Here is a 53,041-nt window from a genome sequence, read left to right on the forward strand (position 1 = left end):
GGGGTTGGGGGGGGGGGGGGGGGGGGGGGGGGAGAGGGGGGAGGCGGCGGGGGGGGGGGGGGGGGGGGGGGGGGGGGGGGGGGGGGGGGGGGGGGCCCCCCCCCCCCCCCCCCCCCCCCCCACTGCCCGTCGGACCTAGAACTCCAGGCCGGCGAGGAGGCCCCGGTAGAAGGCCGCGTGCGGCGTCTCGACCGGGGTCGCTCCCGCGAAGTACGTCGCCGTACGGGGCGTGCCGTCGAGCTTCCTGAGGTAGTCGAAGGCCTTGTTGTCCTCCTCGCCCCAGACCACGAACCGCCAGTTCAGCGGCCTGTCGGCGGCCTCGGCGAGGGCCTGCGTGGCGGCCGTCTTCGACTCCGGCGCGCCGTCCGTCTGGAACACGACGAGCGCCGGCCGGGCCGGGTCGTTCTTCTCGTGGTGGGCGAGGACCTCTTCGACGGCCCGGTGGTAGTTGGTACGGCCCAGGCGGCCGAGGGTGGCGTTGACCTCGTCGATACGGGTGGGGGTGAGGTCGGCCGGGGTCAGGTCGACGGTGCCGTCGATGTCCGTCGAGAAGAAGACGGTGGTGACGGCGGCGTCCTCGTCGAGGTGCGCCGCGAGCGCGGTGACCTGCTCGGCGAGCCGCTGCACGGAACCGTCCTTGAAGTACCCGCGCATCGACCCGGAACGGTCGACCACGAGGTACACGGCGGCCCGCGCGCCACCGAGCCCCTGCTTCTTGAGCTGCGCGCCGGCGGCCTTGTAGGCGTCGACGAGGTGCGGGGCGGCGGCCTTGACGGCGGGGAGGGGGGTGGCGGGTGCGGCCGGAGCCTCGTCGGCCTGAGCCTCCGGCTCGGGGGTGGAGTCGGCCGCGTCCGCCTCCGGCTCGGGGATGGAGTCGGCCTCGGCCGCCGGGACGGCGACCTCGGCCTGCGACTCGTCGCCGACGACGGCCTCCGGCTCCGTGACCTGGGCCTGCGGCTCGTCGGCCTCCGCCTCGGGCTGAGCCTCGTCGCTCGCGACAGCCTCCGCCTCGGGCTCGGGCTGTGCCTCGTCGGCCGCGACAGCCTCCGGCTCCGTGGCCTCGGCCTGCGGCTCGTCGACAGCCTCCGCCTCCGGCTCCGCCGGAGCCGTGTCCTCGGCGACGACGGCCGCCTCGACGGCGATGCCGGCGTCCGCCGAGGCAGCCTCCGGCTCGGTCGGGTCGGTGGCCTCGGCCTGGGCCTCGTCGGCCGCGTCGGCGTCCGCCGGCTCCGTGTCCACAACGGCCGCTTCCGGCTCCGCCGGGGCCTCGTCGGCCGCGTCCGCAGTCTCGGCCTGCGGCTCGTCCGCAGCCTCGGCTTCCGGCTCCGCCGGGGCCTCGATCGCCTCGTCGGCGGCCGTTGCGTCCGCCGCGTTCACCTCGGCCTCGTCCGCCGCCTCGGCGACCGGCTCCGTAGCCGCCGCCTCGGAGGCCTCCGCCTCCGCAGCCTCGCCCGCATCCGTCGTCGTCCCGGTCCCCGACGTCCTCGCCCTCGGGATCTGCGGGTTGTCGAAGGCCGCCGCCACCAGGTCGTCCGCCGCTCGGCGGGCCTCGGTCTTCTCCGACGGCGCGGGCTCCACGGACGCCGACGCCGACGGCTCCGCGGTCTTCGTGGCCTCTACCGGCTCCGCCGTCTCCACGGACTCACGCGTCTGGGGCGGGACGGAGGTTGCCGGGGAGTCCTCGCGGTCCCGGCCGAACACCTTGCGCAGCATGCTCCGAATACCCATGGGCGAACCCTTTCGCATGAGTGGGGGTGCAGTGTGAATGTCCGTACTGGGCGTTTCGGGACGTTCATCCCTGGCCAGGGCGGACACGTAAGGTTAGCGGCCGCCCTCTCCCCTTCCAGTGACCCGGTCGCCCCCGCTTTCAGGGCGTTCATTCGACGTTCACTCGGGTGCCCCGTCACTCCACCCCCAGGCCGTCCCTGAACCTCGTGAACTGTTCCTCCGGGTCCCCCGTGTACGCCCACGGCACCCACGCCGCCCGCTTCCCCAGCATGGTCATCACGTCCTTCGCGATCTCCACCTGGCCCGCGTAGCAGGCCGCGTGCGCCAGGAAGTTGAGGTCGCCGATCTCCTCCGGGGCCACCGGGCGGCCCGGGTCCCGGCCGCCGATCCAGCGCGCGTGCGTCCGGCGCAGTTCCGTGACCGCCAGTTCGTGCTTCCAGTGCTGGTCGAAGCCGCGCACCGGGCCCCGGCCGAGCGCCCCGTCCGCGATGTACCGGTACTCCTCGACCCGGGCCACCTGCACCAGGACCGGCAGCGGGGAGCCGGGCGGGGCCACGCCCGCCGCGTCGCGGGCGAAGTCGTACATGCTGCCGTGCGTACCGTGCCACCGCGCCGACCAGTAGCGGAGCACCTGGATGTGACCCTCGGTGTTGTACGGGTCCCGGCGCCGCAATTCGTCGAACCAGTGCCGTAGTTCGCGGCGCGGCACCCCGCCCTCGTAGAGACGCGCCACGGAGAGGAGGGAGACCCAGGGCATCGGGTCCTGCGGGGCCGCCTCCGCCGCGCCCCGGCAGGCGTCGACGGCCGCGTCGATCCGGGCCCGTTCGACGACGGCGCCCCGGCCGGCCGCGATGGCCGCGTCGAAGACCCGGACCACCTCGGTCGCGGCCCGCAGCACGGCGGCGTCGGGGTTGCCGGGCTCGGCGGCCCGCCACGTCTCGACGGTGGAGCTGCCCGCGGCGGCGTGCGAGAGGAGCCGCAGCCGGTGGGTGCGGCGCGCCCAGTCCGTACCGGTGGCGGCGAGCAGGTCCCGTACGCCCTGCCAGCGGCCGATGACGATGTCGTGGCGCGCCTCGGTCAGCGCCCGGTCCCCGAAGTCCGGGTCGAAGTCGGGTACGAAGCGCTCCTGGCGGGACGGGCGCACGGAGCGGCGGCGTACGGCCATCGGGGGCCTCCTTCGGGTTCGGCTGCCGTAGGAAGAAGTCGCTCTGTCCGGTGGTGCGGGCGTACCGGTCGTGCGGACGTACCGGTCGCCCGGACGTACCGGCGTCAGAAGTCCGTCGCGTAGCTCTTGTCGCGCGTTCCCGTACGCGGCCGCGTGGCCGGCGCCGAGCCCTCCGCCGCCGCGAGCGCGCGGACCACGTCGAGGCGGGCCGGGCGGTAGTAGTCGCTGCCCTTCCGCCAGTACACGAGCAGTGGGACCACGCCGGTGAACAGGCCGCCGAGGCCGATCGTGAGGGCGGTCGTGGAGAGTTCGCCGAGCGAGGCGACGAAGGCCCACAGCATGAACGCGGAGCCGAGCAGCGGCCACAGCCCGCCGAGGACGAGGTTCCGTACGGAGCGGAACAGGACCGCCCTGTACGCGACGACGGCGGCGATGCCCGCGAGGCCGTAGTAGAACGCGATCTGGAGGCCGATCGCGGCGACGGCGTCGCTGAGGATCTGCTGCACGGAGCCGGCGGCCGCGGCCGCGCAGAACATCAGGAGGGCGGCGCCGCCGACGGCGGCGACCGCGACCCACGGGGTGTTCCAGCGGCGGTGGACGAGACCGAGCGCGGCGGGCAGGGTCCGGTCGCGGCCCATCGCGAACAGCGAGCGGGTGACCTGGAGGAGGGTGGTCTCCAGGGTGGCGACGGTGGACAGGAGGACGGCCACGACGAGCAGTTTGCCGCCGACGCCGGGCCAGATCGCCTCGCCGAGGACGGCGAGGACGTTGGGTCCGGCGGTACGGATCTCCTCGGCGCTCAGCAGGACGTTGACGGCGACCGTGAAGGCCTCGAAGAGGAGGAAGACGAAGCCGACGCCGACGAGCGCGGCGAGCCCGGCGGTGCGGCGGCTGTTCCGGGTCTCCTCGCTGAGGTTGCTGGTGACGTCCCAGCCCCAGTAGTAGAACGCGGCGATCAGCGCCCCGGCGGCGAAGGTGTCCGTCCCGTGGAAGTGGTCGAGGGCGAACCAGGACCAGTCGAAGGCGGTGGCCCGGCCCCGGTGCACGACGGCGGCCAGGACGAAGCCGAGCAGGATCAGCATCTCGACGCCGGACATCACGAGCTGCGCCCGTACGGTGAGCCGCGCGCCGCCCAGGACGACGAGCAGCATCATCAGGAACCAGCCGGCGCCGACGGCCGCCGCGAGCGGGGTGTTCGAGGCCAGGTCCGGGTCGATCAGGGAGAGCGTGAGCGAGCCGGCGGGCAGCGAACCGGCCACCATGAACACGGTGGCGGCGATGACGAGCGCCCAGCCGGAGAGGAAGCCGAGGAAGGGGTGGAGGGTGCGGCCCACCCAGGAGTACCCGGCGCCGGCGTTGACGTCGATGCGGCCCAGGCGGGCGTACGCGAGGACGATGCCGAGCATCGGTATCGCGCAGTACAGCAGGGCGGCGGGTCCGGCGAGGCCGACCGCGCCGAAGAGGACGGCGGTGGTCGCGGCCAGCGAATAGGCGGGGGCGCTGCCGGCGACGGCCATCACGATCGTGTCGAAGGTACCGAGGACATTGGGCTGGAGCCCTCTGTTCGTGGTGGTGCGCATGGCGGAGTCCTCGGGGCGCTGGGGTGGGGCAGGGCGAGGCGGCGGAGCGAAGCGTCAGGCTTTCCGGGCCGGTTGGGGCCGACGGATCGAGCGCATCGTAGTCGTCCCGTGGTGTTCCGGTAATGGCAGTGGGGAGGGTTCCATTCCGTAACCGCCGGTAAGTCCTTCTGTACGCCCCCCGGGAGACGTTTACCGCAGGTCGGGACTGGCGATGGCGCGGGCCGCGCTCACCTCCGAACGGAGCGGCGCGAGCACTCCGTTCTCGTCGCCGGGGAGCTCCGCGCGGACCTCCACGAGGGTGTCCGTATCGCGCAGTCCGTCCGCGAGCTCCCGCAACTCCCGCTCCACGGCGGCCACCTCCGCCGGGTCGGGCGCCGGGGCGCCGTGGTTGACCCGGATCCGGGCGGCGGTCGTCGCGTCCACGATCCGCTCCACGGCGACGACCAGCGGCCACCAGGCGGCGGCGCGGGTACCCGTCGGCGGCGGTTCGGTCAGGGCCCGCTGGAATTCGGAGCGGACCGTCGACAGGTCCCGGTAGAGCTTCCGGCGGGCCCGGAGGCGCGCGCCCTGGTCCGGGCTCGTCGCGCTGAACGCCCGCTGGACGTACGCGGCGGTGTCCGCGACGGCGTCCGCGAGCCGGTCCCCGATCCGGGCGTGCCAGGACTCGGGCCAGAGCAGATAGCCGGCGACCAGCGCGATCGCGCAGCCGATGAGGGAGTCGTAGAGACGGGGCAGGACGAGGTCGAAGCCCTGGTGGTTGAGCGTGTCGGAGAGCAGCAGGATGACCGGGGTGATGGCCGCGGTCTGGAAGGCGTACCCCTTCGCGGAGAACGCCGGGATCAGCGCCGCGAGCACGGCAAGCACCGGCACGTCCCACCAGCCGCGCGGCACCTCGGAGAGGACGAGCGCGGCAAGGACGAGACCGGCGGCGGTGCCGGCGGCGCGGAGCACGGCCCGGGAGAAGACCGAGCCGAAGTCGGGCTTCATGACGAAGGTGACGGTGAGCGCGACCCAGTACGAGCGGGGGACCGGGATCAGGGAGACGAAGGCCTGCGCGAGGCCGATGCAGAGCGCGAGCCGCAGGCCGTACCGCCAGGACGCCTCGGAGAGCAGCACCGCGCGGACCGTCCGGCGGGCCCGGACGCGGAGCGCGGCGGGGCGGCCGAGGCGGTCGTCGACGTTGTACGGGTCGGGGTCCGCCTTGTGGACGACGGCCGCCGCGTGCCGCAGGGCGTGGTCGACCGCCTTCTCCGCGGGCCGTTCGGGCACGGGCAGGTCGTCGAGGACGGGGGCGCCGGTCCGGCCCTCCTCGACGGCGTCCGCGAGCTCCCGCACGGCCGCCGGGATCGCCGGGGACAGCGGGCCGACGAGACGGGCCCGCAGATGCGCGGCGGGCGCGGCCTCGACGAGCGGGATGACGACGTTCAGCTGGGCCAGGATCCGCACCAGCGGCGCGGCCCGGCCGTGCTGGCGGGCCCGGTGGGCGAGGACCAGGTCGTACGCCTGGTTGAGGGAGGTGGTGACGGCCTGCCGTTTCTCCTCGTACGCGGCCGTGCCGGTCGCCTCGTACAGCTCGGCGACCGTCCGGTAGGTCGCGGCCACGGCCTCCCGCTCGGGGGCGACGCGGCGCATCGGCCAGCCGAGGAGGGTGAGCACGAGGACGAAGAGGCCGCCGAGGCCCAGCAGGACCGGGGCCTTCCACCACGGGTCGGGCATGGGCAGACCGGCCCCGACCACGGCGTTGAGCAGCAGGAGCAGGCCGGACACGGAGGCGACCGCGCCGATCGAGGAGATCATCCCCGAGACGAGGGCGACGACGGTGAGGACGGCGACGGCGATCCATCCCTGCCCGAAGACGAGCGTCCCGAGGGTCACCCCGAGCGCGCCGAACGCCTGTGGCACCGCGATGTTGAAGACCCGCATCCGGTAGGCGTCGGCGGTGTCGCCGATGACGCCGGACAGCGCGCCCATCGAGACCAGCGCGCCGTACGCGGGCCGCCCCGTCGCGAGGCCCACGGCCAGCGGCACGGACAGCGCGATCGCCGCGCGGGCGACGGCGGCCCAGGGGATCGGCGCGGGGGCCGGCTTGAGGCCGGCGGTGAGCCAGGCGGGCGGGGTGCCCCGTACGGACCGCTCCATGCGACCAACGTACGCCGCCCCCGTGTCGCTAATTGCGGTAGGACTCGACCTCGGAGGGCGGGCGGAGGGCCGCCGTGTCCGGATCCTCGCCGAACTCGGCTTTCGCGCGTCGCTGCCGCAGCAGGTCCCAGCACTGGTCGAGGCGGATCTCCAGCTCGGCCAGGCGGGCGCGTTCGTCGGAGGGGAGGCCGCCTGTTCCGGCGCGCTGCCGGAGGGCGCGCTCCTCCTCGACGAGGGCGCCGATGTCGTCCAGGATCTCGTCGTTGTCCATGCCTACCAGCGTGGCGGATCAGCCCGCCCCCCGCAGGTCGAGGACGGCGCCCCCGTCCACGGGGGGCCCGCGCCTGGTGGGGGCGGCGGCCACGGCGGTCAGTGCCGCAGGGCCTGGGCGATCTCGGCCTTCGGGGTGCCCGAGAGCGTGCGGTTGCTGCGGGCCGTGCCCGTCTTGGACTTCCCCGCTTCGACGCCGTCGATGTTCAGGACGACGACGTCGAGCAGATTGCCGTCGGCGTCACGGAAGTTGACCATGACCGTGTAGTCGGCGGTCTTGTCCTCGGGGTTGGTCGCGGTGATCTCGGCGACCGTCCGGTCCCCGTCGGTGCTGGTCGCCCCGGCGCGGACGTCCCCGGTGGCGTTGACCCCGTCCTTGACCTCGTTCATCTTCTCCTGGGCGGCGGAGGCGACGGCCGCGGTGGCGGACGAGACGATCTCGCCCGCCTTGTTCTTGGCGGTGTCGCATCCGGACCCGGTGAGGGCGAGGAGCACCGCCGCGGCGAGTGCGACTCCGGTGGTGGCGCGTCCCTTTCGGACTGTTCGGATCATGGGCCTGCGCCTCAGTACCGCTCGTCCGTGCCGTACGCGTCGTCCGTGGCCAGCGCCCAGATCACGAAGATCGAGATGGCCATCGAGAAGAGCGCCCACCACGGCTGGTAGGGGAGGAAGAGGAACTGGAAGAGGATGTTGAGGGAGGCCAGGGAGATGCCGGCGATCCGGCCCCACTCGGCGCCCTTGAGGATGCCGAAGCCGGCGATGGCGACGATGACGCCGAGGATGAGGTGGATCCATCCCCAGGTGGTGAGGTTGAACTTGAAGACGTAGTCGCCGATGCGGGTGTAGATGTCGTCCTCGGCGATGCCTGCGATGCCCTGGAAGACGTCCATGAAGCCGGTGACCAGCATGAGGACGCCGGCGAAGAGGGTGCCGCCGGAGGCCCAGGCGCCGGCGGTGCTCCGGGGGGCGGCCTTGCGGGGTGCGGTGTTCTGGCTCATGGCCCCATCGTGGGAGCGTTCGTACGATTCCGAACGTTCAACGGGGCCGAACGAGTGAGCGCAGGAAGGCGTCGAGGGCCGCGTCGAACTCCTCGGGCCGCTCCAGATTGGGCAGGTGGGCGGCCCGTTCGATTACGGTGAGCGTGGCGTGGGGCAGCAGGGCGTGCATCTCCTCCGCGTCCGCCACCGGGGTGTACGTGTCGTCCCGGCCGACGACGACGAGCGCGGGCACCGTGACGGTGGTGAGCGTCTCCCGGTAGTCGGGGCGTTCGGCCCGCCCGCGCAGGGCGGCCGCCGCGGCGACCGGGTCGGTGCCGCACATCATGCGGTGGACGTGGGGTGCGGCGTGCGTGTTGTACGGGGCGACCATCCGGTCCAGTACCTCGTCGGCGTACCCGCGCATGCCCTCCCGCAGGAGCCGGTCGGCCATGGCGTTCCGGGCGTTCCTGCCGTCCTCGGTCTCGGCGGCCGGGAAGGTGTCGGCGAGGACGAGGCCCCGGACCCGCCCGGGGTGGCGGCGGACGAGCTCCATGGCGATCTGGCCGCCCATGGAGAGGCCGGCGACGACGCAGTCGTCGATCCCGAGGGCGTCCAGGAGGCCGGCCAGGTCCTCGGCGAAGTCCCCGAGGAGGGTGGAGCCGGTGCTCGCGCCGAGCGGCGTGGCGCCGTAACCCCGCAGGTCGGGGGCGATGACGCGGTGTCCGGCGCGGGAGAAGCGGTCGATCTGCGGCTGCCACATGGTGTGGTCGAAGGGGTGGCCGTGGACGAGGAGGAGAGCGGGGCCGCTGCCCCGGTCCTCGTAGAAGGCCTCGGCGTGGACGGTGCGGGAGGCGGGCATGTACGCAGGCTAGTCAGCGCCAACAGTTCTGTGCAATAAGGACATTGCTGTCGGTGTAATAGGGGAAGCTCGCGCATGAGCTACCCGATGCGATTCAGCGTGGCTTGGTGAGCATATTCCGCCGGTATTTCGCGAAAAGATCAAGAGGTCATGCAAGTTGCAGACGATATGATGCCGGATGTGTTCATCGGGGTGAGAATTTCAGCGCGGCGATATTAACCAATGCTAGGTTCTCGCTCGTGAGTCAAGACACCCTGGTCAAGCGACAGTTCGGGCACCATACCCGGCTCTCGCTGTCTCCTGCGGAGGTTCGCGCAGTGGATGACCAGGCGCACGCGGCCCGCACGATGTGGAATCTGCTGCACGTGTGGTGGCGGATGATGCCGAAGGAGCAGCGGACTCTCGCGAACGCGGACGCCGCGATCCGGCAGGCCCGCAAGGACATCGATTTCCTGGCCGCCCTTCCTGCCCAGGCCGCGCAGGCCGTACTCAAGACGTACTTCCGGGCGTGGAAGAACTGCTGGGAGGGCCGCGCCGACGCCCCGAACTTCAAGGGCCGGTTCCGCACGGTGATGTCCGTGGACATCCCACAGGGCCGGGACCTGCACATCACCCGCGTACACCGCCGCTGGGGCATGGTCAACGTTCCCAAGGTGGGCCGGATCCGCTTCCGGTGGACCAAGAACCTGCCCGTGGGCAAGCGCGCCGACGCGGAGAACCGGATCACCGGGGCACGACTGGTCAAGGACGCGCTCGGCTGGCACATCACCTTCCGCGTCCAGACCCTGGAGGCCATGCCCGCCCCTCATCAGGGGCCGGACGTCGGCATCGACGTGGGCGTGACCGTGCCCCTCGCCCTGTCGGACGGCACAACCTACGAACACGGCGAATGGCTGACCGGCAAGGAGAAGGCCAGGCTCCTCCACCTGGAGCAGCGCGCCGCGCAGCGCAAGCGGCACCACAGGCCCGGCGAGCGCACCAGCCGCCGGCTGCACCACACGTACGACCGGATCGCAGAACTCCGCGCGAAAGCCAAGCGCCGGGCCCTCGACTGGCAGCACAAGACGACCACCCACATCGCCCGCGCCTACGGCACCGTCGTGGTCGAGGCACTCACCATCACGAACATGGTCAAGTCCGCCGAGGGAACCGTCGAAGCACCGGGGAAGAACGTCGTGCAGAAGGCCGGTCTGAACCGCTCCATCCACGCCGAGGCGTGGGGCCGGACGGTCACCCTGCTGGCGTACAAGACCGCCCAGCGCGGCGGCACCCTGGTCAAGGTTCCCGCCCCCGGCACCTCCCGGCGCTGCTCGGCGTGCGGCTTCACCACGCCCGGCAATCGGGAGTCCCAGGCCGTTTTCGTGTGCAAGAACCCGGACTGCGACTGGTCGGGCAACGCCGACCACAACGGGGCCCGGAACGTCTTGCACCTCTACCGGATGGGCCTTGCGCTCATCCCGGCTGCCGGAAGGGCAGTCGTCAGACGCGCCAAGCGCGTCAAGCCCGCTGCCGTAAGGTAAGCGGGAATCTCCCGGCTCCGGTCGGGAGAGCACTTCAACTCCAGCCCACCCTGCACAACCACAACCCGCTCTCCGCCACCGCCGGGGAAGGCCGACGGGCCGAACTCGCCGCGCTGCTCCGCCGCCTGGAGCTGACCGCCGTCGAGGACACCACCTGGGCGTTCCTCGCCCCCGACGCGCCCGCGCCGCTCGCCGCGCGCGCCCCCGAGCAGGTGCTCCTCGTCGACAGCCTCTCCAAGCGGCTCGCCCCCGGACTCACCGTCGGCTACCTCGTGGTCCCCGCCCGGCTCCGTACCGCCGCCGCCGACGCCCTGCGCTCCGGCGCCTGGACGGCCGGCGGGCTCGCCCTCGCCGCCGCGACGCGCTGGACCGGGGACGGGACGGTCGCCGAGGCCGTGGCGCTCAAGCGGGCGGACACGGAGGCCCGGCACGCCCTGCTCCGGCGCCGCCTCGCCGGACACGCCCTGCGGACCTCCCCGCACGCCTACTACTGCTGGTGGGAGTTGCCCGCGCCCTGGCGCGCGGAGACCTTCACGGCTGCGGCGGCCGCGCGGGCGGGCGTGGCCGTCACCCCCGGCAGCGCCTTCGCGGTCGGCCGCGCCGCCGCGCCCGACGCCGTCCGGCTCGGCCTCGCGTCACCGCCGGTCGCGGTCCTGGACGAGGCCCTGGTCCGGCTGGCCGCGGTGGCAGCTTCAGGCCCGTGATCCACTTGCGGGGCGCGGGGCGCGGGTGTGCCCTGGAGGGTGCGGGAACCCGGAACCAGGGGGGTCGGACACGAAGGAGCTCCTGCCATGGCCGCACACGCAGCGGTGCCCGTCCGGCGCTCGTTCAGCGCGCACGGTTGGGCCCTCCCGGCGACGACCGGCGTCCTGTACGGCCTGTACGCGCCGGTGATCGCCCGAGACGGCGGCGCGCTCAGCTGGGGACAGTTCTGGCTGGGCGTCATCTCCGCCGTCGTCGTCGCCGTCGGGATGTACGCCCTCCGGCGCTACGGCCACCACCTGCCCCGCGAGCTGCGGGGCACCGCCTGGGGCGCCTACGCCGGCATCGGGATCGGCTTCCTGTTCAGCCTCTCCGGCGCGAGCATCTACTCGTCGGTGCTGCTGGGCCTGATCGTGGGCGCGATCGCGGGCGGCTCGGCGTTCTACCTCTTCTACACCCATGAGGACGCGACGGGCCATCCGGCGCCGTACTGAGGCCGTCGCAAGGCCGGGGGCCCCGCTCGGGGCCCCCGGCCTTCGGCTACGCCGCGCCCCGTGGGGTCGTCTGCTGGACCGACCACCGGTTGCCGTCCGGGTCCTCGAAGTAGACGAAGGAGCCCCAGGGCTGGTCGTCGATGGCGGTGACCTGGATGCCGCGGGCCGTCAGGTCCGCGTGGGCCTCCTCGATGTCGGTGACGACGACCTGCATGTTGTCCAGCGAGCCGGGGGTCATCGCGGTGATGCCCTTGCCGAGGGCGATCGAGCAGGCCGAGCCGGGCGGGGTGAGCTGGACGAAGCGGATGTCCTCGCTGACGGTGACGTCGTGGTCGGCGTGGAAGCCGACCTGTTCGTAGAAGGCCTTGGCCCGGTCGATGTCGGTGACGGGGACGCCGATCAGCTCCAGTCTGATGTCCATGGTCAGGACCGCACCTCGCCCCGTACGACCACGACCGGGCACGGCGCGTGCTGGGTGACGTGGGAGGAGACCGAGCCGAGGACCGCCGCCTTGAAGCCGCTGTAGCCGCGGTCGCCGACGACGAGGAGGCTCGCGCCGGCGGCCGCGTCGATGAGGGCCTGGGTGGCGTTGGCGCCGACGACCGTACGGGTGACGCCGGCGGCCGCCGCGGGCGTGAGGGTGGCGTCCACCGCCTGGTCGAGGATCGTCCTGGAGAGCTCCTCGGGGTCGTACTGGAGCGGAACGCCAGGCATCACCGATGCCCAGACCGCCGGGTAGTCCCAGCTGATCACCGCCTCGAGCGAGTCCCCGGTGAGGGCGGCCTGCGCGGCCGCCCACTTCAGCGCCTTCAGGGAAGGCTCCGATCCGTCCACGCCCACCACGATCCTGCCGCCGGCCATCGCCGACCTCCGTTTCGTCGCTGCCAGTGCGCTGCAAGTGGACCTAACGTAACAAAACCGGTCAGTCCAGGCGCAGATCTGCCAGCTGCTTCTCGAACGGGACGATCTCCTCGTCGTCGGCCCGCCGGGCCGGACGGGCCGCCACGGTGTCCGCGAACTCGTTGCCCGCGCGGGTGATCCGGGCCGGCAGCCCCTCCGTGTACGCGTCGCCGCCCGAGCCCCAGTCCTCGGAGGCCGCGTAGACCGCGGTGGGGGAGACGGAGGCGCGGAGGTAGGCGAAGAGCGGGCGCAGGGCGTGGTCCAGGACCAGGGAGTGGCGGGCGGTGCCGCCGGTCGCGCCGATGAGGACCGGGGTCCCGGTCAGCGCGGACGGGTCGACGAGATCGAAGAAGGACTTGAACAGGCCGCTGTAGGAGGCCGTGAAGACCGGGGTCACCGCGATGACCCCGTCCGCCGAGGTCACCTTCTCGATGGCCTCCTCCAGCGCCGCCGACGGAAAGCCCGTCACGAAGTTCTTCGCGATGTCGACGGCCAGGTCGCGCAGTTCGACGACCTCGACGTCGACGGCGTACTCCTGCTCGGCCAGCCGGTACCGGGCCGCCTGGAGCAGCCGGTCGGCGAGCAGCCGGGTGGAGGAGGGGGAGCTCAGGCCGGCGGAGACGGCGACCAGCTTCAGCGTCTGCATGGCGTCAGACCTCCTGGGAAGCGAGGACGGCGGGGTGGAGCGGGGCGGTCTCCGGGACTCCGGCGGGCCGCAGGTTCGCGAACTCCTTGCGCAGCACCGGGACGACCTCCTCGCCGAGCAGGTCGAGCTGCTCCAGGACCGTCTTGAGGGGCAGTCCGGCGTGGTCGACGAGGAACAGCTGGCGCTGGTAGTCGCCGACGTACTCGCGGAAGGACAGGGTGCGCTCGATGACCTCCTGCGGGGAGCCGACGGTCAGCGGGGTCTCGCGGCTGAACTCCTCCAGGGAGGGGCCGTGGCCGTAGACCGGCGCGTTGTCGAAGTACGGGCGGAACTCCCGTACCGCGTCCTGCGAGTTCTTCCGCATGAAGACCTGGCCGCCGAGGCCGACGATGGCCTGCTCCTCCGTGCCGTGGCCGTAGTGCGCGTACCGCCGGCGGTAGAGCCGGACCATCTTCTCGGTGTGCTGCTTGGGCCAGAAGATGTGGTTCGCGAAGAAGCCGTCGCCGTAGTACGCGGCCTGTTCGGCGATCTCGGGGGAGCGGATGGAGCCGTGCCAGACGAACGGCGGGACGCCGTCGAGCGGGCGCGGGGTGGACGTGAAGCCCTGGAGGGCGCTGCGGAACTTGCCCTCCCAGTCGACGACGTCCTCCCTCCACAGCTTGTGGAGGAGCGCGTAGTTCTCGATGGCGAGCGGGATGCCCTGGCGGATGTCCTGGCCGAACCACGGGTAGACCGGGCCGGTGTTGCCGCGGCCCATCATCAGGTCGACGCGGCCGTCGGCGAGGTGCTGGAGGGTCGCGTAGTCCTCGGCGATCTTCACCGGGTCGTTGGTGGTGATCAGGGTGGTCGAGGTCGACAGGATCAGGTTCTCCGTGCGGGCGGCTATGTGCCCGAGGAGCGTCGTCGGGGAGGACGGGACGAACGGCGGGTTGTGGTGCTCGCCGGTCGCGAAGACGTCGAGCCCGACCTCCTCGGCCTTGAGCGCGATCGCGACGGTGTTCTTGATGCGCTCGTGCTCGGTGGGGGTGCGGCCGGTGGTGGCGTCGGTCGTCACGTCGCCGACGGTGAAGATCCCGAACTGCATCGTGCTCACCTCTCGCGTTTCTCACTAGGCGTCTAGTGGTTGAAGCAGTGGTTGAAGCTTAAACTAATACCTCGAACGACGCGACCTCCCCCGCTATTCCGGCCCCCGTACCCTGGAGGGCATGAGCGAGAAGACGTGGGACCACGAGCGCTGGAAGGAGCGGGGCGTGATGCTCCGCGTCTTCGTGTACGTCTTCGCGACACACGCCTTCGCCGGCTTCGTCTGGCTCCTCTTCTACGTCGGGCAGAACGCCCAGAAGTAAGGCCCGACCAGGGCTCACGTAGAGTCCCCGACGTGAACGCTGCGATATCGGTGGTGTCGGTCGTCGGGATCGGCGCGGACGGCTGGGACGGGCTCCCCGAGACCGCCCGCCGCGCGCTGCGCGCCGCCGAGGTCCTGCTCGGCGCCCCCCGCCAGCTCGGCCTCCTCCCCGAGGACGACTGCCCCGGCGAGCGGATCGCCTGGCCCTCGCCGCTGCGCCCCGCCGTCCCCGGACTGCTCGCCGCCCACGAGGGCCGCGCGATCGCCGTCCTCGCCAGCGGCGACCCCAGCTTCTACGGCATCGCCCGCACCCTCGCGGAGACGGTGGGCGCCGACCGCCGCGTGACCTTCGACGTTCACCCGCACCCCTCCTCCGTCTCGTACGCCTGCGCCCGGCTCGGCTGGCCCCAGGAAGCCGTCGAGACGCTCTCCCTCGTCGCCCGGCCCCTCGCCGCGCTCTCCGCCGCCCTCCACGAGGGCCGCCGCCTCCTCGTGCTCAGCGAAGGCGCCGACACGGCCGCGCGGGTCGCCGCACTCCTGCGGGACACCGGCTGGGGCGGCACCCGTATCCGCGTCCTCGAACAGCTCGGCGGCCCCGCCGAACGGCTCCTCGACGGGACCGCCGCCGACTGGCCGTACGAGCGCACCGACGCCCTCAACGTCCTCGCCCTCGACTGCGCCCGCGACCCCGGCACCCTCCGGCTCGGCGCCGTGCCCGGACTGCCCGACGAGGCCTACGAGCACGACGGCCAGCTCACCAAGCGGTACGTGCGCGCGGCCACCCTCGCCGCCCTCGCCCCCGCCCCCGGCGAACTCCTCTGGGACGTCGGCGGCGGCTCCGGCTCCATCGGCGTCGAATGGATGCGCACCCACCGCTCCTGCCGGGCGATCGCCGTCGAGAAGTCCCCCGAGCGGGCCGCCCGCATCACCCGCAACGCCGACGCCCTCGGCGTACCCGGCCTGGAAGTCGTCACGGGACCGGCGCCGACGGCGCTGTCCGGTCTGGAGACGCCGTCCGCGATCTTCATCGGCGGCGGCCTCACCGCCCCCGGCCTCCTCGACACCTGCTGGGAGGCCCTGCCGCCCGGCGGCCGGCTCGTCGCCAACACCGTGACGCTGGAGTCCGAGGCGCTGCTCGCCCAGTGGTACGGCCGCCACGGCGGCGAACTGGTCCGGCTCGCCGTCTCCACCGCCGTGCCCGTGGGCGGCTTCACCGGCTGGCGCCAGGCCATGCCCGTCACCCAGTGGTCCGTAACGAAGGGTTGTACCGACTCATGACCGTCTACTTCATCGGAGCGGGCCCCGGCGCGGCCGACCTGATCACCGTGCGCGGCGCGCGGACCCTCGCGAAGTGCGGGGTCTGCCTCTACGCCGGCTCCCTCGTCCCCACCGAACTGCTCGCCGAGTGCCCGCCGGACGCGAAGCTCGTCGACACGGCGAAGATGCACCTGGACGAGATCGTCGCGGAGATCACCGCCGCCCACGAGGCCGGGCAGGACGTCGCCCGCCTCCACTCCGGCGACCCGTCCGTGTTCAGCGCGATGGCCGAGCAGATGCGCCGCCTGGACGCGGCCGGCATCCCGTACGAGGTCGTGCCCGGCGTCCCGGCCTTCGCGGCGGCGGCGGCAGCCCTGAAGCGGGAGCTCACCGTTCCCACGGTCGGCCAGACCGTCATCCTCACCCGCATCGCCCAGCAGGCCACCGCCATGCCGGAGGGCGAGGACCTCGCCACCCTCGGCCGCAGCGGCGCCCTGCTCGTCCTCCACCTCGCCGCGCGCTACGTCGACCGGGTCGTCGGCGAGCTCGTCCCCCACTACGGCGCCGACTGCCCGGCCGCCGTCGTCGCGATGGCCAGCCGGCCGGACGAGGTGGTCCTGCGGGGCACCCTGGAGGACATCGCGGAGCAGACGAAGGCGGCGGGCATCACGAAGACGGCCGTCATCATCGTCGGCCGCACGCTGGCGGCCTCGGAATTCCGCGACAGCCACCTGTACGACCCGGCGCGCGACCGCCACGTCTGCTGAGCCCGGAACGACGGAGGCCGGACCCCCACACGGGTCCGGCCTCCGTCACACCACCACGACTCAGGCGTTGGGCCGCTTGCCGTGGTTCGCCTTCTTCTTCTTGCGGGCCCGCTTCTTGTTGCCGCGCTTCGCCATGGGACTCCCTCTCGCTCGGGGACTCTGTCTGGGCACGAGCCTAGGTTCAGGGCCGTGGTGCCGCATGTCGGTGCCAGGGGCTTGAATGACCCCGTGACCGTCTACGACGTGGCCCGGGCGCTGCCGGGCATCGAGGAACTGCGCGACCACACCCGGGGGCTCGCGATGGTGGAGGCCGTGGTGTGCCCCGAGTGGGGCGACCGGTACTACTCCTTCGCGAAGGACGTGGCATCGATGTGAAACGGGCAGGGGGACCAGTACACGATCGTCTTCACCCCGGCGGGGGCGTACGTGGAGGGCTTCGACCACGAGTCCGTGATGAGCCCCTGGGCGCTGGACGACCCGGCCGTGTGGCCGGGTGTCCTCGACGACGTACCGGAGGTCTTCCGGCAGTGTGTGACGGACGGGGCCGAGGGCGAGCCACCGGACATCACCGTCTGCCTCTGGCGGGAGACGACAGACACGGCCTGGCAGGCGGGCACGATCGACTTCCCCACCTGGGGCGACGGAGAGCCGGACGGCTCCGACCACCTCTTCGAGCTGCTGCTCGACCGCTCGGCGGAGGCGTACGCGGCATGGGCGTCCGACTACTACGAGCGCCCCGTGGGCGTCGAGGTCGTACGCCACGTCCTGGCCCTGGAACCTCTGACGCGGGAGGTCGTGGCGGCCCTCAACCCGGACGTGGACCTCGCCGACCTGGCCGAGGACATCGCGGAGATCGGCTACCCGTCACTCAGGGACGTCGTCGACTGGCTGGAGGCGGAGTACGGGCCCCTCACGGAGAGCGAGCTCGCTGCGGCGCGGGCCGAGATGGAGGCCCTCGACGCCGAGCACGAGCGGCGCCGCAGGCTCAGGAACGAGTGAGGCCCCACTCCGGCGCGAGCACCGACATCACCGTCGCGTCCACCCGCTCCCCCTCCCAGAGCAGCGCCCCGCGCAGGACGCCCTCCGGGCGGAAGCCGGCCTTCTCGTAGGCGCGGCGGGCGCGGGGGTTGAAGGCGTAGACCTCCAGCCAGATCCGGTACAGGCCGAGCGTCCCGAAGCCGTGGCCGACGATCAGGCGGGTCGCCTCCGTGCCGAGGCCCCGGCCGACGGCGTCCGGGACGAAGGCGATCCGGAAGGCGCAGCTCTCGTTGCCGGGGTCCCATGCGGTGAGGACGGCCTCGCCGACGACCCGCCCGGTCGCCCGCTCGACGACGGCGAGGTCGAGCCGGTCGTCCTGCGCGCCGCGCGAGCCGTACCACTTCAGCAGGGCCGCCTCGTCGAAGTGCGTGTGGCTGCCGGTGAGCCGGGTGACCTCCGGGTCTTCGAACAGCGGCAGCAGCGCGGGCACGTCCGCCTCGGTGACGGGACGGAGGACCACCAGATCACCGGTGAGGGTGGGCTTGTGCGAGAAGTCGGTCATCCCCGGATTCTCGGCGGGCGCCGCACCGGCTGTCGCGCGCTTTACGGCCCCGCCACCGCCGACCGCCCCACCACGACGCCCGCCCGGTCGATGCAGATCACGTCGACCGCGACCGGCGCGCCGCGCAGGACCGCGAGGGACTCGTCGCGGGCGCGGGCGGCGACGAGGTCGCCCAGGGGCACGCCCGCGGCCTCGCAGAGGCGGAGGGCGGCGAGGCCCGTGTTGGCGGCGGCGATCTCGGCGGCGAGGGCGTCGGAGGCGCCGCCCGTGCGGGCCAGTTCGGCGAGGAAGGCCTTGTCGACCTGGGAGCGGGCCGAGTGGAGGTCCAGGTGGCCGGCGGCGAGCTTGGAGAGCTTGGCGAAGCCGCCGCAGATCGTGAGCCGGTCGACGGGGTGGCGCCGGATGTACTTGAGTACCGCGCCCGCGAAGTCGCCCATGTCGAGGAGCGCGATCTCCGGCAGGTCGTAGATCCCGGCGACGGTCCGCTCGGAGGTGGAGCCCGTACAGCCGGCGACATGGGTCAGACCGCCCGCGCGGGCCACGTCGACGCCGCGGCGGATGGAGTCGATCCAGGCGGAGCAGGAGTACGGGACGACGACGCCGGTCGTGCCGAGGATCGACAGGCCGCCGAGGATGCCGATGCGCGGGTTCCAGGTGGAGCGGGCGATCTCGGCGCCGTTGTCGACGGAGACGGTGATCTCGACGTCCCCGGGGGCGCCGTGCGCGGCGGCGACGGCGGCGACGTGCTCGCGCATCAGCTGCCGGGGCACGGGGTTGATGGCGGGCTCACCGACATCGAGGGGGAGGCCGGGGAGGGTGACCGTTCCGACGCCCTCACCGGCCCGGAAGACCACACCCGACCCCGGCGGCAGGAGCCGTACCGTCGAGCGGATCACGGCCCCGTGCGTGACGTCCGGGTCGTCACCGGCGTCCTTGACGACGGCGGCCATGGCGGAGCCGCCCGCGAGGGACTCGGCCGTCAGCGCGAAGGACGGCGTCTGGCCCTTGGGGAGGGTGATCGTCACCGGGTCGGGGAAGTCGCCGGTGAGCAGCGCGGTGTACGCGGCGGTGGTGGCCGCCGTCGCGCAGGCACCGGTCGTCCAGCCCGGCCGGAGGCCGGTGTGCTTGAGTTGGGCCTCACGCCCGCCGCCTGAAGTCACGAAGAGGCTCCTGTGCACGTACTCATTCTCGGCGGGACCACCGAGGCCCGCGCCCTCGCCGGACTGCTGCACGGCGGGGTCCGGGTCACCAGCTCCCTCGCGGGCCGGGTCGCGAGCCCCCGGCTGCCGGAGGGCGAGGTCCGGATCGGCGGGTTCGGGGGCGTCGACGGGCTCGTGGAATGGCTGGCGGGGCACGCCGTGGACGCGGTCATCGACGCCACCCATCCCTTCGCCGAGCGGATCAGCTTCAACGCGGCCCGGGCGGCCGCCACCGCCCATGTTCCCCTGCTGGCGCTGCGGCGCCCCGGCTGGGTCCCGGGGGAGGGCGACGACTGGCGTCCCGTGGGGTCCCTTGAGGAGGCGGCGCGGGCCCTGGACGGGCTCGGCGACCGGGTCTTCCTGACGACGGGCCGCATGGGCCTGGCGGCCTTCGCGGCCTGCCCGCAGTGGTTCCTGGTCCGCTCGGTGGACGCCCCGGACGCCCCGATGCCGGCCCGCACCGAGATCCTCCTCGACCGGGGTCCGTTCACCCTGGACGGCGAGCGGGAGATCCTCGCCCGCCGGCGGATCGACGTGGTGGTGACGAAGGACAGCGGCGGCGCGGCGACCGCCCCGAAGCTGACCGCGGCCCGCGAGGCGGGCCTCCCGGTCGTGGTGGTCCGCCGCCCGCCGGTCCCCTCCGGCGTCGCCGTGGCGGCGACCCCGGAGGAGGCCGCCGCGTGGGTGGCTACCCGCTGACGGGCGTGCCGAGTTCGGTGACCTCGGCCCAGTTCAGGCTGGGGTCGTCGGCCCGGAGCATGTTCTCCCACTGGTCCACGGCGATCACCGTGTACATCACGTTCTCGCCGTCCGCCTCGCTCGGGTGCAGGTACGAGGTGGCGGTCTTGGAGAGGTAGTCGACGCGGTGGGCGAGCCAGAGGGTGCCGCCGTCGCCGTCGTCGTACTTCTCGGCCCGGTACACCTCGTACCGCTTGAGGTCGGGCTCCGTGCTCGGGTCCCACTCGATGAGCACGCCGTCCTCGCGCGGCGTCGCCTTGACGCCGGTGACGGGCGCCGGGGCGATCAGGTCGCCCTCGGTCGTGACCACGGCCTCGGCGGAGGCCGGGGACTCGTGGCCGGCCCGGTCCACCGCCGTGACCGTGTACCGGTAGGTCGTGCCGTGCCAGAGGCCGTTCTCGTCGGTGTACGAGGGGACGGAGGCGGTTCCGAGGAGGGAGCCGTCGCGGTAGACGCGGTAGGAGGCCACGTCGGTGTCCGCCGGGGCGGTCCAGCTCAGGGCGTAGCCCCGGATGTAGCTGCCGGTGTCCACGGCCGTCAGGTCCTTCGGAGCCCCGGGCGCGTAGTCGCCGCGCGTGGCGGTGACGGCGGTACGGGCCGAGGTGTTGCCGGCGGCGTCGACGGCCGAGACCCAGTACGTGTAGCCGGTCCGCTCGGCGGCGGTGGTGTCCTTCCAGGTGGCGGTCGTGATGCCGGTCGCGACCGGGGCGACGGGGTCGGTGGTGCCCGTGCGCTGCCGGTGGACGGTGTACGTCGCCGCGCCGGTGACCGGCTGCCAGGCCAGGACGACGCCGGTGTAGCCGTCGGACGCGGCCACGCCCGCCGGGGCGGCGGTCGGGGTCCTGTCCACGGACACGGCCGTCAGGCCGGCGCCGCCCGGGGACTCGTTGCCGGCCTTGTCGACGGCGCGGAGCTCGTACAGGTACGTCTGGCCGGTCGGCGGTGGGGAGTTCACGTACGAGGTGCCGGTGACCAGGGCGGTGGCGCTGCTGACCTTGGTCCAGGTGGTGGAGGTGCCGAGGCGCCGGTAGACGCGGTAGCCGGCGAGGTCCATCTCCTTGTTCGCCGCCCAGCGCAGGGTGGCCTGGCCGAGGGTCTTGTCGTACGCGACGGTGGCGCCGGTCGGCGCGAGCGGGCGGACCTTGTCGGCGGTCGCCGAAGTGACGGGCGCGTAGGTGAACTTGACGTTGGCGGCGCCGGTCCAGGCCGCGTAGTACACGGTGAGGGTGTGTCGGCCGGCCGGAACGGTGAGGTTGACCGTCTTCGTCTGGGTGGTGGAGACGTTCCTCCACAGGTCGATCGTGCGGACGCCGTCGAGGTTGACGCGGATGCCGTCCTGGGCGGCGGCGGTGAAGGTGAAGGGACCGCCGGAGCCGAAGTCCCGGACCACCGACCAGCGCACGGAGAAGTCGTCCCGCGGCAGCCGCCCGCCCGCCGGGTCGCCGGTGCCGTAGTTCTCGGCGATGGCGCTGTCGCAGGAGGTCAGCTTGGGGGTGCCGCTGAACGTGGAGTTGGCGAAGAACTCCGCCTTCCACACCGGGGCCGTGCAGGTGACGGCCGCGGCGGCCGGAGTGGCGGTCAGCAGACCACCGGAGGCGGCGAGCGCGGCCGTGACGGCCAGGGCGTTCAGCCGGGTACGAGTCATCACAGGGGGAGGGCCCTTTCCGGACCTATGGGAAGCAGGTGAAACGGGGGAACTCCTGTGTGACTCCCGAGGTGGGGGAAGGGTTGTGCCCGCCCCCACCTCGGATCTCCCGCCCCTGGCTGTCAGCCGTACCGTCGCGGCGTCCACGTGATCGTGCGGCCGTCCCCGCGTTCGACCGCGCGGGTCTGCGAGGAGCCGATCAGGAGGAGGGTCCGCATGTCGACCTCCGAGGGGTCCAGGGTCTTGAGGGTGAGGACGCGGACCGACTGCTCCGGGCCGCCGACGTCGCGGGCGACGACCACCGGGGTCTCGGGGGCGCGGAGTTCGAGGAGGAGGTCGCGGGCCGCGGCGACCTGGTGGGTGCGGGACTTGGAGCCCGGGTTGTAGAGGGCGATGACCAGGTCGGCCGAGGCGGCCGCGCGGAGGCGGGCCTCGATGACGTCCCAGGGCTTGAGGCGGTCGGAGAGGGAGATCGTGGCGTAGTCGTGGCCCAGCGGGGCGCCCGCCGCGGCTGCCGCCGCGTTGGCCGCGGTGACCCCCGGGAGGACCCGTACGGGCACGTCCGCGTACTCCGGTTCGCAGGCCACCTCCAGGACCGCCGTCGCCATGGCGAAGACGCCCGGGTCGCCGCCGGAGACGACCGCGACCTTCCGGCCGCGCCGGGCCAGGTCGAGGGCGAACTCGGCGCGCTCGGACTCGACCTTGTTGTCGGAGCCGTGCCGGATCTGGCCGGGGCGCAGGACCGGCACCCGGTCGAGGTAGGTGGTGTAGCCGACGAGGACGTCGGCGTTGACGAGCGCGCCGCGCGACTCGGGGGTGAGCCAGGGTGCCCCGGCGGGGCCGGTGCCGACGACGGTGACCTCGCCCGTCTCCCGTACGGGAGGCTCCTGGTCGATACGGGAGGGGAGGACCGCCACCGAGAAGTACGGGACGGAGTCGGGGTCGACGTCCGTCAGCCTCTCCGTGCGCTCGCCCGTCATGAACGCGCGCTCCACGTACCGCGCGTCGTCGAGCCGGCCCGCCCGCTCCAGGGCCCGCTTCACCGTGGGGAACGTGCGGCCCAGCTTCATCACGACCGCCGAGTCGGCGCCCGCGAGGCGGGCCGTCAGCTCGTCCTCCGGCAGGGTGCCGGGGATGATCGTGAGGACCTCCTCCGCCTCGCACAGCGGCTCGCCGAGCCGGGCGGCGGCGGCGCTCACCGAGGTGACGCCGGGGATGACGGTCGTGTCGTAGCGGTCGGCGAGACGCTTGTGCATGTGCTGGTACGAGCCGTAGAACAGCGGGTCGCCCTCGGCGAGGACGGCGACCGTGCGGCCGGCGTCCAGGTGGGCGGCGAGGCGGGCCGAGGCCTCCTCGTAGAAGTCGTCCAGGGCGCCCCGGTAGCCGCCAGGGTGGTCCGTGGTCTCCACCGTGAGCGGGTACATCAGCCGCTCCTCGATGTGGTCCTCGCGGAGGTGCTCGGCGGCGATGGAGCGGGCTATCGAGCGGCCGTGGCGGGCCGAGTGGTACGCGATCACGTCGGCGGACGCGATCGCCTTCACGGCGGCGACCGTCATCAGGTTCGGGTCGCCGGGGCCGAGGCCCACGCCGTAGAGCTTTCCGGGCGTCACGGTGGTCATGCCTGGACCTCCTGGATCTCCGCTTCGTGGGCGAGGGCGTTGAGCGCGGCGGCCGTCATCGCGCTGCCGCCGCGCCGGCCCCGTACGACCAGGTAGTCGAGGCCGAGGGTGTTCTCGGCCAGCGCGTCCTTGGACTCGGCGGCGCCGATGAAACCGACCGGGATGCCGAGGACGGCGGCGGGCTTCCCGGCGCCCTTCGCGATCATCTCCAGGAGGTGGAAGAGGGCGGTCGGCGCGTTGCCGATGGCGACGACGGAGCCTTCGAGGCGGTCCCGCCACAGTTCGAGCGCGGCGGCCGAGCGGGTGGTGCCGAGCTCGGCGGCGAGACCCGGGACGGCCGGGTCGGAGAGGGCGCACAGCACCTCGTTGTCGGCGGGCAGCCGCTTGCGGGTGACCCCGCTGGCCACCATCTGCGCGTCGCAGAGGATGGGCGCGCCGGCCTGGAGGGCGGCGCGGGCGCTCGCGACGACGCCGGGGGAGTACGCGATGTCCTGCACGAGGTCGGTCATGCCGCAGGCGTGGATCATCCGCACCGCCACCTGGGCGACGTCGGCGGGCAGGCCCGCGAGGTCCGCCTCGGCGCGGATCGTGGCAAAGGACCGGCGGTAGATCTCCGTCCCGTCCTTCTCGTAGTCGAACATCCTGGTGCTCTCGCTCATCTCGTCGTGCGGGCCGTGGTCACTGCTTCGGGCAGGGAGGTACGGGGGGTGGGGACGCCGTCCACCAGATAGGTGTCGTCGCCGGTGGCGAGGACGTCGACCCAGGTGCCGTGCGGATGGCCGCAGCGGCGCTCGCACCCGGAGTAGTGGACGGGCAGGCCTCCGCGCCGGACGAGGCCGGCGTCCGTCCGTACGTCCGCGAGGGACTTGGCGCAGCCGGGCCGCCCGGTGCAGGCGCTGACCCCGACCGAGGGCAGGTCGGGCCGGGTGACCAGGCCGTACGTCTCCAGTCCTGGCAGCCGGTCGGCGCCCGCCCCGACGACGACCACGCCACGCCAGGGCGTGCACCGCAGCTCGTCGGCCCCGTCGGCCAGGGCCCGCAGCTGGGCGGCCGTCAGGCGGCCGAGCGGGGCGAGGACGTGCAGGGCGTGCGCGCCGAGCGGGCCGGGTGCGGGCGGCGGGGACGCGGGGAGCGGCGGTGCGGGTACGGGCTCCGCCGTGATCCCGGCCCGCGCGAGGGCCCCGGCCCACTCGGGTACGTGCGTGTCGGGCAGTTCGCGGGGCCGCCAGGCCCCGTTCCCGGCGGCCTCGGCGGCGTCCAGGAACGCGAGGGCCGTGGTGAGGGCGGCCCGGACGGCGTCGGCGGCGGCGAGCCGGAAGACCTCCGGGCCGAGCCGCAGCAGCACCGATCCCTCCGGTCCTGCGATCAAGCTCACATCGCCGCCGAGCCCGGCGACGTCCCCGCGTCCGTCGTCGAGGAGGAACAGGAACCGTCCCGAAAGGGACGCGGCCCGGGGCTCCGCGCACAGCGCCGTGTCCAGTGCGCGCGCCCACAACTGCACGTCCGCGTACCCGAGTCCGTCGAGTCCCGCGCCGGGCGAGGCCACGATGTTGCGGACGCGCTCGTGGGTCGGCGAGGGCAGGAGGCCCGCCCCGGCCAGAAGGCCGGCCAGTTCCGCCCCGCAGCCCTCGCCGAGGCCGCGCAGCTCCGCGTTGCCGCGCGAGGTGATGCTGATCCGCCCGTCGCCGAGGGTCTCGGCGGCCCGGGCCAGGACCTCGGCCTGATGGACCGTCAAGCGTCCGGCGGGCAGGCGCAGTCGGGCCAGGCGACCGTCGTCGGCGGGGTGCAGGCGCAGCGCCCCGGGGCAGGCGTCGCCACGGTCCCGTACGCGAGCTTCGCCCGGTTCGGGCGTCGGGGGCGGGGTGGGCGGCATGGCGGCGAGCATACCCACGGGGAACCGCCCGACCACCGGGTGTGATCCGGCCGACTCTCCGGCACCCTCCGGCCGGTGTGATCCGGCCGACCTCCGGTCTCCGGTGCGGTGTGGTCCGGCTGACCTCCGGTCTCCGGTCCGGTGTGATCGGACCGACCCCCTCGATCCCTGGGGCACGTCGGCGGCACGTTCTAGGATGCAGACCGGCATGGGGTCCCAGGACCCCGGGGAGGAAGCCCGGTGAGAATCCGGCGCGGTCCCGCCACTGTGAGCCCGTACCCGCGAGGGAAGGGTGAGTCAGGAACTCCCGCCGTCCATACGACCACCCGGGGCGCGGACAACCCCGAGGAAGGGCCTGAGCTCGCCATGCTCCTGCTGCTGTCGCACTCCGACACCGACCTGCTCAGCGCCCGCGCGGCCAACGCGGCCGGCGGTCCGGTGGAGTACCGCTTCGCCAACCCCTCCCGCCTGCCCCTCGCCGACCTCCCCGGCCTGCTCGACGGCGCCGACCTGGTCGTCGTCCGGCTCCTCGGCGGCGTCCGCTCCTGGCAGGAGGGCCTCGACGCGATCCGCGCCGCCGGGAAGCCGGTCGTCGTGCTCAGCGGCGAACAGGCCCCCGACGCCCAGCTCATGGAGGCCTCCACCGTCCCCGTCGGCGTCGCCACCGAGGCGCACGCCTATCTGGCGCACGGCGGCCCGGGCAACCTGGAGCAGCTGGCCCGCTTCCTCTCCGACACCGTCCTGCTCACCGGCCACGGCTTCGAGGCCCCGGCCGCCGCCCCCACCTGGGGCCCCCTGGAGCGGACCGTCCGAAACGAGTCCGGCCCGACCATCGCCGTGCTCTACTACCGCGCCCACCACATGAGCGGGAACACCGCCTTCGTCGACGCCCTCTGCGGCGCCGTCGAGGACGCCGGGGCCCGGGCCCTCCCGCTGTACGTGGCGTCCCTGCGGGCCCCCGAGGCCGAGCTGATCTCCGTCCTGCGCGAGGCCGACGCGATCGTCACGACCGTCCTCGCCGCCGGCGGTACGAAGCCGGCCGAGGCGCAGGCCGGAGGCGACGAGGAGGCCTGGGACGCGGGCGCGCTCGCCGCGCTCGACGTGCCGATCCTCCAGGCCCTCTGCCTGACCGGCTCGCGGTCCGCGTGGGAGGAGAACGACGAGGGCCTCTCCCCGCTGGACGCCGCCAGCCAGGTCGCCGTGCCCGAGTTCGACGGCCGGCTCATCACCGTCCCCTTCTCCTTCAAGGAGATCGACGAGGACGGCCTGCCCGCGTACGTCGCCGACGCCGAGCGCGCGGCCCGCGTCGCCGGGATCGCCGTCCGGCACGCCCGGCTCCGCCACATCCCGAACGCCGAGAAGAAGCTGGCGCTCGTCCTCTCCGCGTACCCGACGAAGCACTCCCGCATCGGCAACGCCGTCGGCCTCGACACCCCCGCCTCCGCCGTCGCGCTGCTGCGCCGCCTGATCGCCGAGGGGTACGACTTCGGGCCCGAGGCCGAGCTCCCCGGCCTGGTCTCCGGCGACGGCGACGAGCTGATCTACGCCCTCATCGAGGCCGGCGGCCACGACCAGGACTGGCTGACCGAGGAGCAGCTCGCGAGGAACCCGGTCCGCATCCCGGCCGCCGACTACAAGCGCTGGTACGCCACCCTGCCCGCCGAGCTCCGTGAGCAGGTCGAGGAGCACTGGGGCCCGGCGCCGGGCGAGATGTTCCTCGACCGCTCCCGCAACCCGGAGGGCGACATCGTCCTCGCCGCCCTGCGCCGCGGGAACCTCCTCGTCCTCATCCAGCCGCCGCGCGGCTTCGGCGAGAACCCGATCGCGATCTACCACGACCCCGATCTCCCGCCGTCCCACCACTACCTGGCCGCCTACCGCTGGATCGCCGCCCGCGCGGAGGACGGCGGCTTCGGCGCCGACGCCATGGTCCACCTCGGCAAGCACGGCAACCTGGAGTGGCTGCCCGGCAAGAACGCCGGCCTGTCCGCCGCCTGCGGCCCCGACGCGGCCCTCGGCGACATCCCGCTGATCTACCCGTTCCTCGTCAACGACCCGGGCGAGGGCACCCAGGCCAAGCGCCGCGTCCACGCGACCCTCGTCGACCACCTGGTGCCGCCGATGGCCCGCGCCGACTCGTACGGCGACATCGCGCGCCTGGAGCAGCTCCTCGACGAGTACGCGCAGATCTCCTCGATGGACCCGGCGAAGCTCCCGGCCATCCGCGCCCAGATCTGGACCCTGATCCAGGCCGCCAAGCTCGACCACGACCTCGGCCTGGAGGAGCGCCCGGGGGACGACGGCTTCGACGACTTCCTGCTGCACGTCGACGGCTGGCTGTGCGAGGTCAAGGACGCCCAGATCCGCGACGGCCTGCACGTCCTCGGCGGCGCGCCCTTCGGCGAGGCGCGCGTCAACCTGGTCCTCTCCATCCTCCGCGCCCGCCAGATCTGGGGCGGCACGCAGGCCCTCCCGGGTCTGCGCGAGGCCCTCGGCCTCGACGAGTCGGCCGCGACCCGCACCACCGCCGACGAGGCGGAGGCGAAGGCCCGCGAGCTGGTCGAGGCCATGGAGGCGGCCGACTGGGCGGTGGACGCGATCGACACGGTCGCCGCCGCGTACGGACCCGAGGTCCGCGAGGTGCTGTCCTTCGCCGCCCTCCAGGTCGTGCCGCGGCTCGCCGCCACCACCGACGAGCTGGCCCACGCCGTGCACGCCCTGAACGGCGGCTTCGTCCCGGCCGGCCCGTCCGGCTCCCCGCTCCGGGGCCTCGTCAACGTCCTGCCGACCGGCCGCAACTTCTACTCCGTCGACCCGAAGGCCGTGCCGTCCCGGCTCGCCTGGGAGACCGGCCAGGCGCTCGCCGACTCGCTGCTGACGCGCTACCGCGACGACAACGGCTCGTGGCCGACCTCCGTCGGCCTCTCCCTCTGGGGTACGAGCGCGATGCGCACCGCCGGCGACGACGTCGCCGAGGCGCTCGCCCTGCTCGGCGTCCGCCCGCTGTGGGACGAGGCCTCCCGCCGGGTGAACGGCCTGGAGCCGATCCCGCTCGCCGAACTCGGCCGCCCGCGCGTCGACGTGACGCTGCGCATCTCGGGCTTCTTCCGGGACGCGTTCCCGCACGTCATCGGACTCCTGGACGACGCGGTACGGCTGGTGGCGGGCCTGGAGGACGAGTCCGCCTCGGACAACTACGTCCGTGCGCACGCGCAGGCCGACCTCGCCGAGCACGGCGACGAGCGGCGCGCCACCACCCGCATCTTCGGCTCGCGGCCCGGCACGTACGGCGCGGGCATCCTCCAGCTGATCGACAGCCGCGACTGGCGCACGGACGCCGACCTCGCGGAGGTCTACACGGTCTGGGGCGGCTACGCCTACGGCCGTGGCCTCGAAGGCCGCCCGGCCCGGGAGGAGATGGAGACCGCGTACAAGCGGATCGCGGTCGCCGCGAAGAACACGGACACGCGCGAGCACGACATCGCCGACTCCGACGACTACTTCCAGTACCACGGCGGCATGGTCGCGACCGTCCGCGCGCTCACGGGCACGGCGCCCGAGGCGTACATCGGCGACTCCACCCGCCCGGAGACCGTCCGCACCCGCACGCTGGTCGAGGAGACCTCCCGGGTCTTCCGCGCCCGTGTGGTCAACCCGCGCTGGATCGAGGCGATGCGCCGCCACGGGTACAAGGGCGCGTTCGAACTGGCGGCGACCGTCGACTACCTCTTCGGGTACGACGCCACGACCGGTGTCGTCGCCGACTGGATGTACGACAAGCTCACCCAGGAGTACGTCCTCGACGAGACGAACCAGGCCTTCCTCAAGGAGGCCAACCCCTGGGCCCTGCACGGCATCGCGGAACGCCTCCTGGAGGCGGAGTCACGCGGCCTCTGGGAAAAGCCGGACCCGGAAACGCTGGCGGCGCTCCGCCGGGTCTTCCTGGAGACGGAGGGCGACTTGGAGGGCGACGACTAACGCCGGGCGGGGCGGTGCCCACCCCCGTGTGGGCAATCGTCCCGCTGGGGCGGGACGGGTGGGCACACGGGACGGCGCCCTCTAGCGGCGCCTCCGCGTTCCGGGCCCTGACCCGCACCACGAGTGCGCCGAACCGGTGGTGACCGTCCAGGCGCGGAAGCCTAGGCCCGGCAAGGGGCGCCGTCCGTTGTGCCCACCCTCCCCCAAGCTCTCGGCTTCGCTCGAGCAGGGGGGACCCCCATCGCCCCAGCGGAACGATTGCCCACAACGGCACGTGCGGGTAGGTCCAGGTGGGCGCCCTGGAAGGCGGTGCGGAGGCGGCGGTCGTGGGTGACCACGATCAGCGTGCCAAGGTACGACGCCAGCGCCGCGGACACGTCCTCCACAAGCCCCGGCGCCAGATGGTTCGCCGGCTCGTCGAGGAGGAGCAGGTCGGCCGGCGAGGTCACCAACCGGGCCAGTTCCAGCTTCCGGCGCTGGCCGGTAGAAAGCAGCCGGACCGGGGTCGCCAGATCCCGGGCGGCGAAGAGCCCGAGGGCGAGCAGTTCGTCCTCGCGGCCCTCTCCGAAGGCCTCGCCCACCGTACGGGGGTCGAGGGGTGAGGCCGTGTCCTGGCGGAGCAGCCCGACCCGGGCGGGTGCGGTCACCGTGCCCGCGTCCGGGGCGAGCTCGCCCGCCAGGACTCGGAGGAGGGTGGTCTTCCCGGCACCGTTGGGCCCGGTCACGAGGAGCCGCGCGCCCGGCTCCAGGTGCAGCGCGTCCAGGTGGAGCCGTCCGTCGACCCGGAGGCCGGTCACGTCGACGCCGCGGCCTCGCCCGCCAGGTCCGCGCGGAAGCGCAGCGGCTCCGGCGGCGGCGGGACGGGCGCGTCGGTGAGCCGGGCGAGCCGCTCGCGGGCGGCGCGGATGCGGCTCATGGCGCCGTGCGCAGCACGCCGGCAGGTTCCACAAGACGATACGTCTCGTATCGTCTGGCCGTCAGGCGGAGGCTATGCGCAGCACCAGCGCCGCCGCCGCGATCAGCGTCAGGACCGCCGCCGGCGCCAGCTCGTAGTCCTTCGCCCGCAGGTGGGAGATGACCGCGCCCGCGAAGTAGAGCGCCAGGCCAGCCGCCGCGGCCTCGCCGAGCAGCGGGACGAAGAGGCCCGCGAGCAGGCCGAGCGCGCCCGCCGCCTTCGCGGTCGCGAGCCACGGCAGTGCGCTCTCCGGCACGCCCACCTTGGTCATGTTGCCGATGACCTGCGGGTTCTTGGTGAAGGTCATGAAGGCAGAGCCGAGTGAGGCGAGGGCGAGCAGGGCCGCGACAGCGGCGTACGCGATGAACATGGAGGTACTCCAACAGTCTGGGGACGACAACCGTTGAAGAGTATCAACGATTCACCCAGCTCCACAATCGAGATGTTCTTGTTACCGTGGACGGCATGGCAGCTCTCCCGACCGATCGCCTCGGCTTCCTCCTCTCCTTCCGCGGCGAGCTCACCGGCGCGCGCATCCGCGCCGCCCTGGGCGTCGCCGGGCTGCATCCGCGCAACGCGATGACGCTGATGCAGCTCGCCCCGGGGGCCACGAGCCAGCGCGAGCTCGCCGTCGCGATGGAGCTCGACCCGAGCCAACTGGTCGCGATCCTGAACGAGTTGGAGGCGTCCGGGCTCGCCGAGCGCCGCCGCGACCCGGCCGACCGGCGCCGTCACATCGTCGAGATCACCCCGGCCGGAACCGAGGCCCTGGAGCGCATCGACGAGGCCGTCCGCGAGGCCGAGAAGGAGCTCTTCGGCGACCTCACCGAGGCTGAACAAGCCCTTCTGCGCGGACTGTTGGACCGCGTCGTCGTGGACCCGGCCGTCCACGAATGTGGCGAGTAGTCGCCAGAAGCGGAGAACCCGCCGCGAAAAACCTCACCCGGGTGCGATGACTTCCGGGGTCGCGGGCTGTCTACCTCCATGACCGTTCCACCTTGGAGGAGAGAACCATGGCCGAGACCGACACCCGGACGCTGGACACCGTCGGCGCGACCCTGCGCTACGACGTGCGCCCCGGCGCCGGGACCGACGAGCGTCCCCTGCTGATGATCGGCTCGCCCATGGACGCGACCGGCTTCACCACGCTCGCCTCCCACTTCGCCGACCGGACCGTCGTGACGTACGACCCGCGCGGGGTGGGCCGCAGCGAGCGCACCGACGGCGCGGCCGAGACGCTCCCCGAGGAGCACGCCGACGACCTGGCCCGGCTGATCGAGGCGCTCGGCGCCGGCCCCGTGGACGTCTTCGCGAGCAGCGGCGGCGCCGTGAACTCCCTGGCCCTGGTGGCCCGTCGCGGCGACCTGGTGCACACCCTCGTCGCGCACGAGCCGCCGACCGCCCAGGTCGTCGAGGACCGCGAGGCCGCCCTCGCGGCCTGCGAGGACGTCCACGCGACCTATCTGCGGGACGGCTGGGGCGCGGGCATGGTCAGGTTCATCGCCCTGACGAGCCACCAGGGCCCCCTCGCGGCGGACTGGCCCGAGGGCCCCTTCCCCGGGCCCGAGGCCTTCGGGTTCCCGTCCGAGGACGACGGCACGCGCGGCGACCCGCTGCTCGGGCAGAACATGCGCGGCTGCACCTCCTACCAGCCCGACGTCCCCGCCCTGAGCGCCGCGCCGACCCGGATCGTCGTGGCCGCGGGCGAGGAGTCCGAGGGCCAGTTCGCGGCCCGCGCGGCGGCCGCGCTCGCCGAGGCGCTCGGCACCCCGCTCGCCGTCTTCCCGAGCCACCACGGCGGCTTCCTGGGCGGCGAGTTCGGGCAGCGGGGCGCCCCGGAGGAGTTCGCCAAGGCGCTGCGGGCCGCGCTGGCCGAGGGCTGAGCCCGCCGGGGCCTGTCCGGCGGATCACGGCCGGACAGGCCTCAGGGGCTCCTTCCGCGCGGCGGCGGCCGTCCACAACTGGATAGATGAGGGAGTTGTTCTAGCGGAGTGCGAACAATTTGTTCTATGGTGATGCGAACAAGGGAGGTCTCATGACCCGCGTCACCACCCGTCTCCGTGCCCTCGCCGCACTCCCCTTCGTCCTCACCGTCGCCGTCTACCTGGTGCTCCTCGCCCTCCGGTACGACCGGCTGCCCGACACGCTCGCCACCCACTTCGGCCCCGACGGCGGCCGCGCCGACGGCTTCACCGGCCGTACCGCCTTCACCGCCGTCAGCACCGGCCTGCTCCTCGCCCTCGGGGCCGGCTGGACCTTCCTGGTCCGCCGCGGCTCCCTCTGGGGCGCCTGGGCGACCGCCGGCTTCACCGGCGCCCTCCTCGTCCTCCTCGTACGGGACAACCTGGACGCCGGCGACCCGGCGCAGGTCGAGTCCCCCCTCACCAACCTCCTGCTCGCGGCGGCCACCGCCGCCCTCCTCGGCCTCGCGGGCTGGGGGCTGAGCCGGCTCGTCCCCCGCGACGAACCCGCCGCAGGACCCGGCCTGCCCGACGCCCCCCGCCTCCCGCTCGGCGCGGGCGAGGTCGCCGGCTGGACCCGCGCCACCGCCTCCCGGCCGCTCACCGCCCTCGCGGTGCTCGCCCTCGCCGCCGCCCCGGCCGTCCTGCTCCTCGCGCCCTCGCCCGCCTCCCTGCTCGGCCTCCTCGCCCTGGTCGTCGGGCTCCCCGGGCTCGCCCTCGCCCGGGTCAGGGTCACCGTCGACCGGCGCGGGCTGACCGTGCGGTCCGCGCTGGTCCCCCGGCCCCGCGCCAGGATCCCGCTCGACGAGGTCGCCGGCGCGAGCGTCCGGGAGCTCGACACGGCCACCGTCCTCGCCGAGTTCGGCGGCTGGGGCTACCGGGTCCGCGCCCACCGGACCGGCTGGATCGTCCGGGCCGGCGAGACCCTCGTCGTACGGCGGAGCAGCGGCCGCGAGTTCGCCGTCACCGTGCCCGACGCGCGGACCGCCGCCGCGCTTCTCAACACGCTCGCCGAGCGGCATGGGAAGGTCTGAGCGTGCTCTTCCGTGTCGACCCGGCCTCCGCCGTGCCCCTCGGCGACCAGATCGCCGCCTGCGTCCGCGGCGCCCTCGCCGACGGCTCCGCCGCGCCCGGCGAGCGCCTCCCCGCCGCCCGGGAGCTCGCCGACTCACTCGGCGTCAACGTCCACACCGTCCTCCGCGGCTACCAGCGGCTCCGCGAGGAGGGCCTCATCGAACTCCGTCGCGGGCGGGGGGCGCTGATCGTCCCCGGCGCCGCGGCCCCCGGCCGCGCCCGGCTCGTCTCCCGGCTCCGGGAGGCGGCGGCGGAGGCGCGGGAGCTGGGCCTGACGGACGAGGAGTTCCTGGACCTGGCGCGCACGAGCCTGGGGTAGGGCCTGCCGGGCGGGCCCTACCTGGCACGTATGCCGCACCCAGGGCGACAGGGGACGCCACCGCGCCGAGAATTGTCCAGAATTGTCCCTTCGGAAGGGCTGGTGTCATGGACGCTGCCGGTGCCAATGGCGACGAACTCTCCGCACTCCGGGCCAGGGTGGCGGCGCTCGAAGCGGAGAAGGCGAGCGCCCCACCGCCCCACCACCGCGTCCGCTCCTTCTTCTCCGCCCTGCTCATCGTCATCGGCTGCGTCCTCGTCCCGCTCGGCATCGTCTCCACCTGGACCGCGGACCTCGTCGGCGACACCGACCGGTACGTGCAGACGGTCAAGCCGCTCGCCTCGGACCCGGACATCCAGGCGGCCGTCGCCACCCGGGTGACGAACGCCGTCATGGAGCACATCGACCTCGCCTCCCTCCTGGAGGGCGTCGCGCCCGACCAGCGGCCCCTTGCCGCCAAGGCCCTCGGCAAGCTGGGCGGCTCCCTGGAGAGCGCGGTCGGCAGCTTCGTCCACGAGCGGACCCAGGACGTCGTCGCCTCCCCGGCGTTCGAGACGATCTGGACCGACGCCAACCGGGCCATCCACACCTCCCTCGACCGCGCCCTGACCGGCAGCGACGAGGGTGCCGTGAAGATCGACACGAACACGGTCACCATCGACCTGGCGCCCGTGATCGACCGCGTGAAACAGCGGCTCGTCGACTCCGGCCTCGACGTCGCGGCCAAGATCCCCGAGATCCACACCGACTTCACCGTGGTCAAGTCCGAGGACATCGGCAAGGTGAAGACCGGCTTCGCGCTGCTCCAGACGATGGGCGTGTGGCTGCCGGTGATCGCGGTCCTGCTCGTCGCCGGCGGTGTGCTGCTCGCCGTGAAGCGCCGCCGCACCCTGGTCGCCGCGGCCCTCGGCGTCGCCTTCGCCGCGATCGTCCTCGGCGTGGCCCTCACCGTCTTCCGTACGGTCTATCTGAACGCCCTGCCCGCCAACGTCTCCCCGGGCGCCGCGAGCTCCATCTACGACACGCTGATCCGCTTCCTCCGCACCTCGGTACGGGTGTACGCGACCCTCGGCATCCTGATCGCCCTCGCCGCCTGGCTCTCCGGCCCGAGCCGCCCCGCCGTCCTCGTCCGGGGCCTCTGGCACTCCGGCATCACCGCGACCCGAGCCACCGCCGACCACGCGGGCATGCGCCTCGGCCCGGTGGGCCCGTTCGTCCGGCGCTACCGCACCTGGATCACCTGGATCCTCGTCGCCGGGGCGGCCGCCGCCGTCGTCTTCTGGTCCCACCCCACCGCCTGGGTCATCGTGGGTCTCACCCTCGCCCTGGTCTTCGCCCTGGCCGTGGTGGCCTTCCTCGCGGAGGAACCCGCCGAAGCGCCCCCGGCCGAGGCCGGCACCCCCACGCCCAGCCCGAGCTAGGCCTGTCCGGCCGATCACTGCCGGACCGGCCCTAGGCCGCCGGGAACTCCTTCTCCACCCGTCCCGGTACGAGCGCCGCCCCCGCGAGGAGCCCGACCGCGATCGTCGTGACGATCGTGACGAGGTCCATGAGGTCGTGGAAGCCGTGCAGGACGTGACCGCCCGCCAGGGAGGTCAGCGCCCGCAGGCCCAGCGAGCCGACGGTGAGGGTGAAGAAGCCGCCCAGGAAGAGGACGAGCCGGGGCGGCCGCCCCGGCGGCCGGGACAGCAGGTCCGCCGCGACGGCGAGGGCCGTCGCGGCGACGAACGTGCCCGCGACCTCCCCGATCAGGGCCGTGCCCGCTGCCTGCACGCCGAGCGACAGATACACGAGGGCGGTCAGCCAGCCCGCGGCCCGCCACGGCACCCCGAACGCGAGGATCAGGCCCACCGTGAAGACGGCCCAGCTCGCGACGAGCACCCACCGGGACAGGTCGGCGTCCTGCGCGCCGTCGAAGAGCGCACGGGTCGGCGTGCCGGTGACGGCCACGCCGATGAGCACGCCCACGTACAGCTGGAGGAGCAGCACGAGGGCGTAGACGAGGCGGACCGCGCCGGTCGACAGGAAGCCGCCGACGAGTTCGGCGGTGGCCGCGCTGAGCAGGTCGCCGGGCACGAAGAAGAACAGCGCCGGAAGCATGATCAGCACGGGACCGCCGCGGGCGTGGCCCGGCTGCAGGACGCCCAGGGTCACCAGGGAGACCAGGACGGCGGCGAGCAGCGGCAGCACGCGCGCGAGGCGCGGCCGCCGGTCCGACAGGACGGTCAGGGTCGCGACCAGGGCGGCGAGGAGGGCGGTGGTGCCGATCTCGTACCAGGTCGGCTGGACGGCGGGCGCGAACCCGACGGAGAACAGCACGATGCCCACCCCGCGGGCCCAGCGCGGCACGGTCGCGGGCAGGGTCTCGACCCGTCGCAGGCCGGCCGCCGCCTCCGGCAGGGGCGGCCGGGTGTCCCGTACGCGCTCGACGAACTCCTTGAGGGCGACCGCCCGGTCGAGCCGGGCGACGTCGGGGAAGGCGGTGACGGTGGAGGTGAGGGTGCGGCCCCCGGCGGTCACGGAGAGCACGGCGCCGTCCGTGACGAGCACGGTCTCGGCGCGCCCGCCGTACGTCCGGGCGAGGCCGCGGACGACCCGGTCGACGCCCTCCGCGCCTTCTCCGCTGAACGTCAGCATGAACCGGGTCAGTTCGCGGAGGAAGTCGTGGAGGGCGTCGGGGTCGGCGGCGGGGCCGGGGTCGTGGGACGGCCTCACGCCCCGTGCCTCACCGGCGGACGGTGTCGTCGGTCTTGAGGTCGTCCAGGTCGTCCTCGAACTCCTCGACCTTGTCGGGGCAGTAGACCTGGAGGACGATCCGCTCGACCTCAAGGGCTCTGGTGTCGGAGATGACGGGCCGCATCCCGGGCCCCGTGGCGCCGTTCGACTGCTGGATCTTCCACAGCGCCGCCTTCAGGGCGCTGTCCGGGTGCTGGCAGACCACGCCGCCGTCGGTGCCGAGCAGCTGCTCGATGGTGCTCACGTCGGGGGAGGGGTAGCCGGCCTTCACCAGCTCCGTCTTGAGCTGCTCGGCCTTCTCCCGCGTCTCGTTGTTCGTCTTCACGGCCTCGTACCGGATGAGGCCGGTGACGGCGAGGGCGACGAGGAGCACGATCGCGCCCCAGTAGATCCACTTGTGTTCGGATGCGAAGCGGGTGGGACTCATGCCCGGCCTCCCTCGCTCGGGGTGCCGGCGGCGGCGGTGCGCCAGCTCGGCTTGCGGAACCTCAGGAAGAGCCACGGGACGAGGAACCCGAGGACGAGCAGGCCGCAGGCGATGAAGAGGACGTACGACCAGACGCTGCCGCCGCCGAACTGGGAGGGCGGTACGAAGCCGATGGCGAGCGCCGCGAGGGAGGCGAGCAGTCCCACCGTGCACACCAGGCCCAGGGCGGGCACCCGGTAGCCGCGGGGGTGGTCGGGCCGGGTCTTCCGCAGGCGCATCGCGGCGGCGAACATCAGCAGGTACACGATGAGGTACACCTGCGTGGTGATCGTGGAGAAGATCCAGTACACGCTCGACACGTTCGGGATGAGCGCGTACATCAGGGCGATGGCCGAGGTCACGACGCCCTGGGTGACCAGGATGTTCTGCTGGATGCCGAACTTGTTGAGCTGCTGCAGGAACGGCGGCAGGTAGCCCTCCTGGCGCGAGATCTCCAGGAGGCCCTTGGAAGGACCGGCGAGCCAGGTCAGCATGCCGGCCAGGGAGGCGGAGATCAGCATGACGGCGGCGATCGGGGTCATCCAGCCGACGTCGAAGTACGAGAAGAAGGCGTCGAAGGCCTGCATGACGCCGGCGGTGAGGCTGAGCTGATCGGCCGGCACGACCCAGCTGATGGCCAGGGCGGGCAGGATGAAGATCAGCAGGACGAGGCCCATCGCCAGGAACATCGACTTCGGGTACTCCTTCGCCGGGTCCTTCAGCGAGGAGACGTGGACCGCGTTCATCTCCATGCCGGAGTACGACAGGAAGTTGTTGACGATCAGGACGAGGCTGGCGAGTCCCGTCCACTGGGGGAGCAGGTGGCTCGCGTCCATCGGCGCGGCGGACGGGTTGCCCTGGCCGAGGAAGACCATGCCGAGGACGACGAGGATCGTGCCCGGCACGAGCGTGCCGATGATGAGGCCCCAACTCGACAGACCGGCCAGGGCCTTGGTGCCGCGCGAGGAGACCCAGACGCCGGTCCAGTACAGGACCATGATGACGATCGCGGTGTAGACGCCGTTCGAGGCGAGGGACGGGTCGATGACGTACGCGATGGTCGAGGCGACGAAGGCCAGCAGGCTCGGGTAGTAGAAGATCGTCATCGCGAACTGGCACCAGACCGCGAGGAATCCGAGCGGCTTGGACAGTCCTTCGGCGACCCAGCGGTAGACGCCGCCGTTCCAGCCGGAGGCCAGCTCCGCGGAGACCAGGGCGGTCGGCAGCAGGAAGACGATCGCCGGGACGAGGTAGAGGAACACGCAGGCCAGACCGTAGATGGCCATCGTCGGCGCGGCCCGCAGGCTGGCGACCGACGCGGTCGTCATCAGGGCCAGCGTCACCCAGGTCATGGTGCTGGGCGCGGCGGCCCGCGCGGCGGCCCGCGGCCTGGGGACTTCGGCCGGTGTGTCGATGCTGCTCAAGGGGCCCTCCCGAACGTGGGAACGATCGGTTCAGCCTTGAACGGCCCGGGGGGACCGGCAACCGGGACCGGCCGTACGGGGGACGGGCCTCGGCCACTCGTCGGAGTGGGTGACGCCTCTCAGGGCGTACGGCTGAAAGACCGGCGGTACGCGCGCGGGGGCACGCCCCGGCGGCGGACGAACTGGGCCCGGAGCACCGCCGCGCTGCCGAAGCCGACCGCGCGGGCGATCTCCTCGACCGGGAGCTCCGTCGTCTCCAGGAGCTCCTCGGCGCGGCTCAGACGAAGGCCGAGCAGCCAGGCGTGCGGGGTGGTGCCGGTCGAGGCGGCGAAACGGCGGGCGAAGGAGCGCCGGCTCATCAGGGCCCTGCGGGCCAGCTCGGCGACGGGCAGCGGCTCGTGGAGGTGCTCCCGGGCCCAGGCGAGGACGTCGGTGAGCCGCTCGTCGCGGCTGTCCTCGGGGACCGGCGTCGCCAGGTACTGGGCCTGGCCGCCGTCGCGGTGGGACGGCAGCACCAGGTCCCGGGCGATGGCGTTGGCCGTGGTCGCCCCGTACTCCCGCCGCAGCAGGTGCAGGCACAGGTCGAAGCCGGCGGCGGCGCCCGCGCCGGTGACGACCGTGCCCTGGTCGACGTAGAGGGCCTCGGGTTCGACGGTGACCTCCGGGTGCCGTTCGGCCAGGAGTCCGGCGAACCGCCAGTGCGTGGTGGCCCGGCGCCCGTCGAGCAGCCCGGCCGCGGCGAGCGCGAAGGCCCCGACGCAGTGGGCCGCGACCAGCGCTCCGCGCGCGTGCGCGGCGGCCAGCGCGTCGAGCACGGCGGGCCCCGGGGGCGTACGGAAGTCGGCCCACGGCAGGGCGATCACGAGGTCGGCGCCGGCCAGCCGGTCCAGGCCGTGGTCGACGACGAGCGGCAGCCCGACATCGGTGCGGACCCGGCCGGGCCGGTCGGTGCAGAGCGCGAAGTCGAAGGCGGGCAGGCCCTGTCCGCGCGCGTCGAACACCTCGGAGACGATCCCGGCGCCGAGCATGCCGACGCCGTGCGGGGCGTAGGCGGCGACGGTCAGGAAGGGCGGCACGGGAGGAGTGTGGCACGGACTCCCGGGCGGCACGGGAGGAGCGGGGCACGGACCCCCGGGCAGAGTGGCCCCATTCCCGCGATCAGTGGCAGCGCGGCCACTCGTGAAGGACCGCGCCCCACAGAAGACTTGAGGGCATGACGACGACGAAGAACACCACCACCGACGCCCCGCTCGCCCGCACCGCCGCCCACACGATCCTGACCACCGGCTACACGCTCTCCACCGGACCCGGGGTCGCCGCCACCGTCTCGTACGTCCGCGACGGCGACCGGCACGTGATCGTCGACCCCGGCATGGTGGCGAGCCGCGACCGGATCCTCGGCCCGCTCGCCGAACTCGGCCTGGGCCCGGACGACATCACCGACGTCGTCCTCAGCCACCACCACCCCGACAACACCATGAACGTCGGACTCTTCGGCCGGGCCCGCGTCCACGACCACAAGTCGATCTACGAGGCCGACCAGTGGACCGACCGCGACGCCGAGGGCCACGAACTCGCCCCGTCGCTGCGGCTGATCCGTACCCCCGGCCACAGCGCAGAGGACATCACCCTCCTCGCGGGCACCGGCGAGGGCGTCGTCGCCTTCGTGGGCGACCTCTGGTGGCGGCCGAACGGCCCCGTCGAGGACCCGGTCGCCCCGGACCACGCGCAGCTGCGCGCCTCGCGCCTGCGCGTCCTGGCCGCCGCCGACGTCATCGTCCCCGGCCACGGCCCGGCCTTCCCGGCGGACGACACCGCGCCGCTCTAGACACCACGGTCCGGACGACACCGCGCCGCTGCAGAGACCCCGGTCCCAAGGGCCCGCGCCCTTAGAATCGGCTTCCATGTCGATCCCTGACGAGCTGCTCGTCGACGTCGCCGCCACCGTGGAGTCCGGGCGGAGCAATCAGATGTCCCTCACCGTGGTCGCGGGGGGAGTGGTCATCACCGGGCGGCTCGCGCCGGAGGGCCTGTGGAGACAGCGGGTGTCGGAGGTCCTGACGGACTCGGCCCGGCTGTCCGAGTTCTCCGGCGTCTTCGGCCCCGTCGCACCGAGGGAGACGCCCCCCACCCATCTGCACTTCCACCTCGCCCGCATTCTCCAGGGGACGGTCGGCATGCCCGAGACCGGCGGGATGTACCGCGTCGCGATCGCGGACGTCAGCGCCTGGACCGTGGGGGACTTCAGCTACTCGGACAGCTGACGGCCACGGTCACTGCCTGACCCCCGAGACCACCAGGAACGGCGGGTGGCCGGCCTCCGCCGGGTCGGGGCCGAGGAGCGCCGAGCGGTGGGTGAGGACGGGCTCGTGGACGTCCAGATCGGTGAAACCGGCCTTGCCGAGCACGTCGAGGTACGCCTGGCAGGGCCAGTGGTGGTCGACCAGTTCGAGCGGAGCCCCGCCGCCCGGCCGCTCCCGGCGCGAGCGGCGCCGCTCGCCCTTGGTGTAGACGCGGCCGGGCTCGCCGCTGCGGAAGGTGGAGAACCGGATGCCGGCGGTGCGGGGGTTGGGGTCCAGGACGGCGAACCGGCCGCCGGGGCGCAGCACGCGGTGCGCCTCCGCGGCGATGTCGTGCAGGTCGGCGATGTCCCCGGTGGTGGAGAAGACGAAGCAGGCCATGGCGGCGTCGACGGAGCCGTCGGCGAGGAAGCCGAGCCCGCCGTCCTCGCTCAGCCGGTAGTCGACGCGCGGGTGCGCGCGCTTCTCGCGGGCGATCTCCAGCATGCGGGGCGCGATGTCGACGGCCACCACGCGCGCGTCGGAGGCCTCGACGACCCGGGTGGCGACCTTGCCGGGACCGCAGCCGTAGTCCAGGACCGTACGGACGGCGCAGGAGCCGATGCCGAGGGCGTGGAAGACGGCGGGGTAGCCGATGAGGCGCTCGGGGAGGTCGTCGTAGGACTCGAAGACGCCGGCGTCGAGGGCGTCGACGGCGAGGGCGTCGGCGGTCGGCTGCTCGGTTTCGCTGATCGTGCGAGGGGTCATGAGGTGGGGGCCTTCCGGTGATGATCCACTTCGTCCGGAACGTACTGGTCGGGGGCGCCGCGGGACAGGCCTGGGCGCTCCGCTCACCCGGGTGGGCCAACGCCGGCGGCCGCCGCCGGGCGCCCCGCCCGGCCTCGTGGGTTGATGAGAGGACTGTCGACCAGTCCGTTGATCGAAGGGGAAACTGTGGCGCTCCATGAGATGAAGGCCCCGAAGAGCGTCGCCGACGCGGCGACCGATGTGTTCGCCTCCGCCCTCAGTGAGCGCGTCCTGCCGAAGCACCGGATGCCGGAGGAGTCGAACCTCCCGTCCGTCGTGTACGCGATGCTCCACAACGAGTTGCTGCTCGACGGCAACGCGGCGCAGAACCTGGCGACGTTCTGCACGACGTGGACGGACGACGAGGTCCGCAAGCTGATGAACGAGTGCCTCGACAAGAACATGATCGACAAGGACGAGTACCCGCAGACCGCCGAGATCGAGTCGCGGTGCGTGAACATCCTGGCCGATCTGTGGAACGCCCCGGGGAGCGCGTCCGGCGCGGGCTCGGCGATCGGCTGCTCCACCACCGGCTCCAGCGAGGCCGCCATGCTCGGCGGCCTCGCCCTGAAGTGGCGGTGGCGGGAGCGGCGCCGGGCCGAGGGCAAGCCGACCGACCGGCCGAACATCGTCACCGGGCCCGTGCAGATCTGCTGGGACAAGTTCGCCCGCTACTTCGACGTGGAGCTGCGCCAGGTCCCGGTGGAGCCGGGCGCCACCGGCCTGCGCCCGCACCAGCTGAAGGACTACGTCGACGAGAACACCATCGGTGTCGTCGCGATCCTCGGCGTCACCTACACCTGCGACTACGAGCCGGTCGCCGAGCTGGCCGCCGAACTCGACCGGATCCAGGCGGAGTCGGGGCTCGACATCCCGATCCACGTCGACGCGGCGAGCGGCGGTTTCATCGCGCCGTTCCTCCACCGGGAACTCGTCTGGGACTTCCGGCTGCCGCGGGTCTCCTCCATCAACGCCTCCGGCCACAAGTTCGGCCTCGCGCCCCTCGGCGTGGGCTGGGCGGTCTGGCGCACCGCCGACCTCCTGCCGGAGGACCTCGTCTTCCGGGTGAACTACCTGGGCGGCGACATGCCGACGTTCGCCCTGAACTTCTCCCGCCCCGGCGGCGAGATCGTCGCCCAGTACTACAACTTCCTGCGCCTGGGGCGGGCCGGCTACCGGCGCGTCCAGGGGGCCTGCGCGCTGACCGCCCAGTACCTCGCCGAGAAGATCAAGGGGATGGGCCCGTTCACCCTGCTCTACGACGGGCAGGGGGCGCTGCCCGCCGTCTCGTACACCCTCACCGACCCCGAGGGCGCGGGCTTCAGCCTGTACGACCTCTCCGACGAGCTCCGGAGGCGCGGCTGGCAGGTCCCCTCCTACCCGCTGCCCCCCGACCGGCAGGAGACCGTCATCCAGCGCGTCATGATCCGTCACGGCATCGGACGCGACGAGGTCGACCTGCTCGCACAGGACATGGTCCGCTCCCTGGAGCGCCTGACGAAGGGCCTGCCGTCGGACTCCGACCGCGCGGGCTTCCACCACTGAGACCGGTCCGGCCGGCACCGGTCAGCTTTCGAGAAGCGCCACGGCGGGGGCGGCCGCTAGCGTGAAGTCCATGGACATCAGCATTCACACCAGCGCCCTCCCGCACGAAGACCCGGACGCCTCCCTGGCGTTCTACCGGGACGCCCTCGGCTTCGAGGTCCGCAGCGACGTCGGCCAGGGCACGATGCGGTGGATCACGGTCGGCCCCGCGGGACAGCCGGACACCTCCATCCTGCTGGCCCCGCCGGCCGCCGACCCCGGCATCACCGAGGACGAGCGCCGCACGGTCCTCGAGATGATGGCCAAGGGCACGTACGGCTGGATCCTGCTGGCCACCCGGAACCTCGACGCCACCTTCGAGAAGGTCCGCGCCGCCGACGCCGAGGTCGTCCAGGAGCCGACGGAGCAGCCGTACGGCATCCGCGACTGCGCGTTCCGCGATCCCGCGGGCAACCTGATCCGCATCCAGGAACTCCGGTAGGGGCGCCCATGTGCCACCCCGAATGGGCCAAGGCCCGCATCGCCGCGCAGCGCCGGGAGCGGCCGGATGCCTCAGAGCAGGCGGTAGGCGTGGACGTCCTGGTCGAGGTGCCAGGTGCGTCCGCCGTCGGCCGAGCGTTCGTTGCGCCAGTAGAGGCCGTCGGCGGTGATGTCGGCGAAGGTCCAGCGGATCAGGTCGCCGCCGGCCGCGCGCTCCATGACGATCTCGTCGCCGATCTCCCGGGCGTACATCTGCACCACGTCGCCGCCGGCGGTCCCGTGGAAGGTGAACCGCCACAGCTGCAGGCGCGGGTCCCAGATCCGTACGCACAGACCGCACTCCTCGTCCGGGGCGCGCCCCTCGGGCGGTAGGTCCTCCCGCCCGGGCCACTGCCAGACGTCCACGACGGCCCGGCCCTCCAGGGCGTAGCCGAACTCCCAGGAGCCGAGGAGGCGGCGGACCGGTGAGCCGTCGGCGGAGTAGTACGTGATCAGGGTCGTCCACTGCCCCGCCAGGCGTCCGAACTGCTCCATCTCGGAGGCGTACCGGCGGTCGGGGCCGTCGGCGAGCAGCGTCTTCATGCGGCCTTCTCCACGGTGGTGAGGGAGGACAGGGCGGAGGCGAGGCAGTCGACGAGGGGAGCGGCGTACCTGCCGTGCGGGTCGAGCTCGGGGTCGTAGATGGCGACGTCGAGGCCGGCGACCCGCCCGGTGCCGACGAGGCCCGCGACGAGTTCGGCGAGGCGGGGGAGGTCCAGGCCGGGGCGGCCGGGGGAGTCCACGGCGGGCAGCACGCGCTCGTCGAGCACGTCCAGGTCGAGGTGGAGCCAGACGCGGTCCAGCTCGCGCCGCACGAGACGGCGGTCGACCCGCTCGGCGAGCCCGGGGATCCCGATCTCCTGGACCTCCCGGGCGGTGAAGCGGACGACCGGGGGTTCGTGCTCGTCCGTACGGTCGCCGATCTGGATCACGTCCTCGTCGGCGACCAGGGGGCTGCCCACCACGGGCCAGTGGGTGAGGAGCAGTTCGCCGCGGCCGGTGGCCAGGGCCAGGTCCATGCCGGCGGCCGTGCCGAGGACCGCTCCGGCGTCGTGGTTGCCGGGATGCCGGAAGTCGCTGTGCCCGTCGAGGTGGACCAGGCCGCAGCGCCCGTGCCGCCGGGCGCCCAGGAGGCAGCCGAGGAGGATGCTGCAGTCGCCGCCGACCACCAGCGGGAACCGGGAGGCGGCGAGCGCGGCCCCGACGGCGTCGCCGAGCAGCAGGGTGTGCTCGCGGAGGGTCACCCCGTTGCGGATACGGGTCGCCGGCTGCGGATCGACGTCGTACGGCGGGCGGTCGAGCTCCACCACCCGGGCCGGCCGCAGCCGCGCCTCCAGACCGGCCGAGCGCAGCGCGTCGGGGGCCCGCCAGGTGCCGGGCTCGCGCCCCGGCGCGGGTGGGCGAAGCCCGAGGTTCCAGGGCGCGGTGATGACCTCGACGGCGGTGGCCATGGCGTCTCCTCACATCCGGGGCGTCCCTCCGGGGCGTCCATCCGTGCTTCCAACCGGATAACATCAGTACACTGGTTGGAACGACGGAGGCAAGCTCAGGAGAGGCGGTGACGCGTGGCGGCAACCCTCACGCCCCACACCTTCAGGCAACGTGACCTGGTCGGCGGGCATCTCGTCATCGACCTGCTGAACACGGTCACGGCGAGGGACGCGGAGCCGCTCGACTGGCTCGACGGATACCCCCGCTTGCTTGAATGGGCCGCCCTCACCGGCCACTTCACCCCGGAGGACCTCACGACCTTGGGCCGCCTGGCCGAGTCCGGGGCCACCGGGGCCGCCGGGGCCGCCGGGGCCACCAGGGCCGACGGGCCTGCTGGGGCCTCCGGGGCCTCCGGGCCTGCTGGGGCGTCCGGGGCCTCTGGTGTCTCTGGCACCTCCGGGCCCGTCGCGGCCGAGCAGGCCCTGGTCCGTGTCCGCGAGCTGCGCGAGGCCCTGCACGACGTGATCGCGGCGCTCGTCCACGGCGACCCGGCACCCGCCGAGGCGGTCGACCGGGTGGAGCGTCACTGGAAGGCCGCGGCCGCCGCCGCCCGCCTCGCCGTCCACGAGGGCACGCCCGGGCTCCGGGTCACCGTCGAGACCTCGGGCCTCGACCGCCTCCACGACGAGATCGCTCTCCAGGCGCTCGACCTGCTCCGGACGCTGCCCCGTGAGCGCACCCGGGTCTGCCCCGGGCAGCGCTGCGGCTGGCTGTTCATCGACGGTTCCAGGGCCGGCCGCCGCCGCTGGTGCGACATGGGCACGTGCGGCAACGCCGCCAAGGGGCGGACCCACTATCAGCGGAAGAAGGCGGGGGAAACGGACCCGACTTGATGGAGTCCGAGCGTTTTCAGGGTGTCAGGGGCGCACTGTGGAACGGCCCCTGACGGGCTGGCATACTGCACGAGTAGCCCTTCGCGCATCCCCCGTCGCGAAGGGCTACATCTCTGCGGCGTTCCACACGGCCAGGGGGCACCCCCGTGACCCCCTGGCCGTGTTTTTTGTAGTTAACAGTGACGTAGAGTGTTTACGCAAGCCCGGTACTTGCGCCGGTGCCTGATGCGAACAGTAGGTAAACAGGATGGACAGCGGAGAAGAACACGCGCCCGAACTGCACTCGCTGCAGCAGAAGGTCGAGTACATGCTGGAGAAGACCTTCCCCGGCCAGAGGGTGTCCGGGCGCACCTTCGCCGAACTGGTCAAGGAGCGCGGCGGCCACCTCTCCCACAGCTACTTCTCCAACATCCTGGCCGGCAAGGTCACCCAGCCTTCCGAGGAGATCCTCAAGGCCCTCGGTCTCGGCTTCGGCGTGGACTGGCGGTTCTTCAAGGAGGAGTCGGAGGTCGTCGGCGACGTGGTCGCCGGGCTCCAGTTCCTCGCCAAGCGGCGGACCGGCGAGATCAGCGGCGTCGCGGGCCGGGGCGTCGACGACGACGGGCTCCCGGCGGAACTGCTCGAATTCGCGCTCTCCCTCCTGGCGGACACCAAGGCCAGACAGCAGCCCGACGAGGTACCGGAACGTTAGGGCACGCGCCTCGGAACGGACGCCCGTCGTTGGCTAAACTCGGCGAGCGCATGTCACACACGCGTGACGACGACCAAGAGGCCTCCATGTCCCTGCGCGAGCTCCGCAAAGAGTGTGAAGCTGGCCTGGCCGACCTTCCGATACCCGCCCCCTTCACGATCGACGGCCTGGTGGCGAACATGGAGGCGGCCCGCGGCCGGACCATCGTCCTCCAGGAACTGCCCGAGCGACTGGCCCGGGTCAACGCGGCCTGCGGCCTGCGCCTGAAGTCCGGCACCACCAGTTACGTGCTCTACCGGCGCCGCCCCACCGCGTACCAGACCCAGCACGTGATCCTGCACGAGCTGTGCCACGAGTGGTTCGACCACGGCACCAGCCTCGACGCGGACCGGCTCCGGGCGCTGCTGCCGGTCTTCGACACCTCGCTGATCACGCGGGTGCTCTCCTCCGACACGGTCCAGGCCAGGGCCCAGTACGACACGCACGACGAGCGGATCGCCGAGTTCGGCGCGTCCCTCATCCCGCGCATGGCGAGGGACGTGACCAGCGACGACATGGTCGGACGGCTCGCCAACTCGCTGTCGCGGCCGGTCGCCCACCGGCGCCCGGCGTTCTTCAGCCGCGCGTTCTTCCGCCGCTCGTAGCCACTCCACGTAAGAGAACTCCCCGTACCCCCCACAACCCCCCACAACCCCCATACCCCCCCCACAGAACACCCCGAGGAACTCACGTGACCGGACTCGACCTCGCCGGCTACCTCATAGCCGGCCTGATGACCGCCGTCGCCCTGTGGCGCATGCCGGCCGCGCTCTGGGGTGACGAGGAGGACAAGCGCCGCCGCGCCCTGTGGGGCTGCTACGCGGGCTTCGCCGTCGCGCTGTGGACCAAGACCCAGGTGGTCCGCATCGGCCTCAACAACAGCGAGATCGTGGACCTCGCGGTGCTGATCAAGCACTACACGTCCACCATCGCCATCCTGGCGATCCTCAGCTACATCGTCGCCATCTACGGGCACTTCCCGGAGGGCGGGCCGATCCCCCGCCACGTCCGGTTCGCGCGGGTCGTCCAGCGGGTGGCGGCCAAGGCCTCCGTGGCCACGCTCATCCTCCTCACCGTGCTCTTCTTCACGGTCGTGGACCGCTCGGTCCCCGCGGACCGGTTCGTGGCCGAACACGCCGGCGAGTGGGGCGCCACGCTCTACATGACCGTCTTCTACCTGTACTTGGGCGCGGCGTCCGCCGTCTGCGCCTACCAGTGGGCCCTCGCCACGATCGACGCCAAGCTGCTCCACCTGCGGATCGGCCTCGGCATGATGACCTTCGCGATGTTCATCGGCGTCGGCTACACCCTCAGCCGGACCCTGTTCCTGTGGATCAGCGTCGCCGACAAGCCCAGCGAGAGCTTCGCGCTGACCTTCGACGAGGCCACCGAGGCCGCCCAGCTGGTCCTCTTCGCCTTCTTCGCCGTCGGCGCCTCCCTCCCCGCCTTCAGCAAGGGCTGGCGGCGGGCCCGGCTGTGGCGGGCCCAGGTGAACCTGCACCCCCTGTGGCGCGAGCTGATGACGGCCTTCCCCGACCAGCCCTTCGCCCCGCCGGCCTCGCTCGCCCGCGAGCTGACCCGCTTCGACACCCCCGCCGACCTGCGCGTCGACCGCTGGGCGGCCGACATAGCCGACGCGGTCGAGAAGCTGCGCCACTACGTGCCCGACAGCCTGCTGACCGCCGCCAAGGAGGCCGCGGCGGGCGAGGACGCCGGGAAGGCCGGTTCGCTCGCCGACGCCTACTGGATCAAGGCGGCCCTGGCCGCCAAGGCCGAGGGCGCGCCCGCCGGGAAGGCCGCCGCCTTCGAGACCAAGCACGCCACCGACCAGGACGGCGAGGTGGCCTGGCTGGTACGGGTGGCCGCCGCGTACAAGGCGATCCCGGAACAGCGGACCCGCGCCGTGCTGCGGTCGAGCCTGGAGGCCGGCGCGTGAACCGCACCGCCCGGGTCGTCACCGACGTCCTCCAGCCCCGCAACGTCCTGCTCGCGGGCATGCTCGGGATCGGCCTGGCCGCCGCGTCCGGCCATTGGAGCGGCCTGCTGTGGGGCCTGCTCGGCGCCCTGTGCGCCGGGCTGATCCCGGCGGGTTACATCGAATGGGAGCGCACACGGGGCACCTGGGGCGACCGCCACGTGGTCGACCGCACCCAGCGGGCGCCGATCTTCTTCGTCATCCTCGGCTCCATCGGCACGGGTTCGCTGGTCATGCTCCTCGGCGGGGCGCCGACACCCATCCTGGTCGCGATGCTCGCCCTGTGGGTGATGACGGTCGGCCTCCTCGCCGTGAACACCGTCTGGAAGATCTCGGTGGACTCCGCCGTGGCCTCGGCGGTGGTGGCCCTGCTCGCCGCGGTCCACTCGCCGTGGTGGCTCCTCGCGTACGTCCTCACGGCCGCCGTCTGCTGGTCCCGGGTCGCGCTGACGTACCACACGGTGGCGCAGACGCTCGCGGGAGCGGCACTGGGCGCGGCGACGGCGGGCGCGTTCCTCTTCGCGTGACCGGGCTCGGGGGAGCGGCCGCGACGTCGAACTGGGTGGTCCAACACCCGTCACTATGCTGCGAGTTCAGGCAACGACGAGGTAAGGGGGCGCCATGACCGAGGCGTTGGTACTGGGTGGCGGGGGAGTCGCCGGGATCGCCTGGATCACCGGGCTGTTGGCGGGGCTCGCCGAGGCGGGCCAGGGCGTCACAGAGGCCGACCTGATCGTCGGGACCTCCGCGGGTTCGACCGTCGCCGCGCAGCTCGGGAGCGGTCTCGGCCTGGAGGAGCTGTACGCCCGGCAGACCGAACCCGGGCGGCAGGCCGCGGAGATCCCCGCCGGTGTGGACCTGGTGAGCTTCGGCCCGCGGATCGCCGGCGCGCTGCGGGACGCCACGACCGGACCGGAGATCCGGCGCGCCGTGGGCAGGTTCGCGCTCGGCGCGGACACCGTGGGGGAGCGCGAGCGGCGCGCGGTGATCGAGTCACGGCTGCCTTCGCACGAGTGGCCCGCTCGCGCGCTGAAGATCGTCGCGGTGGACGCCGAGAGCGGGGAGCCGCGGGTGTTCGACAGCGCGTCGGGCGTGAGCCTGGTCGACGCCGTCACGGCGAGCTGCGCGGTGCCGGGCGTGTGGCCGGCGGTCACGATCGACGGGCGGCGGTACGTGGACGGCGGTGTCCGCTCCGGCGAGAACGCCGACTACGCCGCCGGCTCGTCCCGGGTGCTGGTGATCGCGCCCCTGGCGGGGGTCGAGCTGCTCCCGAGCGAGAAGCCGCTGGCCAAGGTGGTCGAGGAGCTGCGGGCGGCCGGAGCCGACGTCGTGGTCGTCGGCCCGGACGAGGCGTCCTCGGCCGCGATCGGCGCGAATCCCCTGGACCCGTCCACCCGCACGCCGGCCGCCGAAGCGGGCCGCGCGCAGGGGCGCGGGCTGAGGATCGCGTGGGGGGACGCGTAGGACCGGCGGGGCGGAGGCGGCCCGTGGCGTCAGGTCGTGATCCGCTTCCCGTCCGTGTCGCAGGGCAGGGTGCTCGCGGGGTGGTCCGTGGCGAAGTCCTCGGCGATGTCGTCGGCGGTCTCCTGCATCGCGTCGCCCGTGATCCGGATCCGGCCGGCGAAGGGGTTGTCGATGTCCTCGATCAGCAGCAGCGAGCCGGTGAACAGCACCGCGAGGACGCACAGCAGGGTGACGTGCGAGGGCCCGCGGTTGCGGGGCAGACCGAACGCGAAGGCTCCCACGGTGGCGGCGAGGGCCGCGACCATGAACCAGTAGACGAACGAGGGGATGGCCGGGCTCGCCTCCGAGATCCGGGTCTGCCGGGCCTCGGAGCGTTCGTCGTCGGCTTGGACGAGGAGGGGGAAGGTGGCGTCCCCCTTGTGCGCGAGCTCCTTGAAGTGCGTGCGGAACTCGGTGGACCACGTCGACGCGAGCGGTGACTTCGCGCCGCCCTCGGCCATGAGGGGCCATTCGGCGGCCTCGATGGCCCGCGAGTAGCAGACGGCGGAGGCCTGGAGCCGCTCGCGCTGCGGCTCCGGGGCGTAGTCGGCCACCTCGTAGAGCTGGTCGACCCGGCTGGCCTCGGCCTCGACGGCCGCGCCGGCGGAACCGTACGACTCGGCCGCGACGACGATGACGAAGGCGACCAGGAGGACGGCGAGCGTCTCCAGGGGGCTGATCAGGTCGCCGACGGACGCGTCTTCGCCGTCGTCACCGGTGCGCCGCCGGCGACGCAGGTGGTTGGCGATCAGGCCCGCCGCGAGGGCGGCGGCGATGGCCACGATGGTGAGGGTCATGGTGAGGGTCATGACGCGCGGCGGGGCCTACGCGGGGAGTTCGATGTACTCGAAGACCGAGCCGTCCGGATGACGGGCGATCATGCGGTGGCCGTTGGGGCCGGGGGCCGGGCCGTCGAGGATCCGGCCGCCCGCCCGGTGCAGGGCGGTCGTGACCGGGTTCAGGTCGCGGACCACGAGGGTGGCGCGGCGGTCGGAGAACTCCGCGGCCTTGTCCCCGGAGAGCAGCAGGAAGGGGCTGACGGAGGCGAGGTGGACGCCCCCGTACTGGAAGGTCGAGGCCTCTTCGGCTCCCCCCAGCTCCTGGTAGAAGGGGACGGCGGTGTCGAGTTCCGGCACGGTGACGCGGGCGATCACTTTGACGATGTTGCTCACGTGGGCCTCCGATGCGTGGGTGACGGTGCGGTGTTCACCAGGTGAGGGGCAGGGCGTGCAGTCCGTACGTGACGTTCGACGTACGGAAGGGGACGTCGCCGTACGGAACGGCGCAGCGCATGTCGGGGAACCTGCGCAGCAGCGCGGGCAGCGCCACGCGCAGTTCGAGCTGGGCCAGCGGGGTGCCGACGCAGTGGTGGACGCCGTGCCCGTAGGCGAGGTGCGTGCGGGGCGGGCGGGTGAGGTCGAGGACGTCGGGGGCCTCGATGCTCTCGGGATCCCGGTTGGCCGACGGCAGGGAGACGAGCACCTGTTCACCGGCCCGGACCAGGACGTCGCCGACACGTACGTCCTCGGTGGCGGTGCGCAGTTCGCCGTGGTGCGGGATGGTGACGTACCGGACGAGCTCGTCGACGGCCGAGTCGCACAGGTCCGGCCGCTCGCGCAGGACGTCCGCCTGGTCGGGGTGCTGGAGCAGTGCGAGCACGCCCAGGCCCAGCATGTGCGCGGTGGTCTCGTGGCCCGCGACCAGCAGGAGGTTCCCGATGCCGACGAGTTCCTCGTCGGTCACGGACTCCCCGGATTCCCCGGACTCGCGGATGATGCGGCCGAGGAGGTCGTCCCCGGGGTTCCGCCGTTTGCCGCGGACCACCTCGCGCATGCCCGCCCGGAGCGCGTCACGCGCCGCGATGAGGTCGGGCAGCGGCGACATGACGTCGGTCATGACCCGGGTGTGTCCGGCGAAGTCGTACGTGCTCTCCGCCGGCAGCCCCAGAATGGCGCAGATGATCCGGGACGGGACGGGCAGCGCGAAGGCCGCCATCAGGTCGACGGGGTGGGGAGCGGCGGCCATCAGCTCCAGGTGCTCGTCCACCACCGCCTCGACGTACGGCTGGAGCCGGCGCATGCGGCGGGTCGTGAACTCCCGTGTCACGAGGGCCCGCAGCCGGGTGTGCTCGGGCGGGTCCTCCTCGATGAACGTGCCCGGCTGGCGGGACCGCAGCGCCTCGCTCAACTCCTGGTCCTGTGACGGGGGAACCACCACGCCGATGGGCGTGAGCCGGCTGCTGAACCGGGGATCGGCGAGGACCTGCCGGGCATCGGTGAACCGGGTGACCAGCCACGCCTCCGACCCGCCGGTGAGCCGGACGCGGGAGACGGGCTCTTCGCGGCGGAGCCGGGCGAACTCCGGGTCAGGGGCGAACGGGCACGCCGGGTCCCTGCGGTAGGGCAGGGGTGCGGGGTCCGCGTGGTGCGGCTGGGGTGCGAGGGCCCCGCAGTGCGGCCGGGGTGCGGGGTCCGCGTGGTGCGGCTGGGGTGCGGGTTCCCCGCGAGAGGGCCGGGACGTCAGGTCGTCGCGTACCGGCGCGCTCACCCGGCCGCTCCCGCACGGCCGTTGGAGGCCGAGGGCACCGGCACCGTCCACCGGCAACCGCGGTCCGCCAGCTCGACGTCGGCGCTGATGCCGAGGCGCGCGGCGGTGCGCTGGTGCAGATCGACGCAGAACTCGCACGGCCGGTCCAGGGTCAGGGTGACGCCCCGCTGCGCGGCCTGCTCCCGGTAGTCGAAGATGCCGCAGCGCCGCACGGTGAGTTCGGTCGTCTCCGCCGAGGTGCGGGTCTCGGTGTCGGAGCCGTAGACGCCCAGCATCGCGCGCAGCCCGGAGAGCAGGTCCCTGGACTGGTCGTCCGTGTCGGGCAGCCGGTGCCGCATGGCGTCGGAGTTGATCCTGGCGACGTGCTCGGTCCATTCGGGCAGGTTCTCCCGCCCCATGTACCGCTCGATGGCGGCCTGGGTCCGGAAGTACACCCCGAGGACGAACTCGGCCTTCTCCTTGTCGGTCATCGTGCTCTCGACCATCACTGACCTTCCTTTCACGGTGCCATGGCGGGTTGGGCGGTGAGCCGTTCGATCTGGCTCAGGGACTGCTGGACGGCCTCCTGCAGGGGAGGCGGAAGGCAGCCGTGCAGCGCGGGGTCGTCCAGGTCGACGAGCCGGGAGAGCTTCCAGCCGACGTAGGCGCCCATGGAGGCCAGCGGCGGCAGCGCGGACACCGTCCGCACCAGGACGTGGTGCTCGCTGAAGAGGGGATCGAGACGCCGGGCGAGGTCGTCTTCCCACGCGGTGGTCGTCTCGCGGTCGGTGATCACCAGGCACACGACCGAATCGCCCTTGATGACGAGCATGTAGTTGAGGACGACGGGCGCCTGAGCGTCCTGGGAAGCCCACAGGACGGCCTCGCACTCCTCCTGCCGCACACCGTCCCGGGCCAGCTTCACCGCGTCCTGCTGCCGGCCCAGCGGACGCAGCA

General features: G+C 73.0%; 59 protein-coding genes and 1 riboswitch (1 of these 60 running past the window's edge). Of the genes, 25 read left to right on the forward strand and 34 right to left on the reverse strand.

The genetic code is table 11. From position 1 onward, the window contains the following. Nucleotides 1-135: 135 nt before the first annotated feature. From ACZ7HT_RS08480 to ACZ7HT_RS08515, 8 genes are all read right to left on the reverse strand, one after another. Nucleotides 136-1,728 carry a VWA domain-containing protein gene (locus ACZ7HT_RS08480; RefSeq protein ID WP_471161574.1) on the reverse strand — a complete coding sequence of 531 codons (1,593 nt, stop codon included), beginning with the start codon at nucleotides 1,726-1,728 and terminating at the stop codon, nucleotides 136-138. A gap of 175 nt (nucleotides 1,729-1,903) precedes the next feature. Continuing rightward, nucleotides 1,904-2,893, reverse strand: a complete 990-nt coding sequence (locus tag ACZ7HT_RS08485) for a hypothetical protein (RefSeq protein ID WP_471161577.1) — start codon at nucleotides 2,891-2,893, stop codon at nucleotides 1,904-1,906. Nucleotides 2,894-2,997: 104 nt separating this feature from the next. Further along, nucleotides 2,998-4,473: an APC family permease gene (locus ACZ7HT_RS08490; protein WP_471161580.1), complete on the reverse strand. Its 1,476-nt coding sequence runs from the start codon at nucleotides 4,471-4,473 to the stop codon at nucleotides 2,998-3,000. A 189-nt stretch (nucleotides 4,474-4,662) separates the two neighbouring features. Next, nucleotides 4,663-6,612, reverse strand: coding sequence for an FUSC family protein (locus ACZ7HT_RS08495; RefSeq protein ID WP_471161583.1), 1,950 nt, complete (start codon nucleotides 6,610-6,612; stop codon nucleotides 4,663-4,665). Nucleotides 6,613-6,640: 28 nt separating this feature from the next. Continuing rightward, nucleotides 6,641-6,883, reverse strand: coding sequence for a DUF2630 family protein (locus ACZ7HT_RS08500; RefSeq protein WP_471161586.1), 243 nt, complete (start codon nucleotides 6,881-6,883; stop codon nucleotides 6,641-6,643). Nucleotides 6,884-6,981: 98 nt separating this feature from the next. Next, nucleotides 6,982-7,434: a hypothetical protein gene (locus ACZ7HT_RS08505; protein WP_471161589.1), complete on the reverse strand. Its 453-nt coding sequence runs from the start codon at nucleotides 7,432-7,434 to the stop codon at nucleotides 6,982-6,984. Nucleotides 7,435-7,445: 11 nt separating this feature from the next. After that, on the reverse strand, nucleotides 7,446-7,880 hold the full coding sequence (locus ACZ7HT_RS08510; protein WP_471161592.1) for a DUF7144 family membrane protein: 435 nt from the start codon (nucleotides 7,878-7,880) through the stop codon (nucleotides 7,446-7,448). A gap of 37 nt (nucleotides 7,881-7,917) precedes the next feature. Next, on the reverse strand, nucleotides 7,918-8,718 hold the full coding sequence (locus tag ACZ7HT_RS08515; RefSeq protein ID WP_471161594.1) for an alpha/beta fold hydrolase: 801 nt from the start codon (nucleotides 8,716-8,718) through the stop codon (nucleotides 7,918-7,920). Nucleotides 8,719-9,011: 293 nt separating this feature from the next. Between ACZ7HT_RS08515 and ACZ7HT_RS08520 the strand changes: the two genes are divergently transcribed. From ACZ7HT_RS08520 to ACZ7HT_RS08530, 3 genes are all read left to right on the forward strand, one after another. Continuing rightward, a complete protein-coding gene (locus ACZ7HT_RS08520) occupies nucleotides 9,012-10,238 on the forward strand; it encodes an RNA-guided endonuclease InsQ/TnpB family protein (protein WP_471162160.1) in 1,227 nt (408 codons plus the stop codon). Between the two features lie 50 nt (nucleotides 10,239-10,288). Further along, nucleotides 10,289-10,942: an aminotransferase class I/II-fold pyridoxal phosphate-dependent enzyme gene (locus tag ACZ7HT_RS08525; RefSeq protein WP_471162163.1), complete on the forward strand. Its 654-nt coding sequence runs from the start codon at nucleotides 10,289-10,291 to the stop codon at nucleotides 10,940-10,942. 87 nt (nucleotides 10,943-11,029) lie between these two features. Next, nucleotides 11,030-11,434, forward strand: coding sequence for a hypothetical protein (locus ACZ7HT_RS08530; protein WP_471161597.1), 405 nt, complete (start codon nucleotides 11,030-11,032; stop codon nucleotides 11,432-11,434). 46 nt (nucleotides 11,435-11,480) lie between these two features. Here the strand turns inward: ACZ7HT_RS08530 and ACZ7HT_RS08535 are convergent, their stop codons facing one another. The 4 genes from ACZ7HT_RS08535 to ACZ7HT_RS08550 form a co-directional block, all read right to left on the reverse strand. Then, nucleotides 11,481-11,855, reverse strand: a complete 375-nt coding sequence (locus tag ACZ7HT_RS08535) for a VOC family protein (protein ID WP_471161599.1) — start codon at nucleotides 11,853-11,855, stop codon at nucleotides 11,481-11,483. Between the two features lie 2 nt (nucleotides 11,856-11,857). Beyond that, a complete protein-coding gene (locus ACZ7HT_RS08540; protein ID WP_471161602.1) occupies nucleotides 11,858-12,295 on the reverse strand; it encodes a universal stress protein in 438 nt (145 codons plus the stop codon). 61 nt (nucleotides 12,296-12,356) lie between these two features. Beyond that, a complete protein-coding gene (locus tag ACZ7HT_RS08545) occupies nucleotides 12,357-12,980 on the reverse strand; it encodes an FMN reductase (RefSeq protein WP_471161604.1) in 624 nt (207 codons plus the stop codon). Between the two features lie 4 nt (nucleotides 12,981-12,984). Then, nucleotides 12,985-14,064 carry an LLM class flavin-dependent oxidoreductase gene (locus ACZ7HT_RS08550; RefSeq protein WP_471162165.1) on the reverse strand — a complete coding sequence of 360 codons (1,080 nt, stop codon included), beginning with the start codon at nucleotides 14,062-14,064 and terminating at the stop codon, nucleotides 12,985-12,987. 121 nt (nucleotides 14,065-14,185) lie between these two features. Here ACZ7HT_RS08550 and ACZ7HT_RS08555 point away from each other — a divergent pair, with 121 nt between their 5' ends. Genes ACZ7HT_RS08555 through cobM form a run of 3 tightly spaced genes read left to right on the forward strand, consistent with a single transcriptional unit; the run spans nucleotide 14,186 to nucleotide 16,349 of the window. Next, nucleotides 14,186-14,326, forward strand: coding sequence for a DUF6126 family protein (locus tag ACZ7HT_RS08555; protein WP_471161607.1), 141 nt, complete (start codon nucleotides 14,186-14,188; stop codon nucleotides 14,324-14,326). Nucleotides 14,327-14,358: 32 nt separating this feature from the next. Further along, on the forward strand, nucleotides 14,359-15,603 hold the full coding sequence (gene cbiE, locus ACZ7HT_RS08560) for a precorrin-6y C5,15-methyltransferase (decarboxylating) subunit CbiE (protein WP_471161610.1): 1,245 nt from the start codon (nucleotides 14,359-14,361) through the stop codon (nucleotides 15,601-15,603). Next, nucleotides 15,600-16,349 (forward strand): precorrin-4 C(11)-methyltransferase, encoded by a 750-nt coding sequence (gene cobM, locus ACZ7HT_RS08565; RefSeq protein WP_471161613.1) that lies wholly within the window; start codon nucleotides 15,600-15,602, stop codon nucleotides 16,347-16,349. Before cbiE ends, cobM begins: the two co-directional genes overlap by 4 nt. Before the next feature lie 60 nt (nucleotides 16,350-16,409). Here the strand turns inward: cobM and ACZ7HT_RS08570 are convergent, their stop codons facing one another. Continuing rightward, a complete protein-coding gene (locus ACZ7HT_RS08570; protein WP_099895366.1) occupies nucleotides 16,410-16,484 on the reverse strand; it encodes a 50S ribosomal protein bL37 in 75 nt (24 codons plus the stop codon). A gap of 93 nt (nucleotides 16,485-16,577) precedes the next feature. Between ACZ7HT_RS08570 and ACZ7HT_RS08575 the strand changes: the two genes are divergently transcribed. Next, nucleotides 16,578-16,724, forward strand: coding sequence for a hypothetical protein (locus ACZ7HT_RS08575; protein WP_471161616.1), 147 nt, complete (start codon nucleotides 16,578-16,580; stop codon nucleotides 16,722-16,724). Nucleotides 16,725-16,775: 51 nt separating this feature from the next. After that, on the forward strand, nucleotides 16,776-17,348 hold the full coding sequence (locus tag ACZ7HT_RS08580; protein ID WP_471161619.1) for a hypothetical protein: 573 nt from the start codon (nucleotides 16,776-16,778) through the stop codon (nucleotides 17,346-17,348). Here the strand turns inward: ACZ7HT_RS08580 and ACZ7HT_RS08585 are convergent. After that, on the reverse strand, nucleotides 17,335-17,889 hold the full coding sequence (locus ACZ7HT_RS08585) for a GNAT family N-acetyltransferase (protein WP_471161622.1): 555 nt from the start codon (nucleotides 17,887-17,889) through the stop codon (nucleotides 17,335-17,337). The genes ACZ7HT_RS08580 and ACZ7HT_RS08585 overlap by 14 nt on opposite strands. Before the next feature lie 41 nt (nucleotides 17,890-17,930). After that, nucleotides 17,931-19,049, reverse strand: coding sequence for a cobalt-precorrin-5B (C(1))-methyltransferase (locus ACZ7HT_RS08590; protein WP_471161625.1), 1,119 nt, complete (start codon nucleotides 19,047-19,049; stop codon nucleotides 17,931-17,933). A 12-nt stretch (nucleotides 19,050-19,061) separates the two neighbouring features. Here ACZ7HT_RS08590 and ACZ7HT_RS08595 point away from each other — a divergent pair, with 12 nt between their 5' ends. Further along, nucleotides 19,062-19,787, forward strand: coding sequence for a cobalt-precorrin-6A reductase (locus tag ACZ7HT_RS08595; RefSeq protein ID WP_471161628.1), 726 nt, complete (start codon nucleotides 19,062-19,064; stop codon nucleotides 19,785-19,787). Here ACZ7HT_RS08595 and ACZ7HT_RS08600 read toward each other — a convergent pair. The 4 genes from ACZ7HT_RS08600 to ACZ7HT_RS08615 all read right to left on the reverse strand — a co-directional run bounded on the left by ACZ7HT_RS08600 (nucleotide 19,777) and on the right by ACZ7HT_RS08615 (nucleotide 24,975). Continuing rightward, nucleotides 19,777-21,471: a fibronectin type III domain-containing protein gene (locus tag ACZ7HT_RS08600; RefSeq protein ID WP_471161631.1), complete on the reverse strand. Its 1,695-nt coding sequence runs from the start codon at nucleotides 21,469-21,471 to the stop codon at nucleotides 19,777-19,779. The two genes, ACZ7HT_RS08595 and ACZ7HT_RS08600, sit on opposite strands and share 11 nt — an antisense overlap. Before the next feature lie 122 nt (nucleotides 21,472-21,593). Then, on the reverse strand, nucleotides 21,594-23,090 hold the full coding sequence (gene cobJ / locus ACZ7HT_RS08605; RefSeq protein ID WP_471161634.1) for a precorrin-3B C(17)-methyltransferase: 1,497 nt from the start codon (nucleotides 23,088-23,090) through the stop codon (nucleotides 21,594-21,596). After that, the gene (locus tag ACZ7HT_RS08610) at nucleotides 23,087-23,731 is read right to left on the reverse strand and encodes a precorrin-8X methylmutase (protein WP_471162168.1); all 645 of its coding nucleotides are present in this window, start codon (nucleotides 23,729-23,731) and stop codon (nucleotides 23,087-23,089) included. Before ACZ7HT_RS08610 ends, cobJ begins: the two co-directional genes overlap by 4 nt. Nucleotides 23,732-23,745: 14 nt before the next feature. Then, nucleotides 23,746-24,975: a cobalamin biosynthesis protein CobG gene (locus ACZ7HT_RS08615; protein WP_471162170.1), complete on the reverse strand. Its 1,230-nt coding sequence runs from the start codon at nucleotides 24,973-24,975 to the stop codon at nucleotides 23,746-23,748. 175 nt (nucleotides 24,976-25,150) lie between these two features. Then, nucleotides 25,151-25,289: riboswitch (cobalamin riboswitch) on the forward strand. Between the two features lie 40 nt (nucleotides 25,290-25,329). Here ACZ7HT_RS08615 and cobN point away from each other — a divergent pair. Next, the gene (gene cobN / locus ACZ7HT_RS08620; protein ID WP_471161637.1) at nucleotides 25,330-28,941 is read left to right on the forward strand and encodes a cobaltochelatase subunit CobN; all 3,612 of its coding nucleotides are present in this window, start codon (nucleotides 25,330-25,332) and stop codon (nucleotides 28,939-28,941) included. Between the two features lie 161 nt (nucleotides 28,942-29,102). Here cobN and ACZ7HT_RS08625 read toward each other — a convergent pair whose 3' ends face one another. The 3 genes from ACZ7HT_RS08625 to ACZ7HT_RS08635 form a co-directional block, all read right to left on the reverse strand. Next, the gene (locus tag ACZ7HT_RS08625; protein ID WP_471161639.1) at nucleotides 29,103-29,738 is read right to left on the reverse strand and encodes an ATP-binding cassette domain-containing protein; all 636 of its coding nucleotides are present in this window, start codon (nucleotides 29,736-29,738) and stop codon (nucleotides 29,103-29,105) included. After that, on the reverse strand, nucleotides 29,735-29,857 hold the full coding sequence (locus ACZ7HT_RS08630; RefSeq protein WP_471161642.1) for a hypothetical protein: 123 nt from the start codon (nucleotides 29,855-29,857) through the stop codon (nucleotides 29,735-29,737). The genes ACZ7HT_RS08625 and ACZ7HT_RS08630 overlap by 4 nt, the downstream gene beginning before the upstream one ends. Nucleotides 29,858-29,918: 61 nt before the next feature. Beyond that, entirely contained in the window at nucleotides 29,919-30,266 is a 348-nt protein-coding gene (locus ACZ7HT_RS08635; RefSeq protein WP_471161645.1) for a DoxX family protein, read from the reverse strand. 95 nt (nucleotides 30,267-30,361) lie between these two features. Here ACZ7HT_RS08635 and ACZ7HT_RS08640 point away from each other — a divergent pair, with 95 nt between their 5' ends. From ACZ7HT_RS08640 to ACZ7HT_RS08660, 5 genes are all read left to right on the forward strand, one after another. Next, nucleotides 30,362-30,802 (forward strand): MarR family winged helix-turn-helix transcriptional regulator, encoded by a 441-nt coding sequence (locus ACZ7HT_RS08640; RefSeq protein ID WP_471161648.1) that lies wholly within the window; start codon nucleotides 30,362-30,364, stop codon nucleotides 30,800-30,802. Between the two features lie 107 nt (nucleotides 30,803-30,909). Next, nucleotides 30,910-31,779 (forward strand): alpha/beta fold hydrolase, encoded by an 870-nt coding sequence (locus ACZ7HT_RS08645; protein WP_471161651.1) that lies wholly within the window; start codon nucleotides 30,910-30,912, stop codon nucleotides 31,777-31,779. Between the two features lie 152 nt (nucleotides 31,780-31,931). Continuing rightward, nucleotides 31,932-32,891 (forward strand): DUF1648 domain-containing protein, encoded by a 960-nt coding sequence (locus ACZ7HT_RS08650; protein WP_471161654.1) that lies wholly within the window; start codon nucleotides 31,932-31,934, stop codon nucleotides 32,889-32,891. 2 nt (nucleotides 32,892-32,893) lie between these two features. Further along, complete coding sequence (locus ACZ7HT_RS08655) at nucleotides 32,894-33,250, forward strand: GntR family transcriptional regulator (RefSeq protein ID WP_471161657.1); 357 nt, start codon at nucleotides 32,894-32,896, stop codon at nucleotides 33,248-33,250. A gap of 107 nt (nucleotides 33,251-33,357) precedes the next feature. Then, the gene (locus tag ACZ7HT_RS08660; protein ID WP_471161660.1) at nucleotides 33,358-34,671 is read left to right on the forward strand and encodes a hypothetical protein; all 1,314 of its coding nucleotides are present in this window, start codon (nucleotides 33,358-33,360) and stop codon (nucleotides 34,669-34,671) included. 31 nt (nucleotides 34,672-34,702) lie between these two features. Here the strand turns inward: ACZ7HT_RS08660 and ACZ7HT_RS08665 are convergent, their stop codons facing one another. The 4 genes from ACZ7HT_RS08665 to ACZ7HT_RS08680 form a co-directional block, all read right to left on the reverse strand. After that, nucleotides 34,703-35,965, reverse strand: coding sequence for a threonine/serine exporter family protein (locus ACZ7HT_RS08665; protein WP_471161662.1), 1,263 nt, complete (start codon nucleotides 35,963-35,965; stop codon nucleotides 34,703-34,705). Nucleotides 35,966-35,975: 10 nt separating this feature from the next. Beyond that, the gene (locus ACZ7HT_RS08670) at nucleotides 35,976-36,413 is read right to left on the reverse strand and encodes a hypothetical protein (protein ID WP_471161665.1); all 438 of its coding nucleotides are present in this window, start codon (nucleotides 36,411-36,413) and stop codon (nucleotides 35,976-35,978) included. Further along, nucleotides 36,410-37,876 (reverse strand): APC family permease, encoded by a 1,467-nt coding sequence (locus ACZ7HT_RS08675; RefSeq protein WP_471161668.1) that lies wholly within the window; start codon nucleotides 37,874-37,876, stop codon nucleotides 36,410-36,412. The genes ACZ7HT_RS08670 and ACZ7HT_RS08675 overlap by 4 nt, the downstream gene beginning before the upstream one ends. Nucleotides 37,877-37,995: 119 nt before the next feature. Next, nucleotides 37,996-38,904: a GlxA family transcriptional regulator gene (locus ACZ7HT_RS08680; protein ID WP_471162173.1), complete on the reverse strand. Its 909-nt coding sequence runs from the start codon at nucleotides 38,902-38,904 to the stop codon at nucleotides 37,996-37,998. Nucleotides 38,905-39,089: 185 nt separating this feature from the next. On the opposite strand from ACZ7HT_RS08680, the gene ACZ7HT_RS08685 reads away from it, so the two are divergent. After that, nucleotides 39,090-39,704, forward strand: a complete 615-nt coding sequence (locus ACZ7HT_RS08685) for an MBL fold metallo-hydrolase (RefSeq protein ID WP_471161671.1) — start codon at nucleotides 39,090-39,092, stop codon at nucleotides 39,702-39,704. Nucleotides 39,705-39,780: 76 nt separating this feature from the next. Continuing rightward, the gene (locus tag ACZ7HT_RS08690) at nucleotides 39,781-40,140 is read left to right on the forward strand and encodes a hypothetical protein (protein WP_471161674.1); all 360 of its coding nucleotides are present in this window, start codon (nucleotides 39,781-39,783) and stop codon (nucleotides 40,138-40,140) included. A gap of 9 nt (nucleotides 40,141-40,149) precedes the next feature. On the opposite strand, the gene ACZ7HT_RS08695 is transcribed toward ACZ7HT_RS08690, so the two are convergent. Beyond that, entirely contained in the window at nucleotides 40,150-40,923 is a 774-nt protein-coding gene (locus ACZ7HT_RS08695) for a class I SAM-dependent methyltransferase (RefSeq protein ID WP_471161677.1), read from the reverse strand. 186 nt (nucleotides 40,924-41,109) lie between these two features. On the opposite strand from ACZ7HT_RS08695, the gene ACZ7HT_RS08700 reads away from it, so the two are divergent. Further along, nucleotides 41,110-42,507 carry a glutamate decarboxylase gene (locus ACZ7HT_RS08700; protein WP_471161680.1) on the forward strand — a complete coding sequence of 466 codons (1,398 nt, stop codon included), beginning with the start codon at nucleotides 41,110-41,112 and terminating at the stop codon, nucleotides 42,505-42,507. Nucleotides 42,508-42,577: 70 nt separating this feature from the next. Next, on the forward strand, nucleotides 42,578-42,988 hold the full coding sequence (locus ACZ7HT_RS08705; RefSeq protein ID WP_471161683.1) for a VOC family protein: 411 nt from the start codon (nucleotides 42,578-42,580) through the stop codon (nucleotides 42,986-42,988). A 71-nt stretch (nucleotides 42,989-43,059) separates the two neighbouring features. Here the strand turns inward: ACZ7HT_RS08705 and ACZ7HT_RS08710 are convergent, their stop codons facing one another. Both ACZ7HT_RS08710 and ACZ7HT_RS08715 read right to left on the reverse strand, forming a co-directional pair. Then, nucleotides 43,060-43,569 (reverse strand): hypothetical protein, encoded by a 510-nt coding sequence (locus ACZ7HT_RS08710; RefSeq protein ID WP_471161686.1) that lies wholly within the window; start codon nucleotides 43,567-43,569, stop codon nucleotides 43,060-43,062. Further along, nucleotides 43,566-44,477 carry an arginase family protein gene (locus ACZ7HT_RS08715; protein WP_471161689.1) on the reverse strand — a complete coding sequence of 304 codons (912 nt, stop codon included), beginning with the start codon at nucleotides 44,475-44,477 and terminating at the stop codon, nucleotides 43,566-43,568. The genes ACZ7HT_RS08710 and ACZ7HT_RS08715 overlap by 4 nt, the downstream gene beginning before the upstream one ends. Nucleotides 44,478-44,591: 114 nt before the next feature. Between ACZ7HT_RS08715 and ACZ7HT_RS08720 the strand changes: the two genes are divergently transcribed. From ACZ7HT_RS08720 to ACZ7HT_RS08745, 6 genes are all read left to right on the forward strand, one after another. Further along, a complete protein-coding gene (locus ACZ7HT_RS08720; RefSeq protein WP_471161691.1) occupies nucleotides 44,592-45,350 on the forward strand; it encodes a CGNR zinc finger domain-containing protein in 759 nt (252 codons plus the stop codon). Between the two features lie 247 nt (nucleotides 45,351-45,597). Further along, a complete protein-coding gene (locus tag ACZ7HT_RS08725; protein WP_471161694.1) occupies nucleotides 45,598-46,041 on the forward strand; it encodes a hypothetical protein in 444 nt (147 codons plus the stop codon). An 86-nt stretch (nucleotides 46,042-46,127) separates the two neighbouring features. Next, entirely contained in the window at nucleotides 46,128-46,685 is a 558-nt protein-coding gene (locus ACZ7HT_RS08730) for a toxin (protein WP_382656411.1), read from the forward strand. A gap of 86 nt (nucleotides 46,686-46,771) precedes the next feature. Continuing rightward, nucleotides 46,772-48,016 (forward strand): MAB_1171c family putative transporter, encoded by a 1,245-nt coding sequence (locus tag ACZ7HT_RS08735; protein ID WP_471161697.1) that lies wholly within the window; start codon nucleotides 46,772-46,774, stop codon nucleotides 48,014-48,016. Between the two features lie 59 nt (nucleotides 48,017-48,075). Continuing rightward, nucleotides 48,076-48,582 carry a hypothetical protein gene (locus ACZ7HT_RS08740; RefSeq protein ID WP_471162176.1) on the forward strand — a complete coding sequence of 169 codons (507 nt, stop codon included), beginning with the start codon at nucleotides 48,076-48,078 and terminating at the stop codon, nucleotides 48,580-48,582. A 94-nt stretch (nucleotides 48,583-48,676) separates the two neighbouring features. Further along, nucleotides 48,677-49,519 (forward strand): patatin-like phospholipase family protein, encoded by an 843-nt coding sequence (locus ACZ7HT_RS08745; protein ID WP_471161700.1) that lies wholly within the window; start codon nucleotides 48,677-48,679, stop codon nucleotides 49,517-49,519. Nucleotides 49,520-49,548: 29 nt separating this feature from the next. On the opposite strand, the gene ACZ7HT_RS08750 is transcribed toward ACZ7HT_RS08745, so the two are convergent. The 5 genes in view from ACZ7HT_RS08750 to ACZ7HT_RS08770 are tightly spaced (at most 34 nt apart) and all read right to left on the reverse strand, a layout consistent with a single transcriptional unit that may run on beyond the window. Continuing rightward, nucleotides 49,549-50,355 (reverse strand): bestrophin-like domain, encoded by an 807-nt coding sequence (locus tag ACZ7HT_RS08750; RefSeq protein ID WP_471161703.1) that lies wholly within the window; start codon nucleotides 50,353-50,355, stop codon nucleotides 49,549-49,551. A gap of 27 nt (nucleotides 50,356-50,382) precedes the next feature. Further along, nucleotides 50,383-50,730: a VOC family protein gene (locus ACZ7HT_RS08755; protein WP_471161705.1), complete on the reverse strand. Its 348-nt coding sequence runs from the start codon at nucleotides 50,728-50,730 to the stop codon at nucleotides 50,383-50,385. Nucleotides 50,731-50,764: 34 nt separating this feature from the next. After that, a complete protein-coding gene (locus tag ACZ7HT_RS08760) occupies nucleotides 50,765-52,105 on the reverse strand; it encodes a cytochrome P450 (RefSeq protein WP_471161708.1) in 1,341 nt (446 codons plus the stop codon). Then, nucleotides 52,102-52,590, reverse strand: coding sequence for a hypothetical protein (locus tag ACZ7HT_RS08765; RefSeq protein WP_471161711.1), 489 nt, complete (start codon nucleotides 52,588-52,590; stop codon nucleotides 52,102-52,104). The genes ACZ7HT_RS08760 and ACZ7HT_RS08765 overlap by 4 nt, the downstream gene beginning before the upstream one ends. Nucleotides 52,591-52,604: 14 nt before the next feature. After that, nucleotides 52,605-53,041 carry the final stretch of a phenylacetate--CoA ligase family protein gene (locus ACZ7HT_RS08770; RefSeq protein ID WP_471161714.1) on the reverse strand. It continues 715 nt past the right edge of the window, so only the last 437 of its 1,152 coding nucleotides appear in the window; its start codon lies beyond the right edge, outside the window; it ends in the stop codon at nucleotides 52,605-52,607.

It is taken from the genome of Streptomyces sp. NPDC037410 (genome assembly GCF_055602235.1).

What these genes read in the sequence shown, in the direction of transcription:
- ACZ7HT_RS08685 (WP_471161671.1), top strand. Translation starts at nt 39,090, where the DNA reads ATGACGACGACGAAGAACACCACCACCGACGCCCCGCTCGCCCGCACC.
- ACZ7HT_RS08670 (WP_471161665.1), bottom strand. Translation starts at nt 36,413, where the DNA reads ATGAGTCCCACCCGCTTCGCATCCGAACACAAGTGGATCTACTGGGGC.
- ACZ7HT_RS08490 (WP_471161580.1), bottom strand. Translation starts at nt 4,473, where the DNA reads ATGCGCACCACCACGAACAGAGGGCTCCAGCCCAATGTCCTCGGTACC.
- ACZ7HT_RS08550 (WP_471162165.1), bottom strand. Translation starts at nt 14,064, where the DNA reads ATGCAGTTCGGGATCTTCACCGTCGGCGACGTGACGACCGACGCCACC.
- ACZ7HT_RS08515 (WP_471161594.1), bottom strand. Translation starts at nt 8,718, where the DNA reads ATGCCCGCCTCCCGCACCGTCCACGCCGAGGCCTTCTACGAGGACCGG.
- cobJ (WP_471161634.1), bottom strand. Translation starts at nt 23,090, where the DNA reads ATGACCACCGTGACGCCCGGAAAGCTCTACGGCGTGGGCCTCGGCCCC.
- cobN (WP_471161637.1), top strand. Translation starts at nt 25,330, where the DNA reads ATGCTCCTGCTGCTGTCGCACTCCGACACCGACCTGCTCAGCGCCCGC.
- ACZ7HT_RS08630 (WP_471161642.1), bottom strand. Translation starts at nt 29,857, where the DNA reads ATGAGCCGCATCCGCGCCGCCCGCGAGCGGCTCGCCCGGCTCACCGAC.
- ACZ7HT_RS08530 (WP_471161597.1), top strand. Translation starts at nt 11,030, where the DNA reads ATGGCCGCACACGCAGCGGTGCCCGTCCGGCGCTCGTTCAGCGCGCAC.
- ACZ7HT_RS08710 (WP_471161686.1), bottom strand. Translation starts at nt 43,569, where the DNA reads ATGAAGACGCTGCTCGCCGACGGCCCCGACCGCCGGTACGCCTCCGAG.
- ACZ7HT_RS08680 (WP_471162173.1), bottom strand. Translation starts at nt 38,904, where the DNA reads ATGCTCGGCGCCGGGATCGTCTCCGAGGTGTTCGACGCGCGCGGACAG.
- ACZ7HT_RS08610 (WP_471162168.1), bottom strand. Translation starts at nt 23,731, where the DNA reads ATGTTCGACTACGAGAAGGACGGGACGGAGATCTACCGCCGGTCCTTT.
- ACZ7HT_RS08640 (WP_471161648.1), top strand. Translation starts at nt 30,362, where the DNA reads ATGGCAGCTCTCCCGACCGATCGCCTCGGCTTCCTCCTCTCCTTCCGC.
- ACZ7HT_RS08485 (WP_471161577.1), bottom strand. Translation starts at nt 2,893, where the DNA reads ATGGCCGTACGCCGCCGCTCCGTGCGCCCGTCCCGCCAGGAGCGCTTC.
- ACZ7HT_RS08585 (WP_471161622.1), bottom strand. Translation starts at nt 17,889, where the DNA reads ATGACCGACTTCTCGCACAAGCCCACCCTCACCGGTGATCTGGTGGTC.
- ACZ7HT_RS08645 (WP_471161651.1), top strand. Translation starts at nt 30,910, where the DNA reads ATGGCCGAGACCGACACCCGGACGCTGGACACCGTCGGCGCGACCCTG.
- ACZ7HT_RS08705 (WP_471161683.1), top strand. Translation starts at nt 42,578, where the DNA reads ATGGACATCAGCATTCACACCAGCGCCCTCCCGCACGAAGACCCGGAC.
- ACZ7HT_RS08715 (WP_471161689.1), bottom strand. Translation starts at nt 44,477, where the DNA reads ATGGCCACCGCCGTCGAGGTCATCACCGCGCCCTGGAACCTCGGGCTT.
- ACZ7HT_RS08615 (WP_471162170.1), bottom strand. Translation starts at nt 24,975, where the DNA reads ATGCTCGCCGCCATGCCGCCCACCCCGCCCCCGACGCCCGAACCGGGC.
- ACZ7HT_RS08495 (WP_471161583.1), bottom strand. Translation starts at nt 6,612, where the DNA reads ATGGAGCGGTCCGTACGGGGCACCCCGCCCGCCTGGCTCACCGCCGGC.
- ACZ7HT_RS08500 (WP_471161586.1), bottom strand. Translation starts at nt 6,883, where the DNA reads ATGGACAACGACGAGATCCTGGACGACATCGGCGCCCTCGTCGAGGAG.
- ACZ7HT_RS08535 (WP_471161599.1), bottom strand. Translation starts at nt 11,855, where the DNA reads ATGGACATCAGACTGGAGCTGATCGGCGTCCCCGTCACCGACATCGAC.
- cobM (WP_471161613.1), top strand. Translation starts at nt 15,600, where the DNA reads ATGACCGTCTACTTCATCGGAGCGGGCCCCGGCGCGGCCGACCTGATC.
- ACZ7HT_RS08690 (WP_471161674.1), top strand. Translation starts at nt 39,781, where the DNA reads ATGTCGATCCCTGACGAGCTGCTCGTCGACGTCGCCGCCACCGTGGAG.
- ACZ7HT_RS08510 (WP_471161592.1), bottom strand. Translation starts at nt 7,880, where the DNA reads ATGAGCCAGAACACCGCACCCCGCAAGGCCGCCCCCCGGAGCACCGCC.
- ACZ7HT_RS08740 (WP_471162176.1), top strand. Translation starts at nt 48,076, where the DNA reads ATGCTCGGGATCGGCCTGGCCGCCGCGTCCGGCCATTGGAGCGGCCTG.
- ACZ7HT_RS08650 (WP_471161654.1), top strand. Translation starts at nt 31,932, where the DNA reads ATGACCCGCGTCACCACCCGTCTCCGTGCCCTCGCCGCACTCCCCTTC.
- ACZ7HT_RS08725 (WP_471161694.1), top strand. Translation starts at nt 45,598, where the DNA reads ATGGACAGCGGAGAAGAACACGCGCCCGAACTGCACTCGCTGCAGCAG.
- ACZ7HT_RS08730 (WP_382656411.1), top strand. Translation starts at nt 46,128, where the DNA reads ATGTCCCTGCGCGAGCTCCGCAAAGAGTGTGAAGCTGGCCTGGCCGAC.
- ACZ7HT_RS08540 (WP_471161602.1), bottom strand. Translation starts at nt 12,295, where the DNA reads ATGGCCGGCGGCAGGATCGTGGTGGGCGTGGACGGATCGGAGCCTTCC.
- ACZ7HT_RS08695 (WP_471161677.1), bottom strand. Translation starts at nt 40,923, where the DNA reads ATGACCCCTCGCACGATCAGCGAAACCGAGCAGCCGACCGCCGACGCC.
- ACZ7HT_RS08635 (WP_471161645.1), bottom strand. Translation starts at nt 30,266, where the DNA reads ATGTTCATCGCGTACGCCGCTGTCGCGGCCCTGCTCGCCCTCGCCTCA.
- ACZ7HT_RS08600 (WP_471161631.1), bottom strand. Translation starts at nt 21,471, where the DNA reads ATGACTCGTACCCGGCTGAACGCCCTGGCCGTCACGGCCGCGCTCGCC.
- ACZ7HT_RS08480 (WP_471161574.1), bottom strand. Translation starts at nt 1,728, where the DNA reads ATGGGTATTCGGAGCATGCTGCGCAAGGTGTTCGGCCGGGACCGCGAG.
- ACZ7HT_RS08505 (WP_471161589.1), bottom strand. Translation starts at nt 7,434, where the DNA reads ATGATCCGAACAGTCCGAAAGGGACGCGCCACCACCGGAGTCGCACTC.
- ACZ7HT_RS08745 (WP_471161700.1), top strand. Translation starts at nt 48,677, where the DNA reads ATGACCGAGGCGTTGGTACTGGGTGGCGGGGGAGTCGCCGGGATCGCC.
- ACZ7HT_RS08660 (WP_471161660.1), top strand. Translation starts at nt 33,358, where the DNA reads ATGGACGCTGCCGGTGCCAATGGCGACGAACTCTCCGCACTCCGGGCC.
- ACZ7HT_RS08555 (WP_471161607.1), top strand. Translation starts at nt 14,186, where the DNA reads ATGAGCGAGAAGACGTGGGACCACGAGCGCTGGAAGGAGCGGGGCGTG.
- ACZ7HT_RS08750 (WP_471161703.1), bottom strand. Translation starts at nt 50,355, where the DNA reads ATGACCCTCACCATCGTGGCCATCGCCGCCGCCCTCGCGGCGGGCCTG.
- ACZ7HT_RS08765 (WP_471161711.1), bottom strand. Translation starts at nt 52,590, where the DNA reads ATGGTCGAGAGCACGATGACCGACAAGGAGAAGGCCGAGTTCGTCCTC.
- ACZ7HT_RS08545 (WP_471161604.1), bottom strand. Translation starts at nt 12,980, where the DNA reads ATGCAGACGCTGAAGCTGGTCGCCGTCTCCGCCGGCCTGAGCTCCCCC.